58 protein-coding genes and 4 tRNA genes are annotated in these 51,278 nt (G+C 56.2%); 7 read left to right on the top strand and 55 right to left on the bottom strand.

Going from position 1 to position 51,278, the window contains the following annotated elements:
- Positions 1-186: 186 nt before the first annotated feature.
- Positions 187-2,292: a mechanosensitive ion channel family protein gene (locus ACI77I_RS22675; RefSeq protein ID WP_406998487.1), complete on the bottom strand. Its 2,106-nt coding sequence runs from the start codon at positions 2,290-2,292 to the stop codon at positions 187-189.
- 381 nt (positions 2,293-2,673) lie between these two features.
- Between ACI77I_RS22675 and ACI77I_RS22680 the strand changes: the two genes are divergently transcribed.
- Genes ACI77I_RS22680 through ACI77I_RS22695 form a run of 4 tightly spaced genes read left to right on the top strand, consistent with a single transcriptional unit; the run spans position 2,674 to position 5,813 of the window.
- Complete coding sequence (locus tag ACI77I_RS22680) at positions 2,674-2,835, top strand: hypothetical protein (RefSeq protein WP_406998488.1); 162 nt, start codon at positions 2,674-2,676, stop codon at positions 2,833-2,835.
- Positions 2,832-3,608: an endonuclease/exonuclease/phosphatase family protein gene (locus tag ACI77I_RS22685; RefSeq protein ID WP_094953405.1), complete on the top strand. Its 777-nt coding sequence runs from the start codon at positions 2,832-2,834 to the stop codon at positions 3,606-3,608. Before ACI77I_RS22680 ends, ACI77I_RS22685 begins: the two co-directional genes overlap by 4 nt.
- Complete coding sequence (gene clsB, locus ACI77I_RS22690; protein WP_406998489.1) at positions 3,605-4,867, top strand: cardiolipin synthase ClsB; 1,263 nt, start codon at positions 3,605-3,607, stop codon at positions 4,865-4,867. The genes ACI77I_RS22685 and clsB overlap by 4 nt, the downstream gene beginning before the upstream one ends.
- The gene (locus tag ACI77I_RS22695) at positions 4,857-5,813 is read left to right on the top strand and encodes a lysylphosphatidylglycerol synthase domain-containing protein (RefSeq protein ID WP_406998490.1); all 957 of its coding nucleotides are present in this window, start codon (positions 4,857-4,859) and stop codon (positions 5,811-5,813) included. The genes clsB and ACI77I_RS22695 overlap by 11 nt, the downstream gene beginning before the upstream one ends.
- A 143-nt stretch (positions 5,814-5,956) precedes the next feature.
- Here the strand turns inward: ACI77I_RS22695 and ACI77I_RS22700 are convergent, their stop codons facing one another.
- On the bottom strand, positions 5,957-6,712 hold the full coding sequence (locus tag ACI77I_RS22700; protein ID WP_094953402.1) for a S9 family peptidase: 756 nt from the start codon (positions 6,710-6,712) through the stop codon (positions 5,957-5,959).
- Positions 6,702-7,811, bottom strand: a complete 1,110-nt coding sequence (locus ACI77I_RS22705) for a DUF3182 family protein (protein ID WP_406998491.1) — start codon at positions 7,809-7,811, stop codon at positions 6,702-6,704. Before ACI77I_RS22705 ends, ACI77I_RS22700 begins: the two co-directional genes overlap by 11 nt.
- Positions 7,812-8,050: 239 nt before the next feature.
- On the opposite strand from ACI77I_RS22705, the gene ACI77I_RS22710 reads away from it, so the two are divergent.
- Positions 8,051-8,611, top strand: coding sequence for a cysteine hydrolase family protein (locus ACI77I_RS22710; RefSeq protein ID WP_406998492.1), 561 nt, complete (start codon positions 8,051-8,053; stop codon positions 8,609-8,611).
- A gap of 20 nt (positions 8,612-8,631) precedes the next feature.
- Here ACI77I_RS22710 and tam read toward each other — a convergent pair whose 3' ends face one another.
- Entirely contained in the window at positions 8,632-9,393 is a 762-nt protein-coding gene (tam, locus tag ACI77I_RS22715; RefSeq protein ID WP_406998493.1) for a trans-aconitate 2-methyltransferase, read from the bottom strand.
- Between the two features lie 103 nt (positions 9,394-9,496).
- Here tam and ACI77I_RS22720 point away from each other — a divergent pair, with 103 nt between their 5' ends.
- A complete protein-coding gene (locus ACI77I_RS22720) occupies positions 9,497-10,600 on the top strand; it encodes a hypothetical protein (RefSeq protein ID WP_406998494.1) in 1,104 nt (367 codons plus the stop codon).
- Between the two features lie 111 nt (positions 10,601-10,711).
- Here the strand turns inward: ACI77I_RS22720 and ACI77I_RS22725 are convergent, their stop codons facing one another.
- Both ACI77I_RS22725 and ACI77I_RS22730 read right to left on the bottom strand, forming a co-directional pair.
- Positions 10,712-11,239, bottom strand: coding sequence for a single-stranded DNA-binding protein (locus ACI77I_RS22725; protein WP_010467282.1), 528 nt, complete (start codon positions 11,237-11,239; stop codon positions 10,712-10,714).
- A 9-nt stretch (positions 11,240-11,248) separates the two neighbouring features.
- Positions 11,249-12,643, bottom strand: coding sequence for an MFS transporter (locus ACI77I_RS22730; RefSeq protein WP_406998495.1), 1,395 nt, complete (start codon positions 12,641-12,643; stop codon positions 11,249-11,251).
- A gap of 178 nt (positions 12,644-12,821) precedes the next feature.
- On the opposite strand from ACI77I_RS22730, the gene uvrA reads away from it, so the two are divergent.
- On the top strand, positions 12,822-15,656 hold the full coding sequence (uvrA, locus tag ACI77I_RS22735) for an excinuclease ABC subunit UvrA (protein WP_406998496.1): 2,835 nt from the start codon (positions 12,822-12,824) through the stop codon (positions 15,654-15,656).
- A 65-nt stretch (positions 15,657-15,721) separates the two neighbouring features.
- On the opposite strand, the gene bfr is transcribed toward uvrA, so the two are convergent.
- The 49 genes from bfr to birA all read right to left on the bottom strand — a co-directional run bounded on the left by bfr (position 15,722) and on the right by birA (position 51,162).
- A complete protein-coding gene (bfr, locus tag ACI77I_RS22740) occupies positions 15,722-16,186 on the bottom strand; it encodes a bacterioferritin (protein ID WP_015886133.1) in 465 nt (154 codons plus the stop codon).
- Between the two features lie 155 nt (positions 16,187-16,341).
- Entirely contained in the window at positions 16,342-17,796 is a 1,455-nt protein-coding gene (locus ACI77I_RS22745) for a catalase (RefSeq protein ID WP_094950470.1), read from the bottom strand.
- Between the two features lie 249 nt (positions 17,797-18,045).
- Positions 18,046-18,432, bottom strand: coding sequence for a 50S ribosomal protein L17 (gene rplQ / locus ACI77I_RS22750; RefSeq protein ID WP_007918448.1), 387 nt, complete (start codon positions 18,430-18,432; stop codon positions 18,046-18,048).
- A 41-nt stretch (positions 18,433-18,473) separates the two neighbouring features.
- Positions 18,474-19,475: a DNA-directed RNA polymerase subunit alpha gene (locus ACI77I_RS22755; protein ID WP_003176403.1), complete on the bottom strand. Its 1,002-nt coding sequence runs from the start codon at positions 19,473-19,475 to the stop codon at positions 18,474-18,476.
- A gap of 22 nt (positions 19,476-19,497) precedes the next feature.
- Positions 19,498-20,118: a 30S ribosomal protein S4 gene (rpsD, locus tag ACI77I_RS22760; RefSeq protein ID WP_003210056.1), complete on the bottom strand. Its 621-nt coding sequence runs from the start codon at positions 20,116-20,118 to the stop codon at positions 19,498-19,500.
- Between the two features lie 18 nt (positions 20,119-20,136).
- Positions 20,137-20,526, bottom strand: a complete 390-nt coding sequence (gene rpsK, locus ACI77I_RS22765; protein WP_002555466.1) for a 30S ribosomal protein S11 — start codon at positions 20,524-20,526, stop codon at positions 20,137-20,139.
- 30 nt (positions 20,527-20,556) lie between these two features.
- Positions 20,557-20,913 (bottom strand): 30S ribosomal protein S13, encoded by a 357-nt coding sequence (rpsM, locus tag ACI77I_RS22770; RefSeq protein WP_003210063.1) that lies wholly within the window; start codon positions 20,911-20,913, stop codon positions 20,557-20,559.
- A 129-nt stretch (positions 20,914-21,042) separates the two neighbouring features.
- The gene (gene rpmJ, locus ACI77I_RS22775; protein ID WP_002555468.1) at positions 21,043-21,159 is read right to left on the bottom strand and encodes a 50S ribosomal protein L36; all 117 of its coding nucleotides are present in this window, start codon (positions 21,157-21,159) and stop codon (positions 21,043-21,045) included.
- Positions 21,160-21,186: 27 nt separating this feature from the next.
- Entirely contained in the window at positions 21,187-22,515 is a 1,329-nt protein-coding gene (gene secY, locus ACI77I_RS22780; RefSeq protein ID WP_094950471.1) for a preprotein translocase subunit SecY, read from the bottom strand.
- Positions 22,516-22,953: a 50S ribosomal protein L15 gene (rplO, locus tag ACI77I_RS22785; RefSeq protein WP_003176407.1), complete on the bottom strand. Its 438-nt coding sequence runs from the start codon at positions 22,951-22,953 to the stop codon at positions 22,516-22,518.
- Positions 22,954-22,956: 3 nt separating this feature from the next.
- Positions 22,957-23,133, bottom strand: a complete 177-nt coding sequence (rpmD, locus tag ACI77I_RS22790) for a 50S ribosomal protein L30 (protein WP_003176408.1) — start codon at positions 23,131-23,133, stop codon at positions 22,957-22,959.
- Positions 23,134-23,135: 2 nt separating this feature from the next.
- Positions 23,136-23,636: a 30S ribosomal protein S5 gene (gene rpsE, locus ACI77I_RS22795; protein WP_003176409.1), complete on the bottom strand. Its 501-nt coding sequence runs from the start codon at positions 23,634-23,636 to the stop codon at positions 23,136-23,138.
- A gap of 3 nt (positions 23,637-23,639) precedes the next feature.
- A complete protein-coding gene (gene rplR / locus ACI77I_RS22800; RefSeq protein ID WP_003186037.1) occupies positions 23,640-23,990 on the bottom strand; it encodes a 50S ribosomal protein L18 in 351 nt (116 codons plus the stop codon).
- A 10-nt stretch (positions 23,991-24,000) separates the two neighbouring features.
- On the bottom strand, positions 24,001-24,534 hold the full coding sequence (gene rplF / locus ACI77I_RS22805; RefSeq protein ID WP_003176412.1) for a 50S ribosomal protein L6: 534 nt from the start codon (positions 24,532-24,534) through the stop codon (positions 24,001-24,003).
- A gap of 12 nt (positions 24,535-24,546) precedes the next feature.
- Positions 24,547-24,939, bottom strand: coding sequence for a 30S ribosomal protein S8 (rpsH, locus tag ACI77I_RS22810; RefSeq protein ID WP_003176413.1), 393 nt, complete (start codon positions 24,937-24,939; stop codon positions 24,547-24,549).
- A gap of 208 nt (positions 24,940-25,147) precedes the next feature.
- Positions 25,148-25,453, bottom strand: a complete 306-nt coding sequence (gene rpsN, locus ACI77I_RS22815) for a 30S ribosomal protein S14 (RefSeq protein WP_003176414.1) — start codon at positions 25,451-25,453, stop codon at positions 25,148-25,150.
- A 13-nt stretch (positions 25,454-25,466) separates the two neighbouring features.
- Positions 25,467-26,006, bottom strand: a complete 540-nt coding sequence (gene rplE / locus ACI77I_RS22820; RefSeq protein ID WP_003176415.1) for a 50S ribosomal protein L5 — start codon at positions 26,004-26,006, stop codon at positions 25,467-25,469.
- A gap of 20 nt (positions 26,007-26,026) precedes the next feature.
- Positions 26,027-26,341 carry a 50S ribosomal protein L24 gene (rplX, locus tag ACI77I_RS22825; protein WP_003176416.1) on the bottom strand — a complete coding sequence of 105 codons (315 nt, stop codon included), beginning with the start codon at positions 26,339-26,341 and terminating at the stop codon, positions 26,027-26,029.
- A gap of 11 nt (positions 26,342-26,352) precedes the next feature.
- Positions 26,353-26,721 carry a 50S ribosomal protein L14 gene (rplN, locus tag ACI77I_RS22830; protein ID WP_002555479.1) on the bottom strand — a complete coding sequence of 123 codons (369 nt, stop codon included), beginning with the start codon at positions 26,719-26,721 and terminating at the stop codon, positions 26,353-26,355.
- Positions 26,722-26,744: 23 nt separating this feature from the next.
- Positions 26,745-27,011: a 30S ribosomal protein S17 gene (gene rpsQ / locus ACI77I_RS22835; RefSeq protein WP_003176419.1), complete on the bottom strand. Its 267-nt coding sequence runs from the start codon at positions 27,009-27,011 to the stop codon at positions 26,745-26,747.
- A 2-nt stretch (positions 27,012-27,013) separates the two neighbouring features.
- A complete protein-coding gene (gene rpmC, locus ACI77I_RS22840) occupies positions 27,014-27,205 on the bottom strand; it encodes a 50S ribosomal protein L29 (RefSeq protein WP_002555481.1) in 192 nt (63 codons plus the stop codon).
- Entirely contained in the window at positions 27,205-27,618 is a 414-nt protein-coding gene (gene rplP, locus ACI77I_RS22845) for a 50S ribosomal protein L16 (protein ID WP_003232424.1), read from the bottom strand. The genes rpmC and rplP overlap by 1 nt, the downstream gene beginning before the upstream one ends.
- 12 nt (positions 27,619-27,630) lie before the next feature.
- A complete protein-coding gene (gene rpsC, locus ACI77I_RS22850; protein WP_003176422.1) occupies positions 27,631-28,317 on the bottom strand; it encodes a 30S ribosomal protein S3 in 687 nt (228 codons plus the stop codon).
- Positions 28,318-28,330: 13 nt separating this feature from the next.
- Positions 28,331-28,663, bottom strand: coding sequence for a 50S ribosomal protein L22 (gene rplV / locus ACI77I_RS22855; protein ID WP_320413564.1), 333 nt, complete (start codon positions 28,661-28,663; stop codon positions 28,331-28,333).
- A gap of 11 nt (positions 28,664-28,674) precedes the next feature.
- Complete coding sequence (gene rpsS, locus ACI77I_RS22860) at positions 28,675-28,950, bottom strand: 30S ribosomal protein S19 (RefSeq protein ID WP_002555486.1); 276 nt, start codon at positions 28,948-28,950, stop codon at positions 28,675-28,677.
- Between the two features lie 16 nt (positions 28,951-28,966).
- Positions 28,967-29,791: a 50S ribosomal protein L2 gene (rplB, locus tag ACI77I_RS22865; protein WP_032884535.1), complete on the bottom strand. Its 825-nt coding sequence runs from the start codon at positions 29,789-29,791 to the stop codon at positions 28,967-28,969.
- 14 nt (positions 29,792-29,805) lie between these two features.
- Positions 29,806-30,105 (bottom strand): 50S ribosomal protein L23, encoded by a 300-nt coding sequence (gene rplW, locus ACI77I_RS22870; protein WP_002555488.1) that lies wholly within the window; start codon positions 30,103-30,105, stop codon positions 29,806-29,808.
- Positions 30,102-30,704, bottom strand: coding sequence for a 50S ribosomal protein L4 (gene rplD, locus ACI77I_RS22875; RefSeq protein ID WP_058414071.1), 603 nt, complete (start codon positions 30,702-30,704; stop codon positions 30,102-30,104). Before rplD ends, rplW begins: the two co-directional genes overlap by 4 nt.
- A 12-nt stretch (positions 30,705-30,716) precedes the next feature.
- Positions 30,717-31,352, bottom strand: coding sequence for a 50S ribosomal protein L3 (rplC, locus tag ACI77I_RS22880; protein ID WP_003194649.1), 636 nt, complete (start codon positions 31,350-31,352; stop codon positions 30,717-30,719).
- A gap of 81 nt (positions 31,353-31,433) precedes the next feature.
- Entirely contained in the window at positions 31,434-31,745 is a 312-nt protein-coding gene (gene rpsJ / locus ACI77I_RS22885; protein ID WP_003186070.1) for a 30S ribosomal protein S10, read from the bottom strand.
- A gap of 159 nt (positions 31,746-31,904) precedes the next feature.
- Positions 31,905-33,098 (bottom strand): elongation factor Tu, encoded by a 1,194-nt coding sequence (tuf, locus tag ACI77I_RS22890; protein WP_003176426.1) that lies wholly within the window; start codon positions 33,096-33,098, stop codon positions 31,905-31,907.
- A 30-nt stretch (positions 33,099-33,128) separates the two neighbouring features.
- Positions 33,129-35,234 (bottom strand): elongation factor G, encoded by a 2,106-nt coding sequence (fusA, locus tag ACI77I_RS22895; protein ID WP_015886136.1) that lies wholly within the window; start codon positions 35,232-35,234, stop codon positions 33,129-33,131.
- Between the two features lie 30 nt (positions 35,235-35,264).
- Positions 35,265-35,735, bottom strand: a complete 471-nt coding sequence (rpsG, locus tag ACI77I_RS22900) for a 30S ribosomal protein S7 (protein ID WP_002555493.1) — start codon at positions 35,733-35,735, stop codon at positions 35,265-35,267.
- Between the two features lie 118 nt (positions 35,736-35,853).
- Positions 35,854-36,225, bottom strand: a complete 372-nt coding sequence (gene rpsL, locus ACI77I_RS22905; RefSeq protein ID WP_002555494.1) for a 30S ribosomal protein S12 — start codon at positions 36,223-36,225, stop codon at positions 35,854-35,856.
- Positions 36,226-36,442: 217 nt separating this feature from the next.
- Complete coding sequence (gene rpoC, locus ACI77I_RS22910; protein WP_094950472.1) at positions 36,443-40,642, bottom strand: DNA-directed RNA polymerase subunit beta'; 4,200 nt, start codon at positions 40,640-40,642, stop codon at positions 36,443-36,445.
- A gap of 64 nt (positions 40,643-40,706) precedes the next feature.
- Positions 40,707-44,780, bottom strand: coding sequence for a DNA-directed RNA polymerase subunit beta (rpoB, locus tag ACI77I_RS22915; RefSeq protein ID WP_094950473.1), 4,074 nt, complete (start codon positions 44,778-44,780; stop codon positions 40,707-40,709).
- A 220-nt stretch (positions 44,781-45,000) separates the two neighbouring features.
- On the bottom strand, positions 45,001-45,366 hold the full coding sequence (gene rplL, locus ACI77I_RS22920) for a 50S ribosomal protein L7/L12 (protein ID WP_094950474.1): 366 nt from the start codon (positions 45,364-45,366) through the stop codon (positions 45,001-45,003).
- 78 nt (positions 45,367-45,444) lie between these two features.
- Positions 45,445-45,945, bottom strand: a complete 501-nt coding sequence (rplJ, locus tag ACI77I_RS22925; protein WP_056861893.1) for a 50S ribosomal protein L10 — start codon at positions 45,943-45,945, stop codon at positions 45,445-45,447.
- A gap of 199 nt (positions 45,946-46,144) precedes the next feature.
- Positions 46,145-46,840 (bottom strand): 50S ribosomal protein L1, encoded by a 696-nt coding sequence (gene rplA / locus ACI77I_RS22930; RefSeq protein ID WP_003232403.1) that lies wholly within the window; start codon positions 46,838-46,840, stop codon positions 46,145-46,147.
- Positions 46,840-47,271, bottom strand: a complete 432-nt coding sequence (gene rplK, locus ACI77I_RS22935; protein WP_003210097.1) for a 50S ribosomal protein L11 — start codon at positions 47,269-47,271, stop codon at positions 46,840-46,842. Before rplK ends, rplA begins: the two co-directional genes overlap by 1 nt.
- Before the next feature lie 117 nt (positions 47,272-47,388).
- On the bottom strand, positions 47,389-47,922 hold the full coding sequence (gene nusG / locus ACI77I_RS22940; protein WP_048724899.1) for a transcription termination/antitermination protein NusG: 534 nt from the start codon (positions 47,920-47,922) through the stop codon (positions 47,389-47,391).
- A gap of 9 nt (positions 47,923-47,931) precedes the next feature.
- Positions 47,932-48,300, bottom strand: a complete 369-nt coding sequence (gene secE, locus ACI77I_RS22945; RefSeq protein ID WP_003194658.1) for a preprotein translocase subunit SecE — start codon at positions 48,298-48,300, stop codon at positions 47,932-47,934.
- Positions 48,301-48,345: 45 nt separating this feature from the next.
- Positions 48,346-48,421: transfer RNA gene (locus ACI77I_RS22950), tRNA-Trp, on the bottom strand.
- Positions 48,422-48,582: 161 nt separating this feature from the next.
- A tRNA-Thr gene (locus ACI77I_RS22955) sits at positions 48,583-48,658 on the bottom strand.
- A 26-nt stretch (positions 48,659-48,684) separates the two neighbouring features.
- Positions 48,685-48,758: transfer RNA gene (locus ACI77I_RS22960), tRNA-Gly, on the bottom strand.
- A gap of 24 nt (positions 48,759-48,782) precedes the next feature.
- Positions 48,783-48,867: transfer RNA gene (locus ACI77I_RS22965), tRNA-Tyr, on the bottom strand.
- Between the two features lie 142 nt (positions 48,868-49,009).
- Complete coding sequence (locus tag ACI77I_RS22970) at positions 49,010-49,456, bottom strand: hypothetical protein (RefSeq protein ID WP_242152974.1); 447 nt, start codon at positions 49,454-49,456, stop codon at positions 49,010-49,012.
- A 7-nt stretch (positions 49,457-49,463) separates the two neighbouring features.
- Positions 49,464-50,213: a pantothenate kinase gene (locus ACI77I_RS22975; protein WP_094950478.1), complete on the bottom strand. Its 750-nt coding sequence runs from the start codon at positions 50,211-50,213 to the stop codon at positions 49,464-49,466.
- Positions 50,203-51,162: a bifunctional biotin--[acetyl-CoA-carboxylase] ligase/biotin operon repressor BirA gene (gene birA, locus ACI77I_RS22980; protein WP_406998497.1), complete on the bottom strand. Its 960-nt coding sequence runs from the start codon at positions 51,160-51,162 to the stop codon at positions 50,203-50,205. The genes ACI77I_RS22975 and birA overlap by 11 nt, the downstream gene beginning before the upstream one ends.
- Positions 51,163-51,278: the final 116 nt, after the last annotated feature.

A 51,278-nucleotide genomic window follows, 5' to 3' on the forward strand; every position in this document is an offset into this window, starting at 1 on the left:
AGACTTTTTGCTTACTTTTGGGTCTTTCCAAAAGTGAGCCGCTGTAAGAGCGGAACCCTAAGCAGCCGTTACCGCAGCAACGGATATGTACTCATATCTACCTAAAAACCCCGTAAAAAGCTTAGCGCAACACAAAAAGTTGCATAGATACCTCTGCCCATCACGGGCAAGCCCGGCCATCACCAACTATTGAGACCTGGGCTGCTCGGTAAACACCACCGAAGCCGGCACCTCAGCATCCGGCTCATCCACCTGGGCTGTACGCTTAGGCAACAGAACCTGCTGTGGATAAGTTTGCGCGAAGTGCACCTCATCACAGTTATCCACAAGCTTTTTCAAACGCTGGTTAAACGCACGGCTCACCGCATATTGCCCGCCCGACACCGTGCGGAATTGCGCGGTGAGCACCACGCCGTTGAGGTCCATTTTGTCGACGCCAAACACCTCCAGCGGCCCTTGCAGGTTGTACTTGAGGAACACATCGTCGCGAATCGATTGCCCGGCCTCGCGGATCAGTTCCACGGCCTTGTCCACGTCGGTGTCGTAGGTGAACTGCACCGAGAAGAACGCGTAGGCAAATTGCCGCGACTGGTTGGTGACCGCCTTGATCTGCCCGAACGGCACCGAGTGCACAAAACCCTTGCCGTCGCGCAGGCGCAGGGTGCGGATGGTCAGGCCTTCGACGGTGCCGGCGTGGCCGGAGTCGAGCACCACCCAGTCGCCGATGGACAGCGTGTCTTCAATGATGATGAACAGGCCGGTGATCACGTCCTGCACCAGTTGCTGCGAGCCGAAACCGATGGCCAGGCCGACCACACCGGCACCGGCCAGCAGCGGCGCGACGTTGATGCCCAGGTTGGCCATGGTGGTGATCGCGCAGATCACCACCAGGACGATTTTCACCGCGTTACGCAGCAGCGGCAGGATGGTTTTGACCCGTGTGCTTGGCTGGCGGCTCGAGCGTTTATTCACCGGCGGCTTCAGCGCCTCCTGGATCGCGGTGTCGAGCACCACCCAGAACAGCCAGGTCATCAGCAGGATCAGGCCGATGCTGCTGAGGGAGTCGCTGATCGCGCGGCCCACCGAGTTGCGCTGGGCAAATTCGAACAGCGAGATGCCCCAGATACGCCCGAGAATTTCGATAAACGCGATGGCCATGACGATGCGCAGGATCGCGTGCAACAGGCTAAGGAAGCGTTCCTTATAGGCGCTGCTGCGCTGGATCGTCACCTGGCTGCGAGACTTGAACAGGTGTTGCAGCACCGTGCTGAGAAAGACCGTGCCGATCAGCAAAATCGTGGTGAACAGCGCGCAACGCAGGGCCTTCTGGTTATCGTCGCCGGCGCCGATCAGGTTGATCGCCGAGACCAGCACCATCAACAGAATCGGCCAGTACCACAGCCCGGAAAACACCCGCAGCGACTGCTGCAATGCCGGGTGTTTGAGGCGCTGGGCCAGCGGCCGATTACGGATCAGATGCGCCACCGGGCGACGCAGGCGCACCACCAGCACACCGAAAATCACCGCCGCGAACAGGCCGGTGAATACCGCGATGCTGCTGGTGATATTGCCACCCAACTGCCGGGCGATTTGCGGGCTGGTCAGCGCGTCACTGAGGGCCGCGAGGAAGCCAATCAGGAACAGCGGCTTGGGGCAGTAGTCGCGAATGATCTGCACAGCCGGACGTTTGTGGCCGACGTTGAACATGACGATCACGCACAACAACATCGACGTGGAAAAGATACCGCTGCTGGTGGCGTAGGCAAAACACAGCGCCAGCGCGCGGCCCACTGACGAGGGCAAGAAGTGGCTGACGTAGAGGGTCAGCGGCAGGCAGATAATTGCTGGAACCGTGAAGGGCACCACATACCCAAGGATGCCTTGCAGGCGCTCGCGCTGTTCGACGAAATGCCGCCGACTCAGGCGCTGGACGAAAAAGCGCCCCAGTAGCATCAACACCGCAAAGGCGCCCACCCACACCCCGGACAGCAACAGGAAGTCCCCGGCCACGCTCCACGGCGAGCGTTGGGCGGTCTGGTCGACCAGGCGCCCGACTTCATCCGCCGCGCGGTCGGCGCGCAGGCGCCAAGCGTCGATGAGGTTTTGATTGAGCTCGAGTTTGTCCTGCACGTCGTCAATGCTGGAGCTGATGGCGCCGAGCAGGCCGCCTTCTACCAGCAACTCGGGTTTGGCCGGCGTTTCGGCTGCAGGCGCGGTGGCCGCAGCTTGCAGTGCGCCGCTGCCACAAAACAGCAGCGCGCCAAGCAGTAATGCAGCCTTTAGATTCAGCAAAACATCGAGCTCCTTCAGCAGGGTCTGTAAGGAACTGACGGGTTTTCATCCTCATCGTTCCCTGGCGTTTTCCGCACAAGCCAACACCCGACACTGCGCGCCTGATTGAAACCTAGGGTTGACCCCCGCGGCGTTTAACGTGGGGATCGCGGGGGTGCCTGGGCCGGTGGCCTGATCGTGGCGCACATTGATGTGGGAGCGGGCTTGCCCGCGATAGCGGTGGGTCAGCACCGAGTTCATCGCCTGACCCACCGCTATCGCAGGCAAGCCTGCGCCCACATTTTGACCGTGTACCGTCTGTAGGTCCGTGGAAACTTTCCGGCAAAAACGGCAGTCATCCCAAAACGGAGGTCACTTGACCCTACACCCACGGGAGCAACCATGGCGGCGATTTACATCGGCATTTCAGGCTGGCGCGGGGCCTGCTACCCCGAGGGGCTGCCCCAGAAACGCGAATTGCAATGTGCGTTACGCGCCGCCACGTTGGACAAGCACCTGCTCAGCGAGCTCGGCAAATTGCCGACATCTGGGGTGCTGCCATGACCCATCCTGAATTGATCCCCGCCACGCCCACCGCCGCCATCACCCGGTTCACCGTGCTGACGGTGAATATCCACAAGGGCTTCACCGCGCTGAATCGACGCTTCATCCTGCCCGAGCTGCGTGAAGCGGTGCGCAGCGTGGGCGCCGACATGGTGTTTCTGCAGGAAATCCACGGCACGCACGAGCGCCATCCCCAGCGCTACAGCGATTGGCCGAAGATGCCGCAGTACGAGTTCCTGGCCGACAGCATCTGGCCGCAGTTCGCCTATGGGCGCAACGCGGTGTACCCGCATGGCGACCACGGCAATGCGCTGTTGTCGAAATTCCAGATCGTGCGCTACGACAACCTCGACATCTCGCAAAGCGGCCATGAAAGCCGTGGCCTGCTGCACTGTGTATTGCGCCTGCCAGGCACCGGCCAGCACGTGCATGCGATCTGCATGCACCTGGGCCTGCGCGAGGTGCATCGTCAGCAGCAATTGCGTTTGCTGGAGCAACGGATCAGCGAGATTCCCGCTGACGCGCCGCTGGTGGTTGCCGGTGATTTCAACGACTGGCGCCAGAAGGCCGACCTGAGCCAAAGCGGCCTCAAGGAAGTGTTCGTCCACGCCCACGGCAAGCCTGCGCGCACCTTCCCGGCGCGCCTGCCGTTGCTGGCGCTGGATCGCATCTACGTGCGCAACCTGAAGATTCATAACCCCAAGGTGCTGACGACCCGGCCTTGGTCGCATTTGTCCGACCATGTGCCGCTGTCGGTGGAGATCGAGTTATGAGCGTCGCGGTAGAACACATCGCCACCGACCAGCCGCCGGATGAAGCCAAGGCGCGTGATCTCGATTACGGCTGGCAAGGCGGCAACCTGCTCGAACTGCTGGAGAACGGCGAGGCGTACTTTCCGAAGGTCTTTGACGCGATGCGCCAGGCGCAGCGGGAGATCCTGCTGGAGACGTTTATCCTGTTCGAAGACAAGGTCGGGCATGAACTCAAAGGCATCCTGATCGAGGCGGCGCAGCGCGGCGTGAAGGTGGTGGTCAGCCTGGATGGGTTCGGCTGCGGCGAGTTGAGCCCGGCCTTTCTCGGCGAGCTGGCGCAGGCGGGCGTGCTGGTGCAGATGTTCGACCCGGCTTCGAAAAGACTGGGGATTCGCACCAACTGGTTTCGCCGCTTGCACCGCAAGATTGTGGTGGTGGACGCTACGGTGGCGTTTATTGGCGGGATCAATTTTTCGGCGGATCACTTGGGTGATTTCGGCCCCGAAGCCAAGCAGGATTACGCCGTGCAAGTGACCGGCCCGGCGGTGGCGGACCTGCACCATTTCGCCCTCGCCCAAAGCGGTCGCCAGGTGCGTACGCGGCGCGGCTGGCGGCGGCGTCAGCAACGGCCCTCGCTGTGGCCCCGCGAGAACGAGGACGGTCTGGTACGCCTGATTTACCGCGACAACGTGCAACACCGCGATGACATTGAAGAGGCGTATATCCACGCCTTGAGCAAAGCCCGAAATCGTGTGGTGATCGCCAACGCTTACTTCTTCCCCGGCTACCGCCTGCTGCGCGAGATTCGCAACGCCGCGCGCCGTGGCGTGCACGTGCAACTGATCATGCAGGGCCAGCCGGATGTGCTGCTGGCCAAGCTGGCGGCGCGTATGCTTTACGACTATTTGCTCAAGGATGGCGTGGTCATTCACGAGTATTACCAGCGACCGCTGCACGGCAAAGTCGCGCTGGTGGATGACGAGTGGAGCACCGTGGGCTCGAGCAACTTGGACCCGTTGAGCCTGTCGCTGAACCTGGAAGCCAACGTGCTGATTCGCGACCGCGCGTTCAATCAGCAGCTGTACGAGCGCCTGGAGCTACTCGCGAAAAACCATTGCCAGACCATGCCGGAAAACCGCAAGCCACGCCTGTGGTTATGGCGCTTGACCGTGGGTTTCCTGGTGTTTCATGTGATGCGCCATTTCCCCGCGCTGACCGGTTGGCTGCCGGCGCACAAACCGCGCTTGAAGCCTTTTGAGAGCCAGGCCCATGACCGCTGAAGCCGGCCGCTCGCGCTTCAAGCGTTGGAAGAAACCGCTGACCATCGCCTTCTTCCTGCTGCTGATCGTGCTGTTTACCCTGCTCGCGCGGCGCATCGACTGGAGCGAGGTGTTGCAGACGCTGGGTGACTTCAAGGTGCGCACGTTGTTGATCGCAGGCGCGCTGACCTTGTGCAGTTTTCTCGTCTACGCCAGCTTCGATCTGATCGGCCGTACTTACATCCGCCAACCCTTGGTCTGGAAGCAGATCCTGCCGGTGGGGATCATCAGCTATGCGTTCAACCTCAACCTGAGCGCGTGGGTCGGCGGGATTGCCATGCGTTATCGGCTGTATTCGCGGCTGGGTGTGAGCACCAGCAATATCGCCAAGATTCTTGGGCTGAGCCTGGCCACCAATTGGTTTGGCTATATGGCCTTGGCCGGTGTGGTGTTCAGCAGCGGGTGGGTGACCATGCCGCCGGGTTGGAAAGTCAGCACTTTTGCCTTGCAAGGCATTGGGATGTTGCTGGTGTTGGTCAGCCTGGGTTATCTGGCGGCCTGCCGGTTTTCGAAAAAGCGCGCGTGGTCGATCAAGGGCATCGAGATCAATCTGCCGTCGTTGCGCATGGCCTGTTTACAGTTGGTATTAGGCGCGTTGAATTGGTCATTGATGGCGGCAGTGATCTTTACCTTGTTGCCGGCCAAGTTGGACTATCCGCTGGTGTTAGGCGTGCTGCTGATCAGCGCAATTGCCGGTGTGGTCACGCATATACCGGCCGGGCTTGGGGTGCTGGAAGCGGTGTTTATCGGGCTGTTGCAGCATGAGGCGTCGCGGGGCAGTTTGCTCGCGGGGTTGATTGCTTACCGGGCGATCTACTTTATTTTGCCGCTGTTGATTGCGTTGGTGATGTACCTCGGGGTTGAGGCTAAGGCCAAGGCGTTGCGGGTGAAGAAGACCCCCGCCTGAGGAATGTGTCGAGTGGTCTGGCGCCTTCGCGAGCAAGCCCGCTGCCACATTTTGACCCTGTTTCAAGGATGTACTCGGTCGAATGTGGGAGAGGCGGTTCGACGCTTCGACTTGCTCGCGAACGCGCCCTGAAGAGTACTGCATCAGCGCGATTGAATAATGCTCAACCGCTCGCCCACGACCATCTCGGTAATCCAGTCCACCAGGATCGAGGTGTAGGCCTGCTGCGACACCGGGTCGCTCAAGGAGTGGTCGGCTCCGTCGATGATGCGGTGGGTCAGGGAGTGGGTCTGCTGGCACGCCGCGCGGTAGCTCATGATGGTGGCGTGGGGCACGTGGTCGTCGGTTTCCGATTCGACAATCAGCACATCGCCGGTGAATTTCGCGCAAGCATGCAGGGCGCGGTTGGTTTCGGCGTGCACCAAGGTGCTGCGGTAATCCATCAGGTCGGCCTTATCCAGGTCGCGCTTGGGCGTAAGCCATTTCTGGTCGCGGTACAGCGCCGGCACGCGCAGCGCCAGCCAGCGCACCGGGCGCAATGAGGTGAGAATCGCCGCCAGGTAGCCGCCGTAACTGGTGCCCACCACCGCCACGGCCGAGGTGTCGATGGCCGGGTGTGACAGCAGGCGGTCGTACGCGGCCAGCAGGTCGCGCAGGTTGTCTTCGCGAGTGACGCGAGACAACGGAATACCGGTGCCGGCGTGGCCGCGCAGGTCAAAGGTCAGGCACACGCAACCCAGGCCCGCGATGCCTTTGGCGCGCTCCAGGTCACGCTCTTGGCTACCGCCCCAGCCGTGCACAAACAACACGCCCGGCACTTTGGATTTGGGGCTCAGGAACGTCCCGCTCATCTGTTCGTCGTCGATGTCGATCGCAATGCTTTCGCTTCTAGCCGTCATAAGATTTAACCGTTACGTACTTGAGAAGAAAGTCGCTGTTTTCGGCCGGGCCGCGGTACACCTCGATGGCATCCGCCGGCAGCGGTTGGTCCACATAGGTCTCCACCGAGCAAACGTGGATCGCGCGCAGGCCGGGGTGGTTGATGAAGCTTTGCAGCGCCGCGACTTCCGCGCTGCTCGCCCCGCCCATGCGCCAGGATTGTTCGAGCACGCCGCTGCGGCGTTGGCCTTCGCTGTCCAGGCCTTGGGCAATGTCGTAGTTGCGCCGTGACGCGTAGAAACCAGGGTAGGCCTCATCGGCGGCTGTGTCGAAGACCTGGGCTTGTTCGATGGCTTGGCGTACGTCGTCCGGCAGCTGGAGCGCCAAGAGGTCTTCGTAGTCGCCGGGCACGACCAGCAGGTTGGAGCCACCGTAGACCGCTTCGCCCTGCCCGTCCTGGGTGAGGTATTGCTCGCCGCAATAGCTGAACACGTGATCGCCGATAAAGCTCTGGCCCACGCTGTGAGTGATGACGTCGTGCAGGTCTTGCTCCAGCACCACGCCTTCAGTGAATAACTTCGTGATATCGGGCCGCGCCAGCAAGGCTTTGAATTCATCGAGGCTGTGGATAACTTCCTGCCCGCGCCCGGCGCAGGCATGCACGGGCTTCAAACGAATCGGCCCGCTGTAGAGCAGGCGCATGGCTGCGGGCAGTGCGTCCTCCAGGGCGAAAACGCTGAGGCCATCGAGAACGACGTTGCGCACACGCTCGGCAAACATCGGCGACCAGCCTTCGGGCGCCGTTGCTTCAGGGCTTAGCAGGCCATGGGTGATGGCTTTGGTGCAGATGAAATCGTGATCGACATAACCGCCCCACAGGTCTTGCGGCCCTTTGACGTTAAGCGTGAGCGCTTGGGCCGGGCCGACCAGGGTTTGCGTGGGCAACAGGTACAACTCGCGCTCGGCATGTAACTGCGGGTTATAGCTGCCGCCGAATTTAAGCCCCAGGATCTGCGCCAACCAGCGCGCCAAGGCACGGTTGGTCTCGACTTCGTGCTGCGGGGCGCCCTCTCGCGTGGAGTGCGCGACCACCCGTTTCTTGCGTTGAGTTGGGGTCATGCGTCCCCCTTGGCCATCCTGCTATGTGTGTGAAAAGAAGGTTGCAGGGATCAAGCCAAGGCGCGACAGAAGAGGACGGTTGTTAAATCAATCAGTTACTGGAAAAGTAATGGCAGTAGGCCTGTTTGATTCTGCACGACACGGCGTTATACACGCGGCGTTCTGCACGATTCACACGGCCTTTGCCCGGCGCCAGCTAAGATGCTGGAGGCCCATCCACCTATCACGAGGTATCTCGCATGGCCAAGCAAGCGCTTATCCTGATCGACATCCAGAACGACTACTTCCCCCAAGGCAAGTGGCCACTCGACGGCGTGGAGGCGGCGGCAGACAAGGCCGCGCAGGTGCTGGCAGCCTTTCGCCAGGCAGGCAATGCAGTGATTCATGTGCGCCATGAGTTCACCTCAGAAGACTCACCGTTCTTCACGCCGGGCTCCGAGGGCGCTCATCTGCATGCCAAGGTGCTGAACGAGGCGAATGAGCCGGTGGTGCTTAAACACTTTGTGAATGCGTTTCGCGGGACCGATCTGCGGGCGTTGCTGGAACGACGGGCCATCACCGACGTGGTAGTGGCAGGCAGCATGAGCCATATGTGCATCGACGCGGTGGTGCGGGCAGCGGCGGACCTGGGCTACAAGGTCACGGTGCTGCATGACGCGTGCGCCACGCGGGATCTGGAATTCAATGGGCAGGTGATTCCGGCGGCGCAGGTGCATGGCGCCTATATGGCTTCACTGGCCTTTGCCTATGCGGGCGTGGTGTCGACGGATGAGTACTTGCAGACGCAAGCGGCGGTATGACCGCCACTTGTCGCCGGGCTTCAGCGGGTAGCGATGATGAACAGACGCGGGAATGGCAGCAACACGGTGCCATCGCCCAGCGCGGGGTAAGCCTGGGTAATCCGCGCCAGGTATTCCTGTAGGAAGGCGGCTTTTTCGCTATCGGTCAACGGTGCGAGAAAGGGCCGCAAAGCCGAAGCCTTGAACCATTCCACCACGGCCGCGTGGTCTGCCAGCGGGTGCTGGTAGGTGGTGCGCCAAACATCGACGGTGCTGCAGTGTTGGCTCAGCAGCTCGTAGTAGTAAGGCGCCGTGTGCCGCTCATTGTGTTTGACCGCACCGATCTTCGCCGCCCATGGGCCATCGGCCGCGACGTCACGGGCCAGGCGGTGGGCCGGTTCGTCGAGGTTGTCCGGGGTCTGCACGGCCAGCGTGCCGCCAGGCGTCAGTTGGCTGACCAGGTGCGGATAGAGCGTGGCGTGGTTCGGCAGCCATTGCAGGGAAGCGTTGGCCAGAATCACGTCGGTTTTTTGTGCTGGATTCCAGGCGCCGATATCCGCCAACTCGAAATTCAGTGCCGGTAGGCGCTTACGGGCATCCACCAACATATCGTCGGAGCTGTCCATGCCGGTCACGTGTGCCTGTGGAAAACGCTCGGCCAGCACTTCGGTGGAATTGCCAGGGCCGCAGCCCAAGTCGACGGCGGTGCGCACATCCGTATTGGGGATGGCCGCGACCAGGTCACGGACGGGACGGGTGCGCTGCTGTTCAAACATCGTGTACTGCTTGGCTGACCAGGTCATCGCGGCGTTCCTACTTCTTGAGGTTGGCCACAGCCTAAATCTTGTGAGCCATGAGAACAAATGCCAGGATTGATGCGCGCTCAACCTATGGCACCAAATAGAGATGAACAAAGAGAATTGGGACATTCAATTTATCAAACCCTGTCGTCATGCCCACGAGACTCATCGGATACTGACACCGGCGTACACGCTGCAAATGGCCCAAGCAGGCTATCTGGTTCAAATAAACCTGGATAATTGCTCGATACAAAGGATGGAAGACCTGACGGAAGCGGCGACCGTTGAGGATGTAGAACGAGTAGGGTTACTGCCTCTTTACCGGCTACTCAATGAAGGCAAGGTTGCCCTCTCAGGCATCGGCGTTCATGAAATGCCTGAATGGAGAGTCAGTACTGCCCAGCACGCTTATGAACGCTTTTGCAGAAAATTCTGGCCTGCCCATAAGGACGATACCGAGGCTACACAGCGCCCGTACGATACCAATGCGGCAGAGCAAAGGGTCACTTTTACCAAACTTGACGACGGCTCCAGGCTCGTCTTTGGCTGTGCCTATACCGCCTTTCTACACATTCAAAACGTAAAACTGAATCACTCCAACCTCTCACCAGAAGATCAATTCTCGATCTATCTGCATGGCATGATCAGCATGATCGACATGGTGAGCGCATTTGAGTTGGAAATAGCGAAGTACGCCTTTTGGACGCTTAACAAAAAGGAAATAAACCAGCTACCTCCAACGATAAAGCAGCGTAGGAAAGACATCATAGAGAATTTTGCCAAACCCAAATCGACGCTTGAAAAATGCAAAAGCTCAGCTTTCGACTCTGCGCTGGACCTTTTCTGGTTAAGCGGTGCAAACGTGTCAGATCTGAAAGGCGACATTGAAATAGCGGGAAAGAAGCTGAAGATCGACAGTTGGGTGGGCACCAACGATCACAAGCTGTACAGAATATCGCGTGACATTCACTCTTGTCCTTTCGAAGGCTCCACCATGAGACGCCTGGCCACAACCAGAGAAAACGAATTAGTGACCTCGCCGTATTGGATGAATGTCGACGCGGAATCGAGGGAACTGCTGCGCTACCGGCATGACCGGGGCCATTCAAAAATTAATGATTTTCTTCAACGCATCGACAGCTCGGTCAATCACCTGGAAAAAAACATCGAAACGTTTTTCACAGAGAAACCCAACGCCACTGCAATTTAGCGCTAAAACTCAACATACAGAGATCCGGGTTCCTTTTAGCGTGCCCATAAAAAAGCGAAGCCAAATTAATGGCTTCGCTTCTAATGTTTACGGTTCTGAAAAAGCTGCGGTTCAGAACGGGATATCGTCATCAAAGCTGTCGAAATCCGGAGCCGGCTGTGGAGCGGCCTGTTGTGGCGGCGGCGCCTGACGCGACTGTTGCGGTGCCGACTGCTGCGGGCGCGGAGCCTGCTGGCGTGGGGCCGGAGCGGACTGCTGGTAGTTATTGCCCCCGCCTTGTTGGTCGCCCTGCTGTGGACGGCCGCCCAGCAGTTGCATGGTGCCTTGCATGTCGACCACGATTTCAGTGGTGTAACGCTTGATGCCGTCTTTTTCCCACTCGCGGGTTTGCAGTTTGCCTTCGATGTAGACCTGCGAACCTTTGCGCAGGTACTCACCGGCGATCTCTGCAACCTTGCCGAACATCGACACGCGGTGCCATTCGGTCTTCTCGACCTTCTGGCCGGTCTGCTTGTCGGTCCACTGTTCGCTGGTCGCCAGACTCAGGTTGGTCACGGCGTTACCGTTAGGCAAGTAGCGAACTTCGGGATCCTGGCCGCATGTACCGACCAATATGACTTTGTTAACCCCACGGGCCATAACGTTCTCCTAAGCTGGGCGCGCTGTCGGCACTGGGTTGACCAGTTGCTCGAGCGTCGCGCGATCCAATAATTCGGTGTCCAATTTGATGTAAATGGCCGCCTCTTCAGCGACCACCACTGCATCTGTTACCCCAACGACGGCCTTCAGGCGCTCTACCAGGCCAGCTTCACGAATTGCTTCGGGCGACAGCGGCAGGCGCAGGCTTGTGACGTACGGAGGTTCGCGCATGGTAACAGCAAAGGCCAGCCAAAGTGCAGCCAGCCCGGCGCATCCGAGGAACACAACCGACAAACCGCCATGCTGGAACATCCAGCCACCCATGATGCCGCCCAGCGCAGAACCAAGGAACTGGCTGGTGGAATACACGCCCATCGCCGTGCCTTTGCCACCGGCCGGTGAAACTTTACTGATCAGCGAAGGCAACGAAGCCTCCAGCAGGTTGAACGCGGTGAAGAACACCACCGTGCCGATTACCAACGCCCGCAGGCTGTCGCCGAATTCCCAGAAGAATAGCTCAGTGAGCATCAATGTCGCGACGGCGCCCAGCAGAACTCGTTTCATTTTGCGTTTCTTCTCGCCGTAGATGATGAACGGGATCATGGCGAAGAACGAGATCAACAAAGCAGTCAGGTAGACCCACCAGTGCTGCTCCTTGGGCAGGCCGGCTTTTTCGACCAGTGCCAGGGGCAGCGCGACGAAGCTGCACATCAGCATCGCGTGCAATACGAAGATACCTAAATCCAAGCGCAGCAGGTCCGGGTGCTTGAGCGTCGGCAATAACGCCTTGCGTGCAACGCCGGACTCACGGTGCGCCAGGGTGCCGGTGGAGCGCGGCACCATAAACGCTACGATCACAATGCCGAACAACGCCATGCCGCCCGTGGCGAGGAACAGCCCGTGCAGACCAAAGGCGCGCGTCAGCAAGGGGCCGACCACCATGGCCACCGCGAACGACAGGCCGATGGTCATGCCGATCATGGCCATGGCCTTGGTGCGGTGTTGTTCGCGGGTCAGGTCCGAAAGCAGCGCCATGACGGCGGCGGAAATCGCCCCAGCGCCTTGCAGGACGCGCCCGGCGATTACACCCCAGATCGAATCCGACTGCGCCGCGAGCACACTGCCGAGGGCGAACACGATAAGCCCCAGGTAAATAACCGGGCGGCGACCAATGCGGTCGGAAATGATCCCGAACGGAATCTGAAAAAGCGCCTGGGTCAGGCCATAGGCGCCAATCGCCAGACCGATCAGGGCGGGGGTTGCGCCTGCGAGATCCATTCCATAGGTCGCCAGCACCGGCAACACCATAAACATGCCAAGCATACGGAAGGCGAACACCAGGGCCAGACCGCTTGCCGCTCGGGTCTCGCCGCTACTCATGCGTTCGCTGTGGGGATCGTGCATGGAAAAACCTCGTGTGAACCGGCGGCGATTCTACCAGTCCCATCGATTGAGAGGGTATATGCGGCGCTTTGCCGCGCAGCTTTCATGTAAGGCTGCACCCGGCACTTTGGCAGTGTATATTCATCCAGTCTTTAGCCGTATACTCCTGCATTATTTACGCCCGCCGTGCGAGGCCATCTTGGACAAGATCCTGATTCGTGGGGCTAGAACCCACAACCTGAAGAACATCGACCTGACCCTGCCCCGGGACAAACTGATCGTCATCACCGGCTTGTCCGGGTCCGGCAAATCGTCCCTGGCGTTCGACACGCTGTATGCCGAAGGTCAGCGTCGCTATGTGGAATCGCTGTCGGCCTATGCCCGCCAGTTCCTGTCGATGATGGAAAAGCCCGACGTCGACACCATTGAAGGCCTGTCGCCGGCGATCTCCATCGAGCAGAAGTCGACCTCCCATAACCCACGCTCCACCGTGGGCACCATCACCGAAATCTACGACTACCTGCGTCTGCTGTATGCGCGCGTGGGTATTCCGCGTTGCCCGGACCACGATATTCCGCTGGAAGCCCAGACCGTCAGCCAGATGGTCGACCTGGTGCTGGCTCAGCCGGAAGGCGCCAAGCTGATGCTGCTGGCGCCGGTGATTCGTGAGCGTAAAGGTGAACACCTTTCGGTCTTCGAAGAGTTGCGTGCGCAAGGTTTTGTGCGCGCGCGCATCGACGGCAAGCTCTATGAGCTGGATGAAACGCCGAAACTCGACAAGCAGAAGAAGCACTCCATTGATGTGGTGGTCGACCGCTTCAAGGTGCGCGCCGACTTGCAGCAGCGTTTGGCCGAGTCGTTCGAGACCGCGCTGAAACTGGCGGACGGTATTGCACTGGTTGCGCCAATGGATGACGAGCCGGGCGAAGAGATCATCTTCTCTGCGCGCTTTGCGTGCCCGATCTGTGGCCATGCCATCAGCGAGTTGGAACCCAAGCTGTTTTCCTTCAACAACCCGGCCGGCGCTTGCCCGACGTGTGATGGGCTTGGGGTTAAACAGTTCTTCGACATCAAGCGCCTCGTCAACGGCGAGCTGACCTTGGCGGAGGGCGCGATACGCGGTTGGGACAGGCGTAACGTCTACTACTTCCAGATGCTGGGGTCATTGGCCTCGCACTATAAATTCAGCCTGGAAGTGCCGTTCAACCAACTGCCGGCGGAGCAGCAGAAGGTCATCCTGCACGGCAGCGGTTCGCAGAATGTCGACTTCAAATACCTGAATGATCGTGGCGATATCGTCAAGCGCTCGCACCCGTTCGAAGGCATCGTGCCGAACTTGGAACGGCGCTACCGCGAGACTGAGTCGGCGAGCGTGCGCGAAGAACTGGCCAAATTCCTCAGCACTCAGCCTTGCCCGGATTGCCGCGGCACTCGTCTGCGTCGCGAAGCGCGGCATGTGTGGGTGGGTGAGAAAACGTTGCCGGCAGTGACCAACCTGCCGATCGGCGATGCCTGTGAGTATTTTGCCGGGCTCAAGCTGACCGGACGCCGTGGGGAGATTGCCGACAAGATCCTCAAGGAAATCCGTGAGCGCCTGCAGTTCCTGGTTAACGTCGGCCTGGATTACCTGTCACTGGATCGCAGCGCGGATACCTTGTCTGGCGGTGAAGCCCAGCGGATTCGCCTGGCCAGCCAGATTGGCGCCGGCCTCGTGGGCGTGCTGTACATCCTCGATGAACCGTCGATTGGCCTACACCAGCGGGACAACGACCGTCTCCTGGGAACGCTGAAGCATCTGCGGGACATCGGCAACACGGTGATCGTGGTCGAGCATGATGAAGACGCGATCCGCCTGGCGGATTACGTGGTCGACATCGGTCCGGGCGCGGGTGTGCACGGTGGGCATATTGTTGCCGAGGGCACGCCGGCCGAGGTCATGGCTCACCCGGATTCGTTGACCGGTAAGTACCTGTCCGGCCGCGTGAAGATTGCAGTGCCGGCCAAGCGTACGCCACGCAACAAGAAGATGGCGTTGCATCTCAAGGGCGCGCGCGGCAACAACTTGCGCAATGTGGACCTGGAAATTCCTCTGGGCCTGCTGACCTGTGTGACCGGCGTTTCCGGTTCGGGTAAGTCGACGCTGATCAACAACACGCTGTTCCCACTGAGTGCCACCGCCTTGAACGGCGCGACCACTCTGGAAGCGGCTGCACACGACAGCATCAAGGGCCTGGAGCATCTGGACAAAGTCGTCGACATCGACCAAAGCCCGATCGGCCGTACACCGCGCTCCAACCCCGCGACCTATACCGGCTTGTTCACGCCAATACGCGAACTCTTCGCCGGTGTGCCGGAATCCCGCTCGCGGGGTTATGGGCCTGGTCGGTTCTCGTTCAACGTCAAGGGCGGGCGCTGCGAAGCGTGCCAAGGCGATGGCTTGATCAAGGTGGAGATGCACTTCCTGCCGGACATCTACGTGCCGTGCGATGTGTGCAAGAGCAAGCGTTATAACCGCGAAACCCTGGAGATCAAGTACAAGGGCAAGAACATCCACGAAACCCTGGAGATGACCATCGAGGAAGCGCGGGTGTTCTTCGACGCGGTGCCAGCGTTGGCGCGCAAGCTGCAGACGCTGATGGATGTGGGCCTGTCATACATCAAGCTAGGGCAATCGGCGACAACGTTGTCCGGTGGTGAGGCGCAGCGCGTGAAGCTGTCGCGCGAGCTGTCCAAGCGCGATACCGGCAAGACCCTGTATATCCTCGATGAGCCGACCACAGGCCTGCACTTTGCGGATATTCAGCAATTGCTGGACGTGCTGCACCGCTTGCGCGACCACGGCAACACAGTGGTGGTGATCGAGCACAACCTGGATGTGATCAAGACTGCCGACTGGCTGGTGGACCTGGGGCCGGAAGGCGGCTCCAAGGGCGGCCAGATTATTGCGGTCGGTACGCCGGAGCAGGTCTGCGAGATGCCGCAGTCGCATACCGGCTACTACCTGAAGCCGTTGTTAGCACGCGACAAAGCCTGATTTATCCGGCGCATGAAAAAGCCCCTGTCACTTTGCGGTGACAGGGGCTTTTTTGTAGCCGGGAATCAGAACTGCGATTGCAGGTAATTCTCCAGGCCAACCAATTTGATCAGGCCCAACTGCTTTTCCAGCCAGTAGGTATGATCTTCTTCGGTGTCATTCAACTGCACGCGCAGAATTTCGCGAGTGACATAGTCGTTGTGCTGCTCGCACAGCTCGATGCCCTTGCAGAGTGCGGCACGCACCTTGTATTCGAGGCGAAGGTCAGCTGCGAGCATGTCAGGCACCGTGGTGCCCACATCCAGGTCGTCGGGACGCATACGTGGCGTGCCTTCGAGCATCAGGATGCGGCGCATCAGCGCATCGGCGTGCTGTGCCTCTTCTTCCATTTCGTGGTTGATACGTTCGTAGAGCTCGGTAAAGCCCCAGTCCTCGTACATACGCGAATGGATGAAATATTGGTCACGAGCTGCCAGTTCGCCCGTCAGCAACGTGTTGAGGTAATCGATTACGTCGGGGTGACCTTGCATCGCCCTACATCTCCCTGCTTGAAAGTCTGTAGTTTGAACCATGATGACCCGGAGGTCACGGGACCAACGGCAGAAAAGTGAAGATTTCCGGAGAAAAGTAGCTGAAATAACGCAAAAACCACCCAAATGAGGGCGGTTCTGCTTATCGTTTAGACTTAACTAAGCGTTACGCCCAGTGCCCTTGCGATTGCTTCTCCATAAGCCGGGTCTGCGTTGAAGAAGTGCTGCAGTTGGCGTTGGACTACATCGCTGGAAACACCCGCCATCGCACCGCTAATGTTGCTGATCAACAGAGCTCTCTGACTATCATTCATCAAGCGGAACAACGCGCCTGCATGACTGTAGTAGTCGGTGTCTTCACGCTGGTCGTAACGATCTGCCGAGCCGCTCAACGCCAAAGGCGGCTCAGCGTACTGTGGCGCTTGTTTCGGTGAATTAGCATAGCTATTCGGCTCATAGTTAGGTGACGCGCCGCCGTTAGTGCCAAAAGCCATTGAGCCATCACGTTGATAGGTATGGGCATTCGCAACAGGCAGAGGCGCATTGATCGTCAGTTGCTGATGGTTCGTCCCTACGCGGTAGCGGTGGGCATCGGCGTAGGCGAATACACGACCTTGCAGCATGCGGTCTGGCGACAAGCCAACACCCGGAACCATGTTACTTGGGCCAAACGCAGCTTGTTCTACTTCAGCGAAGTAATTCAATGGGTTACGGTTGAGTTCCAGTTCACCCACTTCAATCAACGGGAACTCCTGCTGCGACCAGGTCTTGGTCACATCAAAGGGGTTCTCATAGTGCGCGGTGGCCTGAGCCTCGGTCATGACCTGGATATTGACACTCCATTTTGGATAGTCACCGCGCGCAATCGCTTCAAACAAGTCGCGCTGAGCGTAATCAGGATCGGTACCGGCCAGCCGTTCAGCCACGTCAGGCGCCAGGTTCTTGATCCCTTGCTTGGTCTTGTAGTGCCACTTAACCCAGTGGCGCTCGCCTCTGGCGTTGATCAGGCTATAGGTATGGCTACCGAAGCCGTGCATGTGGCGGTAGCCGTCTGGAATACCACGATCCGAGAACAGAATAGTGATCTGGTGCAGCGCCTCAGGCGAGTGCGACCAGAAATCCCACATCATCTGCGCGCTTTTCAGGTTCGTTTGCGGCAGACGTTTTTGAGTATGGATGAAGTCAGGGAACTTCAGCGGGTCGCGGATAAAGAACACGGGCGTGTTGTTACCAACAATGTCCCAGTTACCTTCCTCGGTATAGAACTTCAACGCAAAACCACGCGGGTCACGGGCAGTATCCGCCGAACCACGTTCGCCGCCCACGGTGGAGAAGCGCAGGAAGGTTGGAGTTTTCTTCCCAACGGACTCGAACAGCTTGGCGCAGGTGAGCCGGGTGATATCGCTAGTGACGGTAAAGGTGCCGTGAGCGCCCGAACCTTTGGCGTGCACACGACGCTCTGGGATATTTTCACGGTTGAAGTGGGCGAGCTTCTCGATCAGGTGAAAGTCGTCGAGCAACAATGGCCCACGAGGGCCGGCAGTGCGGGAGTTCTGGTTGTCGGCGACGGGCGCACCGCTCGCGGTGGTAAGGACTTTGTTCTGGCTCATGCTCAATCTTCCTCAGGTCAGGCTAGAAACTGCCGGCTACTCGGCTTGGAGGGAGTATTGACCATCAAGATGACACCATCAAATGCATTAAATCATGGACTTTGATAGAAAATAACTAATGAACCGTCATAGCAGATAGCTATTTATTTTATGAAGAGCGTCGGCAGCGACGTGAAGAATATAGACAGCTTTTGCATCGCCCACAAAAAACCGGGCACTAGGCCCGGTTCTTCGTTGCAGACTGTCGTCTTACTCGGCGCTTACAGCTTCGCCGGCAGTAGCACGATCAACCAACTCGACGTACGCCATAGGCGCGTTGTCGCCAGTGCGGAAGCCGCACTTGAGGATGCGCAGGTAGCCACCCTCACGGGTAGCATAACGCTTGCCCAGGTCGTTGAAGAGCTTACCAACGATAGCTTTCGAACGAGTACGGTCGAAAGCCAGACGGCGGTTAGCCAGGCTGTCTGTCTTGGCCAAAGTGATCAGCGGCTCAGCAACGCGACGCAGTTCTTTAGCTTTCGGCAGTGTAGTTTTGATCAGCTCGTGCTCGAACAGCGACACCGCCATGTTTTGAAACATGGCCTTGCGGTGCGAGCTGGTACGGCTCAGGTGACGACCACTTTTACGATGACGCATGGTTCATTCCTTACCAAACTCACGTTCGGTGATTACGACGATCAGGCAGTCGCCTTGTCGTCCTTCTTAAGACTTGCAGGCGGCCAGTTGTCGAGGCGCATGCCGAGGGACAGACCGCGGGAGGCCAGAACGTCCTTGATTTCAGTCAAGGATTTCTTGCCCAGGTTCGGAGTCTTCAACAGTTCTACTTCGGTGCGCTGAATCAGATCGCCGATGTAGTAAATGTTTTCCGCCTTAAGGCAGTTAGCCGAACGTACAGTCAGTTCCAGATCGTCAACCGGGCGAAGCAGGATCGGATCGATCTCGTCTTCCTGCTCGATTACCACTGGTTCGCTGTCACCTTTGAGGTCGACGAACGCAGCCAACTGCTGTTGCAGAATGGTTGCAGCGCGGCGGATAGCCTCTTCAGGATCCAGAGTACCGTTGGTTTCCAGATCAATAACCAGCTTGTCCAGGTTAGTACGCTGCTCGACACGGGCGTTTTCCACCACGTATGCGATGCGGCGAACCGGGCTGAACGAAGAGTCAAGCTGCAAGCGACCAATGCTGCGGCTTTCGTCTTCATCGCTCTGACGCGAGTCGGCCGGTTCATAACCACGACCACGAGCTACGGTGAGCTTCATGTTCAGGGCGCCGTTAGACGCCAGGTTAGCGATTACGTGATCGGGGTTAACGATCTCGACATCATGATCCAGCTGAATATCGGCAGCGGTAACCACCCCCGAACCCTTCTTCGACAAGGTCAGCGTAACTTCGTCACGGCCGTGCAGCTTGATAGCCAGACCTTTAAGGTTCAACAGGATTTCAATTACGTCTTCCTGTACACCTTCGATGGCGCTGTACTCGTGGAGCACACCGTCAATCTCGGCCTCGACTACTGCACAGCCGGGCATTGAGGACAACAGGATGCGGCGCAGCGCGTTGCCCAGGGTGTGGCCAAAACCACGCTCGAGAGGCTCGAGAGTGATCTTGGCGCGGGTTGGACTGACAACCTGCACATCAATGTGGCGGGGTGTCAGGAACTCATTTACCGAAATCTGCATGGATGCACCTATTTTCTAGCCCTTACTTGGAGTAGAGCTCGACAATCAGGCTTTCGTTGATGTCGGCGGACAGATCACTGCGAGCAGGAACGTTCTTGAAAACGCCCGACTTCTTCTCAGTGTCTACTTCTACCCATTCTACGCGGCCACGTTGGGCACACAGATCGAGAGCTTGGACAATGCGAAGTTGGTTTTTTGCTTTCTCGCGAATCGCGACCACGTCACCAGCACGAACCTGGTAGGACGGGACGTTAACGGTTTGGCCGTTTACGCTGACGGATTTGTGCGATACCAGCTGACGGGATTCGGCGCGAGTCGAACCAAAGCCCATACGGTATACAACGTTGTCCAGACGGCATTCGAGCAGTTGCAGCAGGTTTTCACCGGTTGCACCTTTCTTGCCAGCAGCTTCTTTGTAGTAGCCGCTGAACTGACGCTCGAGAACGCCGTAAATACGACGGACCTTCTGCTTTTCACGCAGTTGGGTGCCGTAATCGGACTGGCGACCGCGGCGTTGGCCGTGGATACCAGGTGCTGCTTCAATGTTGCACTTCGATTCGATCGCGCGCACGCCGCTCTTCAGAAAGAGATCGGTGCCTTCGCGACGAGCGAGTTTGCATTTTGGACCAATGTAACGAGCCATTCTTTACAATCTCCTGGATTACACGCGGCGCTTCTTCGGCGGACGGCACCCGTTGTGCGGGATTGGCGTCACGTCGGTGATGCTGGCGATCTTATAGCCACAGCCGTTCAAAGCACGGACAGCAGACTCACGACCTGGACCTGGACCTTTGACGTTGACGTCGAGGTTTTTCAGGCCGTATTCCAGCGCAGCTTGACCAGCACGTTCAGCAGCTACTTGAGCAGCAAACGGGGTGGACTTGCGGGAACCGCGGAAACCCGAACCACCAGAGGTAGCCCAAGACAGCGCGTTACCTTGACGGTCGGTGATGGTCACGATGGTGTTGTTAAAAGATGCATGGATGTGGGCGATGCCATCAACCACTGTCTTTTTAACTTTTTTACGAGGACGAGCAGCAGGTTTTGCCATGATTAATTTCCTGTCGATTCGCGTGGGCGATTACTTGCGGATCGGCTTACGCGGACCTTTACGGGTACGCGCGTTAGTCTTGGTACGCTGACCGCGCACTGGAAGACCACGACGATGACGCAGACCACGGTAGCAACCGAGGTCCATCAAACGCTTGATTTTCATGTTGATTTCGCGACGCAGGTCACCTTCAGTGGTGAACTTCGCCACTTCGCCACGCAACAGCTCAATCTGCTCGTCGCTCAGATCTTTGATCTTTGCGGCTGGGTTTACCCCAGTATCTGCGCAAATCTTCTGCGCAGTAGTGCGACCAACACCATAGATGTAGGTCAGCGAGATAACAGTGTGCTTGTTATCTGGAATGTTAACGCCTGCAATACGGGCCATTCAGTGGGACTCCAATTGACAGCTACCTACGCCCCGGAAGCCAAGAAATAGGGCGCGAGATAATATCGCTGTAATAACAAATAATCAACCCGGCAGCGCACTAGCTGCCGGGCTTCAAGCGGATCACACTCAGCCTTGGCGCTGTTTGTGACGCGGTTCCGCGCTGCAAATTACTCGAACAACACCTTCGCGGCGAATAATCTTGCAGTTACGGCACAGCTTTTTCACCGATGCACGAACTTTCATCACCAACTCCTCGAACCTTATGGGTACTCAGCGCAACATGCCGCTGCCGTAACCCTTCAGGTTGGCTTTCTTCATCAGGGATTCGTACTGGTGCGAAACGAGGTGCGATTGTACTTGGGACATGAAGTCCATCACAACCACGACCACGATCAGCAACGAGGTCCCGCCAAGGTAGAACGGAACGTTTGCTGCAACCACCAGGAACTGGGGCAACAAGCACACGGCCGTCATATATAGAGCACCGAACAGGGTCAAACGAGTCAGAACGCCATCAATGTAGCGTGCCGACTGCTCACCTGGACGGATACCCGGAATAAAGGCACCGGACTTCTTCAGGTTTTCCGCTACGTCTTTCGGATTGAACATCAACGCCGTATAGAAGAAGCAGAAGAAAATAATCCCTGCACTAAACAGCAGAATATTCAACGGCTGACCAGGAGCGATCGACTGAGAGAGGTCCTGCAGCCAGCCCATATTTTCAGACTGACCAAACCAGGTACCCAACGAAGCCGGAAACAGCAAAATGCTGCTCGCGAAAATTGCCGGAATAACACCGGCCATATTCACTTTCAGCGGCAAGTGGCTGGTCTGCGCAGCGAAGACCTTACGGCCCTGCTGACGCTTGGCGTAGTGAACAGCAATACGACGCTGGCCACGCTCAATGAACACCACAAAACCGATAATCGCTACTGCCAGCAAACCGATAGCAACCAAGGCGAAAATATTGATATCACCCTGACGTGCAGACTCGAAAGACTGCCCAATTGCTCTCGGAAGACCGGCGACGATACCTGCGAAAATCAACATCGAGATACCGTTACCAACACCACGCTCAGTAATCTGCTCACCCAGCCACATCATGAACATCGCACCAGCCACAAAAGTGGATACCGCGACGAAATAGAAGCCAAAGTCAACAGTGAACGCAATCCCCTGCCCCGCCAAGCCAACGGACATGCCGATAGCTTGAACCAGGGCGAGGACGACAGTGCCGTAGCGGGTGTACTGGCTAATCTTGCGACGACCAGCTTCACCTTCCTTCTTCAACTGCTCCAACTGCGGGCTGACGGCGGTCATCAGCTGCATGATGATCGATGCCGAAATGTACGGCATGATCCCCAGTGCAAAGATGCTCATCCGTTCCAGCGCGCCGCCAGAAAACATGTTGAACAAGCTAAGAATGGTCCCCTCATTCTGTCGAAACAGGTCTGCGAGTCGGTCCGGGTTGATACCTGGAACCGGGATGTGTGCGCCTATTCGGTAGACGATAATCGCCAGGAACAGAAAACGCAGACGAGCCCAAAGTTCAGACATACCGCCTTTGCCGAGCGCTGAGAGAGCACCTTGCTTAGCCATTTATTCCTCGAACTTGCCGCCAGCTGCTTCGATAGCCGAACGCGCACCTTTGGTGGCGCCGATTCCCTTGCCGATAGTGACAGCGCGAGTCACTTCACCGGACAGCATGATTTTCACACGCTGTACGTTGACGTTGATCACGTTGGCATCTTTCAGGGTCTGCACAGTAACGATATCGCCTTCCACTTTAGCCAGCTCGGACAGACGCACTTCTGCGCGGTCCATGGCTTTCAGGGATACGAAACCGAACTTAGGCAGGCGACGATGCAGCGGCTGTTGACCGCCTTCAAAGCCTGGAGCAATGGTGCCACCGGAGCGGGAGGTTTGACCTTTGTGGCCACGGCCACCAGTCTTACCCAAACCGCTACCGATACCACGGCCCGGACGATGCTTTTCGCGACGGGAACCCGGCGCTGGACTCAGATCATTGAGTTTCATCGATTAACCCTCTACACGCAGCATGTAGTAAGCCTTGTTGATCATCCCGCGATTCTCGGGAGTATCCTGGACTTCTACAGTGTGACCGATGCGACGCAGACCCAAACCTTTAACACACAGTTTGTGGTTAGGGATGCGGCCGGTCATGCTTTTGATCAACGTTACTTTAACGGTAGCCATGATCAGAAGATCTCCTTGACAGTCAGACCACGCTTGGCAGCGATGGACTCAGGAGATTGCATAGCTTTCAAACCTTTGAAAGTGGCGTGAACCACGTTTACCGGGTTAGTCGAGCCGTAGCACTTGGCCAGAACGTTCTGAACGCCAGCAACTTCGAGGACAGCACGCATAGCGCCGCCAGCGATGATACCGGTACCTTCAGAAGCAGGCTGCATGTACACCTTCGAAGCGCCATGGGCGGACTTCATTGCGTACTGCAGAGTGGTGCCGTTCAGATCAACTTGGATCATGTTGCGACGAGCAGCTTCCATTGCCTTCTGGATCGCAGCAGGCACTTCACGTGACTTGCCACGGCCGAAGCCAACACGCCCTTTACCATCACCAACCACGGTCAACGCGGTGAAAGTGAAGATACGGCCGCCTTTAACGGTTTTGGCTACGCGGTTAACTTGAACCAGCTTCTCAATGTAGCCTTCGTCGCGCTTTTGGTCGTTATTTGACATAACTTAGAACTCCAGCCCAGCTTCACGAGCAGCATCAGCCAGCGCTTTAACGCGGCCGTGGTACTTGAAGCCAGAGCGGTCGAAAGCCACTTGCGAGACGCCAGCGGCCTTAGCACGCGTAGCGACCAGCTGGCCAACCTTTGTGGCCGCGTCGATGTTGCCAGTGGCACCATCACGCAGTTCTTTATCCAAAGTCGAGGCGCTTGCCAGGACTTTGTTGCCGTCGGCCGAGATGACCTGGGCGTAGATGTGCTGCGACGAGCGGAACACGCAGAGACGCACGACTTCTAGTTCGTGCATTTTCAGGCGTGCTTTGCGAGCGCGACGCAGTCGAGTAACTTTTTTGTCGGTCATTTGCTATGCCCTACTTCTTCTTGGCTTCTTTACGACGGACGACTTCGTCCGCGTAGCGCACACCTTTGCCTTTGTACGGCTCTGGTGGACGGAAGTCGCGGATCTCAGCGGCCACCTGACCTACCAGCTGCTTATCAATACCCTTGATCAGGATATCGGTTTGGCTAGGGGTCTCAGCGGTGATGCCTTCCGGCAGTTCGTAATCCACTGGGTGCGAGAAGCCAAGGGCAAGGTTCAAAACCGTGCCTTTTGCTTGCGCTTTGTAACCAACACCGACCAGCTGGAGCTTACGCTCGAAGCCTTGGCTTACGCCTTGGACCATGTTGTTTACCAACGCACGCGTGGTACCGGCCATTGCGCGAGTTTGTTGATCGCCATTGCGAGCAGCGAAACGCAGCTCACCAGCTTCTTCAACGATCTCAACGGACGAATGGATGTTCAGTTCAAGAGTGCCCTTGGCACCCTTCACCGAAAGCTGTTGGCCTGCGAATTTGACTTCGACACCGGCTGGCAGCTTAACGGGGTTCTTAGCGACGCGAGACATGCTTATCCCCCCTTAGAACACAGTGCAAAGAACTTCGCCGCCGACACCGGCAGCGCGCGCAGCACGATCCGTCATCACACCTTTGTTGGTGGAGACGATAGACACGCCCAGACCGCCACGAACTTTCGGCAGATCTTCAGCGGACTTGTACTGACGCAGGCCTGGACGGCTAACGCGCTTCACTTCCTCGATGACCGAACGGCCTTCGAAGTATTTCAGCTCGATGGACAGCAGTGGTTTGATTTCGCTGCTGATCTGATAACCCGCAATGTAGCCTTCGTCTTTCAGGACTTTGGCAACAGCTACCTTCAACTTGGAAGATGGCATGCTTACGACGGACTTTTCAGCCATCTGGGCATTACGGATACGAGTTAGCATGTCCGCTAACGGGTCCTGCATACTCATGGGCTAGACGCTCCTAATACAAAAAAATTAGCCTTGCGGCTACATATGTCGCCGAGAATCTCCGAGCATAGAAAACACGGGCTCAGGCGAGCCGGGTATTCTAGACACACTGCGGAAATGAAACAAGCCCCAAAAGGGGCTTGTTCCAGATTCAAGGTCACCGGCGGTCAGTATCTTGCGATGCAGACCACCTGGACTTCGAAAGTACTTACCAGCTGGCTTTAACCAGACCTGGTACGTCACCACGCATTGCCGCTTCACGCAGTTTGTTACGGCCGAGGCCGAACTTGCGGTAAACGCCGTGTGGACGACCGGTCAGGCGGCAGCGGTTACGCATGCGCGAAGCGCTTGCGTCACGTGGCTGCTTCTGCAGAGCAACTGTAGCTTCCCAGCGCGCTTCTGGACTTGCGTTCAGATCAACGATGATTGCTTTCAGTGCTGCACGCTTCTTGGCGTACTTGGCAACCGTGAGCTGACGCTTCAGCTCGCGGTTTTTCATGCTCATCTTGGCCATGGTCCTACTCCAATCAGTTGCGGAACGGGAATTTGAAAGCACGCAACAGGGCGCGACCTTCATCATCGTTCTTGGCAGTGGTGGTCAGGGTGATGTCCAGACCGCGGAGAGCATCGATCTTGTCGTAGTCGATTTCCGGGAAGATGATCTGCTCTTTCACGCCCATGCTGTAGTTACCACGACCATCGAAGGACTTGGCATTCAGGCCGCGGAAGTCGCGTACCCGAGGCAGGGAGATCGACAGCAGACGATCCAGGAATTCGTACATACGCTCACGGCGCAGAGTCACTTTGACGCCGATCGGCCAACCTTCACGGACTTTAAAGCCAGCGATGGATTTCCGAGCGTAAGTCACAACGACTTTTTGACCGGTGATCTTTTCCAGGTCAGCAACAGCGTGCTCGATGACTTTTTTGTCACCGACCGCTTCGCCCAGACCCATGTTCAGGGTGATTTTGGTAACGCGTGGAACTTCCATCACGTTCGAAAGCTTAAGTTCTTCCTTAAGCTTCGGTGCGATTTCTTTCCAGTAAATCTCTTTTAGTCGTGCCATGGTCTTCTACCTAGCAGTGTTCAAGCATCAACCGCTTTTTGGGTCGACTTGAAGACACGAATTTTCTTGCCATCTTCTACTTTGAAACCAACGCGGTCAGCCTTGTTGGTTTCGCCATTGAAAATAGCGACGTTAGAAGCGTCCAGCGGAGCTTCTTTTTCGACGATACCGCCTTGTACGCCCGACATCGGGTTAGGCTTGGTATGACGCTTAACCAGGTTCAGACCACCGATAACCAAACGGTTATTAGCGAGAACCTTAAGCACCTTACCGCGCTTACCTTTGTCTTTGCCGGCGATCACGATGATCTCGTCGTCACGACGAATCTTTTGCATGTCGGATCTCCTTACAGCACTTCTGGGGCGAGCGAGACGATCTTCATGAACTTCTCAGTACGAAGTTCACGGGTCACTGGCCCAAAGATACGGGTGCCGATCGGCTCTTGCTTGTTGTTCAGAAGAACAGCAGCGTTGCCATCAAAGCGGATAATGGAGCCATCTGCACGGCGTACGCCGTGACGAGTGCGGACTACAACAGCAGTCATCACTTGGCCTTTTTTCACTTTACCGCGAGGAATTGCTTCCTTAACGGTAACCTTGATGATGTCACCGATACCAGCGTAACGACGATGGGAGCCACCCAGCACCTTGATGCACATAACACGGCGAGCGCCGCTGTTATCGGCCACATCGAGCATGGATTGAGTCTGAATCATATAATTTCTCCGACCCCTAGTCCTTAGACTTCCACAGCGCGTTCGAGAACATCAACCAGCGCCCAAGACTTAGTCTTGGCCAGCGGACGAGTTTCACGAATAGTGACTTTGTCGCCGATGTGGCACTGGTTGGTTTCGTCGTGCGCGTGCAGCTTAGTCGAACGCTTAACATATTTACCGTAGATCGGGTGCTTAACGCGACGCTCGATCAAAACGGTGATGGTTTTGTCCATCTTGTCGCTGACAACACGGCCAGTCAGCGTACGGACAGTCTTTTCGGCTTCAGCCATGATCACTTACCTGCCTGCTGGTTGAGCACAGTCTTCACGCGAGCGATGTCACGCTTAACTTGCGAGAGCAGATGAGACTGCCCCAACTGGCCAGTTGCTTTCTGCATACGCAGATTGAACTGGTCGCGCAGCAAGCCGAGCAGTTGCTCGTTCAGCTGCTGTGCGGATTTTTCACGAAGTTCATTCGCTTTCATCACATCACCGTCCGTTTAACAAAGGCGGTGGCGAGCGGCAGCTTTGCAGCAGCCAGGGCAAAAGCCTCACGCGCCAGCTCTTCAGTTACACCCTCGATTTCATACAGGACTTTGCCTGGCTGAATCTGGGCTACCCAGTATTCCACGTTACCCTTACCTTTACCCATCCGAACCTCGAGAGGTTTTTTGGAGATCGGCTTGTCCGGGAATACACGGATCCAGATCTTGCCGCCACGTTTAACGTGACGGGTCAGAGCACGACGCGCTGACTCGATCTGACGAGCGGTGAGACGACCACGAGCTACAGACTTCAGCGCGAACTCGCCGAAGCTGACTTTGCTACCGCGCTGTGCCAGGCCACGGTTGTGACCTGTCATCTGCTTGCGGAACTTCGTACGCTTAGGTTGCAACATTTGGCGTACCCCTTACTTAGCAGCTTTTTTACGAGGCGCTGGTGCTTGTGGTTTCAGTTCTTCTTGGCGACCACCAATTACTTCGCCTTTGAAGATCCAAACCTTTACACCGATCACACCGTAAGTGGTGTGAGCTTCGTAGTTGGCATAGTCGATGTCGGCACGCAGGGTGTGCAGTGGCACACGACCTTCGCGATACCATTCAGTACGTGCGATTTCAGCACCGCCGAGACGACCGCTCACTTGGATTTTGATGCCTTTGGCACCAATGCGCATGGCGTTCTGTACAGCGCGCTTCATAGCGCGACGGAACATTACGCGACGCTCCAGCTGCTGAGCTACGCTCTGCGCAACCAGCATACCGTCGAGCTCCGGCTTACGGATCTCTTCGATATTGATGTGCACAGGCACACCCATTTGCTTGGTCAGGTCCTGACGCAGTTTCTCAACATCTTCACCTTTCTTCCCGATAACGATACCTGGACGAGCGGTGTGGATGGTGATACGTGCAGTTTGTGCCGGACGATGGATATCGATACGGCTTACGGACGCGCTTTTTAGTTTGTCTTGGAGATACTCACGCACCTTCAGATCAGCGAACAAATAGTCCGCATAAGTCCGACCGTCTGCGTACCAGACGGAGGTGTGCTCCTTGACGATTCCCAGGCGAATGCCAATGGGATGTACTTTCTGACCCATCTCTTCGACTCCGTTACTTGTCAGCAACCTTGACAGTGATATGGCAAGACCGCTTGACGATGCGATCAGCACGGCCTTTGGCACGCGGCATGATACGCTTCAGCGAACGCCCTTCGTTGACGAAAACGGTGCTGACCCTCAGGTCATCAACGTCTGCGCCTTCGTTATGCTCGGCGTTGGCTACGGCCGACTCCAGCACTTTCTTCATGATCTCGGCGGCTTTCTTACTGCTGAAAGCCAACAGGTTGAGCGCTTCGCCCACCTTCTTCCCGCGGATCTGGTCGGCGACCAAGCGGGCTTTCTGGGCGGAGATTCGAGCGCCCGACAACTTAGCGGCTACTTCCATTTCCTTACCCCTTAACGCTTGGCTTTCTTGTCTGCCACGTGCCCACGATAAGTGCGGGTACCGGCAAACTCGCCTAGTTTGTGGCCGACCATGTCTTCGTTAACGAGAACTGGGACGTGTTGACGACCGTTGTGTACTGCGATGGTCAAACCGACCATTTGTGGCAGGATCATCGAACGACGCGACCAGGTCTTAACTGGTTTGCGATCGTTCTTTTCCGCCGCCACTTCGATCTTCTTCAGTAGGTGAAGATCAATAAAAGGACCTTTTTTCAGAGAACGTGGCACTGTCGTATCCCTCTATTTACTTGCGACGACGGACGATCATTTTGTCGGTACGCTTATTACCACGAGTCTTCGCGCCCTTAGTCGGGAAGCCCCATGGCGATACCGGATGACGACCACCAGAGGTACGACCTTCACCACCACCGTGTGGGTGGTCAACCGGGTTCATGGCAACACCACGAACGGTTGGGCGAACGCCACGCCAGCGTTTGGCACCAGCTTTACCCAGCGAACGCAGGCTGTGCTCGGAGTTCGAGACTTCACCCAGGGTCGCGCGGCATTCAGCCAGCACTTTACGCATCTCACCAGAACGCAGACGCAGGGTCACGTAGACACCTTCACGAGCGATCAGCTGAGCCGAAGCACCAGCGGAACGAGCGATTTGCGCGCCTTTACCTGGCTTCAATTCGATGCCGTGTACGGTGCTACCAACTGGAATGTTACGCAGTTGCAGAGCGTTGCCCGGCTTGATCGGTGCCAAAGCACCTGCGATCAGCTGGTCACCAGCACTCACGCCTTTAGGGGCGATGATGTAGCGACGCTCGCCATCTGCGTACAGCAGCAGAGCGATGTGAGCAGTACGGTTTGGATCGTATTCAATACGCTCGACAGTGGCAGTGATGCCATCTTTGTCGTTGCGACGGAAATCGACCAGACGATAATGCTGCTTATGGCCACCACCGATGTGACGAGTGGTAATACGACCATTGTTGTTACGACCACCAGTCTTCGATTTTTTCTCGAGCAGCGGTGCGTGAGGAGCGCCTTTATGCAGCTCCTGGTTGACCACCTTGACCACAAAACGGCGGCCAGGGGAAGTCGGTTTGCATTTAACGATTGCCATGATGCACCCCTTCCTTACTCAGCACTGCTGCTGAAATCGAGATCTTGGCCTGGCTGAAGGGAGATAACTGCCTTCTTCCAGTCATTACGCTTGCCCAGACCGCGAGCAGTGCGCTTGCTCTTACCCAGAACATTCAGGGTAGTAACACGCTCTACTTTCACGCTGAACAGGCTTTCGACGGCCTTCTTGATTTCCAGCTTGGTTGCGTCAGTTGCAACCTTGAAAACGAACTGGCCTTTCTTGTCAGCCAGAACCGTAGCCTTTTCGGAAACGTGCGGGCCAAGCAGAACTTTAAATACGCGTTCCTGGTTCATCCCAGCAGCTCCTCGAATTTCTTCACGGCCGACACGGTGATCAACACCTTGTCGTATGCGATCAGACTAACTGGATCGGAACCTTGCACGTCACGTACATCAACGTGTGGCAGGTTACGAGCAGCCAGGTACAGGTTCTGATCAACAGCTTCAGACACGATCAGAACGTCGGTCAGATTCATGTTGTTCAGTTTGCCCAGCAGGTCTTTGGTTTTTGGACCATCAACAGCGAAGTCCTGAACCACGACCAGACGATCAGTACGCACGAGTTCAGCAAGGATGGAGCGCAGAGCTGCGCGATACATCTTCTTGTTGAGCTTCTGAGTGTGATCCTGTGGACGAGCTGCGAAAGTGGTACCGCCGCCACGCCAGATTGGGCTACGGATAGTACCGGCACGAGCACGGCCAGTACCTTTCTGACGCCAAGGGCGCTTACCGCCACCACGTACGTCGGAACGGGTCTTTTGCTGCTTGCTACCTTGACGGCCGCCGGCCATGTAGGCCACGACTGCTTGGTGAACCAGCGTCTCGTTGAATTCGCCGCCAAATGTCAGTTCGGAAACTTCGATCGCTTGAGCGTCATTTACATTTAATTGCATGTCAGCTTCCCCTTAACCGCGAGCCTTGGCCGCTGGACGTACAACCAGGTTGCCGCCAGTAGCGCCAGGAACAGCACCCTTGACCAACAACAGATTGCGTTCAGCGTCGACGCGCACTACTTCGAGGGACTGCACGGTCACGCGCTCAGCGCCCATATGACCGGACATTTTTTTGCCCTTGAATACACGACCAGGAGTCTGGCACTGGCCAATAGAGCCCGGGACGCGGTGGGAAACGGAGTTACCGTGAGTGTTGTCTTGACCACGGAAATTCCAACGCTTGATCGTACCCTGGAAGCCTTTACCTTTGGACTGACCGGTTACATCAACCAGTTGACCAGCGGCGAAGATTTCAGCGTTGATCAGATCGCCAGCCTGGTAGTCGCCATCTTCAAGACGGAACTCCATAACAGTGCGACCAGCTGCAACGTTTGCTTTAGCGAAGTGACCTGCTTGAGCAGCAGTCACGCGCGAAGCACGACGCTCGCCGACAGTGACTTGCACTGCACGATAGCCATCGGTTTCTTCAGTTTTGAACTGGGTGACGCGATTCGGCTCGATCTCAATGACCGTGACCGGAATGGAGACACCTTCTTCGGTGAAAATACGGGTCATACCGCATTTACGACCGACTACACCAATAGTCATGTTGTAAACCTCATGAGTGTACGGGGCTTTCACCCGCTATGGCCGCCCATTTCAGAGCGTTACACGACTAAGACCCAAGTCTTAGCCGAGGCTGATCTGTACTTCCACACCGGCCGCCAGATCAAGCTTCATAAGCGCATCAACGGTTTTATCCGTTGGCTGGACGATGTCCAGTACGCGCTTATGAGTACGGATCTCGTACTGGTCACGCGCGTCTTTGTTGACGTGCGGGGAGACCAGAACGGTGAACCGCTCTTTACGGGTAGGCAGTGGAATTGGACCACGCACTTGAGCACCAGTACGTTTCGCGGTTTCCACGATTTCCTGGGTGGATTGGTCGATCAGGCGATGGTCAAAAGCCTTCAACCTGATACGGATTTGCTGATTTTGCATTGGATTTCAGACTCCGGCTGCTATTCCCAGCGAGCGCAATACGCCCGTTAAAAGGAGGCGCAATTCTATAGACGGCCCAGATAGGTGTCAACCCAATAAAAAAGGCCCCCGCTAAGCGGGGGCCTTCTCAAAACATCAAGGCTATCTCAGAAGAGATAATTACTCGATGATTTTAGCTACAACGCCAGCACCAACGGTACGGCCGCCTTCACGGATTGCGAAGCGCAGACCGTCTTCCATAGCGATGGTTTTGATCAGGGTGACAACCATTTTGATGTTGTCGCCTGGCATTACCATTTCTACGCCTTCCGGCAGCTCGCAGTTACCAGTAACGTCGGTAGTACGGAAGTAGAACTGTGGACGGTAGCCTTTGAAGAACGGAGTGTGACGACCGCCTTCTTCTTTGCTCAGCACGTACACTTCAGCTTCGAACTTGGTGTGCGGCTTAACCGAACCTGGCTTAACCAGAACCTGGCCACGCTCAACGTCGTCACGCTTGGTACCACGCAGCAGAACGCCGCAGTTCTCGCCAGCACGACCTTCGTCGAGCAGTTTACGGAACATTTCAACACCGGTGCAGGTGGTGACGGTAGTGTCACGCAGACCAACGATTTCCAGTGGATCTTGAACCTTAACGATACCGCGCTCGATACGACCAGTCACAACAGTACCACGACCGGAGATCGAGAATACGTCTTCGATTGGCATCAGGAACGGCTTGTCGATAACACGAACTGGATCTGGGATGTAGCTGTCCAGAGTTTCAACCAGTTTACGAACGGACGTGGTGCCCATTTCGTTGTCGTCTTTGCCTTCCAGAGCCATACGAGCAGAACCGATGATGATCGGAGTGTCGTCGCCTGGGAAGTCGTAAGTGCTCAGCAGATCGCGCACTTCCATCTCAACCAGTTCCAGCAGCTCAGCGTCGTCTACCAGGTCAGCCTTGTTCAGGTAAACCACGATGTACGGAACGCCTACCTGACGGGACAGCAGGATGTGCTCACGGGTTTGTGGCATCGGACCATCAGCGGCCGAACAAACCAAGATCGCGCCGTCCATCTGGGCAGCACCGGTGATCATGTTCTTCACATAGTCAGCGTGACCTGGGCAGTCAACGTGAGCGTAGTGACGGATCAGCGAGTTGTATTCAACGTGCGCGGTGTTGATGGTGATACCACGAGCTTTTTCTTCTGGTGCGCTGTCGATTTTATCGAAATCAACGATTGCGGAACCGAATACTTCGGAGCAAACGCGAGTCAGAGCAGCAGTCAGAGTGGTTTTACCGTGATCAACGTGACCGATAGTGCCAACGTTGACGTGCGGTAGGGAACGATCAAATTTTTCTTTAGCCACGACAATTAACTCCTTGCCTAAAGGACTGAATCAGCCTTGTTTTTTGGATACAGTTTCAGCGATGTGCGCCGGAGCTGTGTTGTATTTTTTGAATTCCATAGAGTAGCTTGCGCGACCCTGAGACATGGAGCGAACGTCGGTCGCATAACCGAACATCTCACCCAACGGAACCTCGGCGCGAATCACTTTGCCGGAAACCGTGTCTTCCATACCCAAGATCATGCCGCGACGACGGTTAAGGTCGCCCATGACATCACCCATATAGTCTTCAGGTGTAACAACTTCTACCGCCATGATTGGCTCAAGCAACTCACCACCGCCCTTCTGGGCCAGTTGCTTGGTTGCCATGGAAGCAGCCACCTTAAACGCCATCTCGTTGGAGTCGACGTCGTGGTAAGAACCGTCAAAAACGGTTGCTTTCAGGCCGATCAGCGGATAGCCGGCAACAACACCGTTCTTCATCTGCTCTTCGATACCCTTCTGGATAGCAGGGATGTATTCCTTAGGAACAACACCACCCACTACTTCGTTCACGAATTGCAGACCTTCCTGACCTTCGTCAGCAGGAGCAAAACGAATCCAGCAGTGACCGAACTGACCACGACCGCCGGACTGACGAACGAACTTGCCTTCGATTTCACAGTTCTTCGTGATGCGCTCACGATAGGAAACCTGAGGCTTACCGATGTTGGCTTCGACGTTGAACTCACGGCGCATCCGGTCAACCAGGATGTCCAGGTGCAGCTCGCCCATGCCGGAGATGATCGTTTGACCAGTCTCTTCATCAGTCTTGACGCGGAAAGATGGATCTTCCTGAGCAAGTTTGCCCAGAGCGATACCCATTTTTTCCTGGTCATCCTTGGTCTTAGGCTCCACGGCAACCGAAATAACCGGCTCCGGGAAGTCCATACGAACCAGGATGATTGGCTTGTCAGCGTTGCACAAAGTCTCACCAGTGGTGACGTCCTTCATGCCGATCAAGGCCGCGATGTCACCAGCGCGTACTTCCTTGATCTCTTCGCGGGCGTTCGCGTGCATTTGCACCATACGACCCACGCGCTCTTTCTTGCCTTTAACCGAGTTGATTACGCCGTCGCCGGAGTTCAACACGCCCGAGTAAACACGGACGAAGGTCAAGGTACCCACGAATGGGTCAGTGGCAATTTTAAATGCCAGAGCAGAGAACGGTTCTGCATCGTCTGCATGACGCTCCAGCTCGATAGTCTCGTCATCCGGGTCAGTACCCTTGATGGCAGGAATATCAACTGGCGCAGGCAGGTAGTCGATCACAGCATCGAGAACCAGGGGAACACCCTTGTTCTTGAACGACGAACCGCAAACAGCCAAGACGATCTCACCAGCAATAGTACGCTGACGCAGAGCAGCCTTGATTTCCACGTTGGTGAGCTCTTCACCTTCGAGGTACTTGTTCATCAGCTCTTCGTTGGCTTCGGCCGCAGCCTCAACCATGTTGTTGCGCCATTCGTCAGCCAGTTCCTGCAGTTCAGCAGGGATAGGCTTACGAACAGGAACCATACCCTTGTCAGCATCGTTCCAGTAAACAGCTTCCATGGTCAGCAGATCGATCTGGCCTTGGAAGTTGTCTTCGGAACCGATAGCCAACTGGATTGGCACCGGGGTGTGACCCAGACGCTGCTTGATCTGACCGATCACGCGCAGGAAGTTCGCACCAGCACGGTCCATCTTGTTTACGTAAACAAGACGTGGAACGCCGTATTTGTTGGCTTGACGCCATACGGTTTCCGACTGAGGCTCAACACCCGAGGTGCCGCAGAACACAACGACAGCGCCGTCGAGTACGCGCAGGGAACGCTCAACTTCAATAGTGAAGTCTACGTGGCCCGGGGTATCGATTACGTTGAAGCGGTGCTCATCCTTGTACTGCTTCTCGGAACCTTTCCAGAAGGCGGTAATAGCAGCAGAAGTAATGGTAATACCACGCTCCTGCTCCTGAACCATCCAGTCTGTGGTCGCGGCGCCGTCATGCACCTCGCCCATCTTGTGACTTTTGCCGGTGTAAAACAGCACGCGCTCGGTGGTGGTGGTTTTACCAGCATCCACGTGAGCAACGATACCGATGTTACGGTAGCGGCTAATCGGAGTAGTACGAGCCATAAAGCCCTCGCAAAATTAGTGAAGCTAAGATTAGAAGCGGTAGTGCGAGAAAGCTTTGTTAGCTTCAGCCATACGGTGCACGTCTTCACGCTTCTTAACAGCAGCACCTTTACCTTCAGCAGCGTCCAACAGTTCGCCAGCCAAACGCAGAGCCATAGACTTCTCGCCGCGCTTACGGGCGAAGTCTACCAACCAGCGCATTGCCAGAGCATTACGACGGGACGGGCGAACTTCAACCGGAACCTGGTAAGTAGCACCGCCTACACGGCGCGACTTCACTTCGACCAGCGGAGCGATGGCGTCGAGAGCTTTCTCGAAGATTTCCAGGGGGTCGCTGTTCTTGCGTTCTTTAACCTTTTCCAGCGCGCCATAAACGATACGCTCGGCAACGGCTTTCTTGCCGCTTTCCATCACGTGGTTCATGAACTTGGCCAGAATTTGGCTTCCGTATTTTGGATCGTCAAGCACTTCGCGCTTGGCTGCTACGCGTCTTCTTGGCATGGATAAGCCCTCAAACGGTCTTCAGGTTCGCTCGGAATCAGTGCCCTTTCGGGACGCCTCCGACCTTACTCTTATCGACTCAGAAAATAAGATGATTCAGGTTTACAAAAAGCCGCTACTACTTAGGCTTCTTGGTACCGTACTTCGAACGACCCTGGTTACGACCTTTAACGCCGGAAGTATCCAAGGAGCCGCGTACGGTGTGGTAACGAACACCTGGCAAGTCTTTTACACGACCGCCGCGGATCAGTACCACGCTGTGCTCTTGCAGGTTGTGGCCTTCACCGCCGATGTACGAGGAAACCTCGAAACCGTTGGTCAGACGCACACGGCATACTTTACGCAGTGCCGAGTTAGGTTTTTTCGGCGTAGTGGTATACACGCGAGTGCATACGCCACGACGTTGCGGGCAGTTCTGCAGCGCAGGCACGTCGGATTTCTCGACGATACGCTTACGCGGCTGACGTACCAGCTGGTTGATAGTTGCCATCTACTAGCTCCACTGTTGTCTTGCGACGCTATTGTCTTGCAAGAAAAGCAAAATGGCAGGAACGAATTCCCGCCAAATTTAGGGGTACAAGAGTCTAAAGAGGATCTTGCCCCCAGTCAAGGCAAGGCCCCGACCTCCCCTCTCATCGAAGCGGGGCAAAATTGCCTCGATCCGACGAATGGGGGCTGCCAGGGCCCAGACTTATCTATCGCAGAACTCAGTTACCGCTTGAGTTCAGCGCTTCGGTCAGTGCAGCTTCCACTTCACTGGCGCTTACGCGCAGCGGCTTGTCGAGTTCACGGCGGCGCTTACGCTCGCTGTGGTAGGCCAAGCCGGTACCTGCCGGGATCAAACGACCCACGACCACGTTTTCTTTCAGGCCGCGCAGATAATCGCGCTTGCCGGTTACCGCTGCTTCGGTCAGTACGCGAGTGGTCTCCTGGAAGGAGGCCGCCGAGATGAACGACTCAGTGGACAACGACGCCTTGGTGATACCCAGCAACACACGAGTGAACTTGGAGACAAATTTGTCTTCCGCGCCCAGACGTTCGTTCTCTACCAGTACGTGAGTCAGTTCCATCTGGTCGCCCTTGATGAAACTGGAATCGCCGGATTCAGCGATTTCAACTTTACGCAGCATCTGACGCAGGATGGTCTCGATGTGCTTATCGTTGATCTTCACGCCTTGCAGACGATAAACGTCCTGGATCTCGTTAACGATGTACTTGGCCAGCGCACTCACGCCCAGCAGACGCAGGATGTCGTGTGGATCGCTTGGGCCGTCGGAGATAACTTCGCCGCGGTTTACCTGTTCGCCTTCGAAGACGTTCAGGTGACGCCACTTCGGAATCAGCTCTTCGTACGGATCGCTACCGTCGTTCGGGGTAATGACCAGACGGCGCTTGCCTTTGGTCTCTTTACCGAACGCGATGGTGCCGCTGACTTCAGCCAGAATCGACGCTTCTTTCGGACGACGAGCTTCGAACAAGTCGGCAACACGCGGCAGACCACCGGTGATGTCACGGGTCTTCGAAGTTTCTTGCGGGATACGCGCGATAACATCACCGATCGCGATCTTCGCACCATCCGCTACACCGACAAGGGCGTTGGCTGGCAGGAAGTACTGAGCGATTACGTCAGTGCCTGGCAGCAACAAGTCCTTGCCGTTGTCATCGACCATCTTAACGGCAGGACGGATGTCTTTACCGGCAGCTGGACGATCTTTCGCGTCGAGTACTTCAATGTTGGTCATACCGGTCAATTCGTCAGTCTGACGCTTGATCGTGATGCCTTCTTCCATGCCCACGTAGGTCACGGTACCTTTCATTTCGGTAACGATTGGGTGAGTGTGCGGATCCCACTTGGCCACGATTGCGCCAGCGTCGACCTTGTCACCTTCTTTAACCGAAATCACAGCACCGTACGGCAGCTTGTAACGCTCACGCTCACGACCGTAGTCATCAGCGATCGCCAGCTCACCGGAACGGGACACAGCAACCAGGCAACCATCCACTCGCTCAACATGCTTCAGGTTGTGCAGACGGACGGTACCGCCATTCTTCACCTGAACGCTGTCGGCTGCGGAGGTCCGGCTTGCCGCACCACCAATGTGGAACGTACGCATGGTCAGCTGGGTACCCGGCTCACCGATGGACTGGGCAGCAATAACGCCGACCGCTTCACCGATGTTCACCTGGTGACCACGGGCCAAGTCACGGCCGTAGCACTTGGCACAAATGCCGTAGCGGGTTTCGCAGCTGATCGGCGAGCGAACAATCACTTCGTCGATGCTGTTGAGTTCGATGAACTCGACCCACTTCTCGTCTACCAAGGTGCCGGCAGGAACGATAATTTCCTCGGTACCTGGCTTGAATACGTCACGGGCGATTACTCGACCCAGTACGCGCTCACCCAACGGCTCTACAACGTCGCCGCCTTCGATGTGCGGAGTCATCAGCAGACCGTGTTCGGTACCGCAGTCAACTTCAGTCACAACCAAGTCTTGCGCAACGTCTACCAGACGACGAGTCAGGTAACCGGAGTTAGCGGTTTTCAACGCGGTATCCGCCAGACCTTTACGAGCACCGTGAGTCGAGATGAAGTACTGAAGTACGCTCAAACCTTCACGGAAGTTCGCAGTAATCGGCGTTTCGATGATGGAACCGTCCGGCTTGGCCATCAGGCCACGCATACCGGCGAGCTGACGGATCTGCGCAGCAGAACCCCGTGCGCCCGAGTCGGCCATCATGTACATCGAGTTGAAAGACTCTTGATCGACTTCTACGCCGTGACGGTCGATAACCTTCTCTTTCGAGAGGTTAGCCATCATCGCCTTCGACACTTCGTCGTTGGCCTTGGACCAAAGGTCGATCACTTTGTTGTACTTCTCGCCCTGGGTTACCAGGCCGGAGGCGTACTGGCTCTCGATTTCTTTCACTTCATCGGTAGCAGCACTGATGATCTGGGCTTTTTCATCCGGGATAACGAAGTCGTTAACACCGATGGAAACGCCGGAAATGGTCGAGTAAGCAAAACCGGTGTACATCAACTGGTCAGCGAAGATTACGGTCTCTTTCAAACCAACCACGCGGTAGCACTGGTTGATCAGCTTGGAGATCGCCTTTTTCTTCATCGGCAAGTTAACGACGTCGTACGACAGGCCTTTTGGCACAACTTGATACAACAGCGCACGGCCGACAGTGGTGTCGACGATACGGGTGCCGCTCACGCTGCCGCCGTCACGGTCGTTGACGGTTTCGTTGATCCGCACTTTGACCTTGGCGTGCAGTGCGGCTTCGCCGGCACGGAACACACGGTCAACTTCTTGCAGGTCAGCGAACACACGACCTTCGCCTTTAGCGTTGATCGCTTCACGCGTCATGTAGTACAGACCCAATACAACGTCCTGCGACGGAACGATGATTGGCTCACCGTTGGCTGGCGACAGAATGTTGTTGGTCGACATCATCAACGCACGCGCTTCCAACTGGGCTTCCAGTGTCAGCGGTACGTGCACGGCCATTTGGTCGCCGTCGAAGTCGGCGTTGTACGCAGCACAGACCAGAGGGTGCAGCTGGATAGCCTTACCTTCGATCAGTACCGGTTCAAACGCCTGGATACCCAGACGGTGAAGGGTCGGTGCACGGTTGAGGAGAACCGGGTGTTCGCGAATTACTTCGGCGAGAACGTCCCAAACCTCTGGCAGTTCGCGCTCGACCATTTTCTTGGCCGCTTTGATCGTGGTCGCGAGACCGCGCATTTCCAGCTTGCCAAAGATGAACGGCTTGAACAGCTCAAGTGCCATCTTCTTAGGCAGACCGCACTGGTGCAGACGCAGGGTCGGGCCTACGGTAATTACCGAACGACCGGAGTAGTCAACACGCTTACCGAGCAAGTTCTGACGGAAACGACCTTGCTTACCCTTGATCATGTCAGCCAAGGATTTCAGAGGACGCTTGTTGGAACCGGTGATAGCGCGGCCACGACGACCGTTGTCGAGCAGGGCATCGACAGCTTCTTGCAACATACGCTTTTCGTTGCGCACGATGATGTCCGGAGCGGACAGATCAAGCAGGCGCTTCAAGCGGTTGTTACGGTTGATCACGCGGCGGTACAGGTCGTTGAGGTCGGACGTCGCGAAACGACCACCGTCCAACGGTACCAGCGGACGCAGGTCTGGCGGCAGAACCGGCAGAACGGTCAGCACCATCCATTCTGGCAAGTTGCCGGAACCCTGGAAGGCTTCCATCAACTTCAGACGCTTGGACAGTTTCTTGATCTTGGTTTCGGAGTTGGTTTGCGGAATTTCTTCACGCAGACGGCCAATCTCGTGTTCCAAGTCGATAGCGTGCAGCAGTTCGCGGACGGCTTCAGCACCCATGCGGGCATCAAAGTCATCGCCGAACTCTTCCAGCGCTTCGAAGTACTGCTCGTCGTTCAGCAGCTGACCTTTTTCAAGGGTGGTCATGCCTGGATCGATAACGACATAGCTCTCGAAGTAGAGAACGCGTTCGATATCACGCAGGGTCATGTCCATCAGCAAGCCGATACGGGACGGCAGCGATTTCAGGAACCAGATGTGGGCAACCGGCGAAGCCAGTTCGATGTGCGCCATGCGCTCACGACGAACTTTAGCCAGCGCAACTTCAACGCCGCACTTCTCGCAGATCACACCACGGTGCTTCAAGCGCTTGTACTTACCGCACAGGCACTCGTAATCCTTTACCGGGCCAAAGATCTTGGCGCAGAACAGGCCGTCACGCTCAGGTTTGAACGTACGGTAGTTGATGGTTTCCGGCTTTTTAACTTCACCGAACGACCACGAACGGATCATCTCAGGCGATGCCAATCCAATACGGATGGCGTCGAACTCTTCGACTTGACCCTGGTTTTTCAGCAAATTCAGTAGGTCTTTCAAGGCCTTTCCTCCTGGCGGAGCAGAGAGCGGGCTAAACAGCCCCGCTCTCGATTCGCGTCACGTGTTATTCGGTTTCCAGATCGATATCGATGCCGAGGGAACGAATTTCTTTGATCAACACGTTGAAGGACTCGGGCATGCCCGGCTCCATACGGTGATCGCCGTCCACGATGTTTTTGTACATCTTGGTCCGACCGTTCACATCGTCCGACTTCACTGTGAGCATTTCTTGCAGAGTGTAAGCAGCACCGTATGCTTCCAGTGCCCAGACCTCCATCTCCCCGAAACGCTGACCACCGAACTGAGCCTTACCACCCAGCGGCTGCTGGGTAACCAGGCTGTACGAACCGGTAGAACGAGCGTGCATCTTGTCGTCTACCAAGTGGTTCAGCTTCAGCATGTACATGTAGCCAACAGTAACCGGGCGCTCAAACTTGTTGCCGGTACGGCCGTCGAACAACTGCATCTGGCCGCTTTCTGGCAGGTCTGCCAGTTTCAGCATGGCCTTGATTTCGCTTTCCTTGGCACCGTCGAACACCGGGGTAGCCATTGGAACGCCGCCGCGCAGGTTCTTCGCCAGATCCAGGATTTCCTGGTCGGTGAAGGTGTCCAGCTCTTCGTTGCGACCGCCGATCTCGTTGTAGATCTCGTGCAGGAACTTGCGCAGGTCTGCGACCTTGCGCTGCTCTTCGATCATACGGTTGATCTTCTCACCCAGACCTTTGGCCGCGAGGCCCAGGTGGGTTTCAAGGATCTGACCAACGTTCATACGCGAAGGTACGCCCAACGGGTTGAGGACGACGTCGACCGGGGTGCCATTGGCATCGTGCGGCATGTCTTCAACCGGCATGATCACGGAGACCACACCTTTGTTACCGTGACGACCGGCCATCTTGTCGCCCGGTTGGATGCGGCGACGGATTGCCAGGTAAACCTTGACGATTTTCAGCACGCCTGGAGCCAGGTCATCGCCCTGCTGCAGTTTGCGCTTCTTGTCTTCGAACTTGTCGTCCAGCAGACGGCGACGATCAACGATGTAGGCCTGGGCCTTCTCGAGCTGCTCGTTCAGAGCATCTTCAGCCATGCGCAGTTTGAACCACTGGCCGTGCTCAAGACCGTCGAGGATTTCGTCGGTGATGTCCTGACCTTTCTTCAGACCTGCGCCGCCTTCGGCCTTGTGGCCTACCAGAGCGGAACGCAGACGTTCGAAGGTCGCGCCTTCAACGATACGGAACTCTTCGTTCAGGTCCTTGCGGATCTCGTCGAGTTGAGTCTTCTCGATGGACAGTGCACGAGCATCACGCTCAACGCCGTCACGGGTGAAGACCTGTACGTCGATGACAGTACCCTTGGTACCGGTAGGTACACGCAGGGAGGTGTCTTTAACGTCGCTGGCTTTTTCACCGAAGATGGCACGCAACAGCTTCTCTTCCGGAGTTAGTTGGGTCTCGCCTTTCGGAGTGACCTTACCTACCAGAATGTCGCCCGCGCCAACTTCAGCACCTACGTAAACGATACCCGCTTCGTCCAGCTTGTTCAGTGCAGCTTCACCCACGTTCGGGATGTCTGCAGTGATTTCCTCTGGCCCAAGCTTGGTGTCACGTGCCACACAGGTCAGTTCCTGAATGTGGATCGTGGTGAAGCGATCTTCCTGAACCACACGCTCGGACAGGCAGATGGAGTCTTCGAAGTTGTAACCGTTCCAGGCCATGAACGCGATGCGCATGTTCTGACCCAGTGCCAGCTCACCCATATCGGTGGAAGGACCGTCAGCCATGATGTCGCTGCGCTGAACCCGATCACCCTTGCTCACCAGCGGACGCTGGTTGATGCAGGTGTTCTGGTTGGAGCGGGTGTATTTGGTCAGGTTGTAGATGTCGACACCGGCTTCGCCAGTTTCAACTTCGTCATCGGCAACACGAACCACGATACGGCTGGCATCAACGGAGTCGATCACGCCGCCACGACGAGCCACGACGCAAACGCCGGAGTCACGGGCTACGTTACGCTCCATGCCGGTACCTACCAGCGGCTTGTCAGCGCGCAGGGTGGGTACAGCTTGACGCTGCATGTTGGAACCCATCAACGCACGGTTGGCGTCATCGTGTTCCAGGAACGGGATCAGCGACGCTGCAACCGAAACTACCTGCTTCGGCGATACGTCCATCAAGGTGACGTCTTCCGGCGCCTTGACGGTGAACTCGTTCAAGTGACGAACAGCGACCAGCTCGTCGATCAGCATTTTCTTATCGTTCATCGTGGCCGAAGCCTGAGCGATCACGTGATCAGCTTCTTCGATGGCAGACAGGAACACGATCTCGTCGGTGACCAGAGCGTCTTTCACTACACGGTACGGGCTCTCGAGGAAGCCGTACTGGTTAGTGCGCGCATAAGCGGCCAGGGAGTTGATCAGGCCGATGTTCGGACCTTCCGGCGTTTCGATCGGGCAAACACGACCGTAGTGCGTCGGGTGTACGTCACGAACTTCAAAGCCTGCACGCTCACGGGTCAGACCGCCCGGGCCCAGTGCGGAAACACGGCGCTTGTGGGTGATCTCGGAGAGCGGGTTGTTCTGGTCCATGAACTGCGAGAGCTGGCTGGAACCGAAGAACTCTTTCACCGCTGCAGCCACTGGCTTGGCGTTGATCAGGTCTTGCGGCATCAGGCCTTCGCTTTCAGCCATCGACAGACGCTCTTTGACCGCACGCTCAACACGTACCAGGCCAACGCGGAACTGGTTCTCGGCCATTTCGCCTACGCAGCGAACACGACGGTTACCCAGGTGGTCGATGTCATCGACGATGCCTTTACCGTTACGGATGTCGACCAGGGTCTTCAGTACCGCGACGATGTCTTCCTTGCACAACACGCCCGAACCTTCGATCTCGGTACGACCGATACGACGGTTGAACTTCATCCGGCCGACCGCAGACAGGTCATAGCGCTCAGGGCTGAAGAACAGGTTATTGAACAGGGTCTCGGCAGCGTCTTTGGTTGGTGGCTCACCAGGACGCATCATGCGATAGATCTCGACCAGCGCTTCCAATTGGTTGCTGGTGGAGTCGATCTTCAGTGTGTCGGAGACGAACGGACCGCAGTCGATGTCGTTGGTGTACAGGGTCTCGATGCGAACAACCTGAGCCTTGGCGATTTTCGCCAGGATCTCGGTGTTCAGCTCGGTGTTGCACTCCGCCAGGATTTCGCCTGTAGCTGGGTGAACGATGACCTTGGCGGTGGTGCGGCCCAGAACGTAGTCCAGAGGCACATCCAGCGACTTGATACCGGCTTTTTCGATCTGGTTGATGTGGCGCGCAGTAATACGGCGACCAGCCTCAACGATGACCTTGCCATTCTCATCCTGGATGTCCAGGACAGCAATTTCACCACGCAGACGCGAAGCAATCAGTTCCAGGCTGAGGGTTTCATCCTTCAGGCTGAATACGTTGGTGGTGTAGAAAGCATCCAGCACTTGCTCAGTGGTATAGCCGAGCGCGCGCAGCAGTACCGAGGCCGGCAGCTTACGACGACGGTCGATACGCACGAACACGCAGTCTTTCGGGTCGAACTCGAAGTCCAACCACGAGCCGCGGTACGGAATGATCCGCGCGGAGTACAGGAGCTTACCGGAGCTGTGCGTCTTGCCGCGGTCGTGGTCGAAGAACACGCCCGGGGAACGGTGCAGCTGGGAAACGATAACGCGCTCAGTACCGTTGATAACGAAGGTACCGTTTTCAGTCATCAGTGGGATTTCGCCCATGTAGACTTCTTGCTCTTTGATGTCCTTGATCGCTTTGTTCGACGATTCTTTGTCGAAAATGATCAGACGGACTTTTACCCGCAAAGGTACGGCGTACGTAACACCGCGTAACACGCATTCTTTGACATCAAATGCCGGTTCGCCCAGGCGATAACCCACGTACTCCAGCGCAGCATTGCCGGAGTAGCTGATGATCGGGAAAACGGATTTGAAGGCCGCATGCAGGCCCACGTCGCGGAACTGATCTTTAGTCGCTCCCGCTTGCAAGAATTCACGATACGAATCCAGCTGGATAGCCAGAAGGTACGGGACATCCATGACGTCCGGCAACTTGCTAAAGTCCTTGCGGATACGTTTTTTCTCAGTATATGAGTAAGCCATCAGCGTTCCCCAGCTTGGTCACCTGCTTGTTTGGCCCCTCCCGACGGGAGCAGCCAGAAAATCTCGCAAACCCCATGGTTTGCACCACCGCATCGGGTGGCTACAGCACGTTAATGGCGGCGACCGAGTCGACAGCCAAGAACGGAAAAAGGCCGGTGGCAAGAGCCACCAGCCATCAGCCTTCAGCTTAACGCTTGGGCTGGAGACGCAAGGTCGATGCTTACTTCAGCTCGACTTTAGCGCCTGCTTCTTCCAAAGCAGCTTTGGCTTTGTCAGCTGCGTCTTTCGATACGGCTTCCAGAACCATGCCTGGAGCAGCGTCAACTACAGCCTTGGCTTCTTTCAGGCCCAGACCGGTCAGTTCACGTACTGCCTTGATCACGTTTACTTTCTTCTCGCCGGATTCCAACAGCATAACGTTGAATTCGGTTTGTTCTTCAGCAGCAACAGCAGCAACAGCTGGGCCAGCAGAAGCAGCGGCAGCGGAAACGCCGAATTTTTCTTCGAAAGCTTTGATCAGCTCAACAACCTGCAGAACCGACATTTCAGCTACGGCGTTGAGGATATCGTCTTGGGAGATAGACATTGCTGTATTTCCTGAATTGGGGGACGGCCTACGCGGCCATCGAAATAAACAAAAAAACGCGAGAGAGGTTGCTCAGCCTTAGGCTGCGGCAGCTTCTTTTTGCTCGCGAACTGCGGCCAGAGTACGAGCCAACTTGCTGGTAGCGCCTTGAATCACGCTCATCAGCTGAGAAATAGCTTCGTTACGGGTCGGCAGTGTTGCCAGTACGTCGATTTGGTTAGCTGCGAGGAACTTGCCCTCGAACGCAGCTGCCTTGATCTCGAACTTATCCTGACTCTTAGCGAATTCTTTGAACAAACGGGCAGCAGCACCTGGATGATCTTTGGAGAACGCAATCAGAGTCGGGCCAGTGAACACGTCGTTGAGAACACTGTATTCAGTGTCTGCAACAGCGCGCTTGAGCAGGGTGTTACGCACAACACGTACGTATACGCCAGCTTCACGAGCCTCTTTACGGAGTCCGGTCATAGCGCTTACTGTCACACCACGGGCATCAGCCACGACAGCGGACAGAGCAGCTTTGGCAGCCTCGTTGACTTCAGCGACGATGGCCTTCTTGTCTTCGAGATTAATTGCCACGGGTTTAACTCCTGCTTGTTACCGTTTCATCTGGCCGAAGCCGGATGTCGTTTTGGTGTCTGATTCGGTAAGGAACCGGGAGCACCATCTGCGTAGGCTTTTGGTTTAAGGCTTACGCCGCCTACGGTCTTGGATAGCCCCCGCCAGGCAGGGACCCCAATTTTTTCAATTAGCGCGATCTCTCGCGCCAATCTGTGTCTTATACGTCCAGCGAGCCTTGGTCGATGACCAGACCTGGGCCCATAGTGGTGCTCAGGGTAACGCGCTTGACGTAGATACCTTTCGAGGAAGCTGGCTTGATACGCTTCAGATCAGCGATCAGGGCTTCAACGTTTTCCTTCAGCTTGACGGCGTCGAAGCCGACTTTGCCAACGGAGGTGTGAATGATGCCGTTTTTGTCGGTGCGATAACGAACCTGACCAGCCTTGGCGTTTTTAACCGCGGTAGCTACGTCTGGCGTTACGGTGCCAACTTTAGGGTTAGGCATCAGACCGCGTGGACCGAGGATCTGACCCAACTGACCTACAACGCGCATTGCATCCGGGGAAGCAATGACTACGTCGTAGTTCAGGTCGCCGCCTTTCATTTCGGCAGCCAGGTCGTCCATACCAACGCGGTCTGCGCCGGCGGCCAGAGCAGCTTCAGCTGCCGGGCCTTGAGTGAAGACAGCAACACGTACAGTCTTGCCAGTACCGTGTGGCAGCACAGTAGCGCTACGAACGACCTGGTCGGATTTACGTGGGTCAACACCCAGGTTTACAGCAACGTCAACGGACTCGCTGAACTTGACAGTCGACAGCTCGGTCAGCAGGGCAGCAGCGTCTACAAAGTTGTAGGCCTTGCCTGCTTCGATTTTGCCGGCGATAGCCTTTTGGCGCTTGGTCAGCTTAGCCATTACACACCCTCCACGTTAAGGCCCATGCTACGAGCAGAACCGGCGATGGTACGCACGGCTGCATCCATATCAGCTGCAGTCAGATCCGCGTTTTTGGTTTTCGCGATTTCTTCCAGCTGAGCACGAGTTACGGTGCCAACCTTAACGGTGTTAGGACGAGCGGAACCGCTAGTCAGACCAGCAGCCTTCTTCAACAAAACCGAAGCCGGGGTCGACTTGGTTTCGAAAGTGAAGCTACGGTCGCTATATACAGTGATGATCACTGGAGTCGGCAGACCTGGCTCAATACCCTGAGTACGGGCGTTGAAGGCCTTGCAGAATTCCATGATGTTCACGCCGTGCTGACCCAGAGCTGGGCCGACAGGTGGACTTGGGTTGGCCTGAGCGGCCTTCACTTGCAGCTTGATGTAAGCGGTAATCTTCTTGGCCATGAGGCACTCCAATTACGGGTTCAAACGCCTCGAAAGGCTCCCCGGTTACTTGCGCGTTTATCCCAGTGACGACAAAACCCCACAGCCTAGGGCTGCGGGGTTGGGATGCTTGCTCAGCTAGACCTTCTCGACCTGGCTGAACTCCAACTCTACCGGAGTAGAGCGACCGAAAATGAGCACTGCCACTTGGATCCGGCTCTTTTCGTAGTTAACTTCTTCGACAGTCCCGTTGAAATCAGCAAACGGACCATCTGTGACACGAACAACCTCACCCGGCTCGAACAACGTCTTCGGCTTAGGCTTGTCGCTACCATCAGCAACACGACGCAGAATTGCTTCCGCCTCTTTGTCAGTGATCGCAGCAGGTTTATCAGCAGTACCGCCGATGAAACCCATGACACGAGGAGTATCCTTGACCAAATGCCAAGTACCTTCATTCATGTCCATCTGAACCAGCACGTAGCCAGGGAAGAACTTGCGTTCGCTTTTGCGCTTCTGACCATTCCGCATTTCAACCACTTCTTCAGTGGGAACCAGAATTTCGCCGAAGCCATCTTCCATGCCTGCCAGCTTTACGCGCTCTAGCAAAGAGCGCATGACATGCTTCTCGTAACCCGAGTAAGCATGCACAACGTACCAACGCTTAGCCACGGGACACCCTTAGCCAACAATCAAGGAAACAAGCCAGCCGAGCAGGGAATCAAGCCCCCACAACAGCAACGCCATAACCAGAACAACAGCCACAACAATCAACGTGGTCTGCGTGGTTTCTTGGCGAGTCGGCCAAACGACTTTACGGATTTCTGTGCGAGCTTCCTTTACCAGAACTGCGAAAGACTTGCCTTTGGCAGTCTGCAGGCCTACAAAGGCAGCTACAGCAGCAAGAGCAAGCAAAGCGAGTACGCGGTACAGGATCGGCGAAGCAGAGTAGTACTGATTGCCAACAACGCCTACGACCACCAATGCGACTACAGCAAGCCACTTGACCAGATCGAAACGAGAGCTTTGAGCTTCAGCCTTAGGAGTCATCTATGAAGATCCTGTGAAAAGAAAGCCAGACACACCACGTGAATCTGGCAGGTCAGGAGGGAATCGAACCCCCAACCTACGGTTTTGGAGACCGTCGCTCTGCCAATTGAGCTACTGACCTAAAACAAAATCAGGCCGACCATTATGCAGGCCTGAAAAAGACTTTACAACAACCAACCCCAAGAGACTTGAAATCACCCAACATCAAAGCCGAGCACAACACCATCAAGCCGAGGCAGCTGTTAAAACAAAGGCAGATATTTTCATATCTGCCTTGTTATATGGAGCTCTTGAGCGGATTTGAACCGCTGACCTCACCCTTACCAAGGGTGTGCTCTACCAACTGAGCTACAAGAGCAAAACACCATGCACAACCTGCAAACTTGGAGCGGGTAGCGGGAATCGAACCCGCATCATCAGCTTGGAAGGCTGAGGTTCTACCACTAAACTATACCCGCGGAGCTTGCAGCTCACGCTAAAAATGGTGGAGGGGGAAGGATTCGAACCTTCGAAGTCGTAGACGTCAGATTTACAGTCTGATCCCTTTGGCCGCTCGGGAACCCCTCCTAAGCGAGCCGGCATTCTACATCACGCCGACCTTCTGTCAAGCATTTTCTCATTAAAAATATGAGGTTAGCTGCGTTGACCTTCGCTTCACGCTGTAGACCGTAAAGGTCTTCACTGCGAAGCGGGCGCCATTCTATGCAAACTATTCGACAGTTGCAACGCCTTCGCACAACATTATTTTATGTTTTAACTCATTGAATTCCTTAGCAAGGTTTTCAAAGGGTAGATCGTCAGCCAGGCGCCTGCTTTCAGGGGCCACACGGAGCCAGTAGCCGGAAGCGTCAGGTGCATTCAGCTGTTGCACCTTGACCTTTATATCCAGGCTTGTAAGGCGCTGCTCAAGCGACATTGCTTGCCGCTGATCAGCAAAGCCACCGATGTACAAGCAGGTATTTTGCAGATCCGGGGCTTTTGCTCGATCACGGCGGACCACCGAATCAGCAGATTCGCTCAACAGCCGAATGTCCTGCTGGGAGCCGCGATAGAGGCTCAGCGGAGTAACATCCTTGGCCCGCAACGGCGCCTCTTGTTGATGCCAAATGTAATAAAAGGCATTGAGAACGAGCAAAAGCAAAAACAGCCAACGCATAAATACCTCAGGACAAAGGGCACGCCATCGCCAGACCGACGAAAACCAGATCAGGAACGAAGCGAGCCTGCGGTACGGCGTCCGAGACCAGGTCAGCATCCCCGCCAGTCAGGAATACCGTGAAATCATCCCCCCAGTAACGCCGAGCCAGCTCCAGCTGAGTCAATACGAACCCCCTGAGCATCAGCGTACAGCCGCGCTCAACAGCCTCAACGGTCGTCCGACCCGGGGAAAGACGCTCCATAGCCTGCTCGGCTGCTGCATCGTCGTAGCGAATCTTGCGGGTGTGCGTCCGCAGTTGGCTGCGCATGAGAGGCATCCCTGGGCATATAAAACCACCGAGGTGCTCACCATCAGTAGCAATAAAATCCGCAGTCGCCGCGGTACCGAAGTCGAGCACCAGACAATTACCTGACGCCAACTTGAACCCACCCAGCATTGCTAACCAGCGATCAAGCCCGAGGCGCTCGAACTCTTCATAGCCATTGCGCACCCCAGCCATTTCGCGCGCCGGGGCCGCGCAGGACACCGTAACACCAAAGGCCTCTTGCAATGCCTCAACAAGCTTTCCGGTTTCTTCTGAGGCACGGACGCTCACCAGGCGGCATCGCGTCAGCAACAGACCCGGAATTGCGATCAAACTTTCAATTAACGCGAGATCCGACCCAACAATACCTTCCGCAGAGGCACTAGCTATCGCCGAGCCGAGCACACGCCACTTGATAAAGCTATTCCCACAGTCGAGCTCAAGAATCATCACGCAGCCTCAGGCTTAACTCACCACCGCTATATATTTTCTCGACACCATCGACATTCAGGCGCAGCGCGCCCTGGTGATCAATCCCCAGCACAACCCCGTCAATTTGGTTGACGCCCGCAATGAGGGACACAGCCCTACCTTGCCACAAATGATTTCGCTCCCACTCAGCCTGAAGCGCACCAAAGCCAAAGGCCTTGTGCCGCTCCAGGTGGCTTTGCAGCTGCAGACACAGCCGTGCAACCAAGTGATTGCGGTCGACAGGAGAACCTGTCTCCAACTGTACCGAGGTCCACTGCTGATCAACCTCAGCAGCCTGCTGCATATTTACGTTAATGCCGATTCCGAGAACAACGTGGCAAATGTCAGCAGGATCTCCCACCAACTCAAGCAAGATACCGGCAATTTTCTTCTGCCCAACCAGAACGTCGTTTGGCCACTTCAAGGCCGCACCCTGCACACCCAACTCACGCAGGGCCTGCATGACCGCCAAGCCAACAACGAGACTAAGGCCCTCCAGCTGCCGCAGCCCGCCTTCAATGCGCAACACAAGGCTGTAATAGACATTCTGAGCAAACGGACTTACCCACTTACGGCCTCGCCTGCCCCTACCCGCCGTCTGCTGCTCCGCCAGCACAAGAAATGGTGCAGCGTAGCCGGCGTCGACTAGGCGCAAAGCTTCGGCATTAGTGGAGTCAATAGAGTCTGAGATATGAAAGGGCCACGCCAAAGGAGCAGTATTCGCTTCAATTTCTTCCGCATTCAAGAACACCAACGGAGAAGCAAGCTGGTACCCCTTACCACGGACTTTGTGAATAGGCAGATTCAGCTCCGCCTCAAGATGCTGGAGCTGCTTCCAAACAGCGCTGCGGCTGACGCCCAAGGCGGCACCCAGCGCTTCTCCGGAATGGAATCGGCCATCTTTCAGAAGTTCTAACAACGTCAGCATGCAAGTATCGCCTCACAATGAGGCACGCATGATAGCCATGCATAAGGCCATTGCATAGAAAGGCTGGAGCCTAGAAATCAAAGGAGCGCCGTGCCCTTCAGGTCATTTTCCGACCG

The organism is Pseudomonas sp. D47, from assembly GCF_045447305.1.
Taxonomy (GTDB): Bacteria; Pseudomonadota; Gammaproteobacteria; order Pseudomonadales; family Pseudomonadaceae; genus Aquipseudomonas.

What these genes read in the sequence shown, in the direction of transcription:
- rpmC (WP_002555481.1), bottom strand. Translation starts at nt 27,205, where the DNA reads ATGAAAGCGAATGAACTTCGTGAAAAATCCGCACAGCAGCTGAACGAG.
- rpsQ (WP_003176419.1), bottom strand. Translation starts at nt 27,011, where the DNA reads ATGGCTGAAGCCGAAAAGACTGTCCGTACGCTGACTGGCCGTGTTGTC.
- rpsM (WP_003210063.1), bottom strand. Translation starts at nt 20,913, where the DNA reads ATGGCCCGTATTGCAGGCGTTAACATTCCAGATAACAAGCACACTGTT.
- rpsD (WP_003210056.1), bottom strand. Translation starts at nt 20,118, where the DNA reads ATGGCTCGTTACATTGGTCCAAAATGCAAACTCGCTCGTCGCGAAGGC.
- rplA (WP_003232403.1), bottom strand. Translation starts at nt 46,840, where the DNA reads ATGGCTAAGCTGACCAAGCGCCAAAAGGCTATCGCCGGCAAAATCGAA.
- rpsK (WP_002555466.1), bottom strand. Translation starts at nt 20,526, where the DNA reads ATGGCAAAACCTGCTGCTCGTCCTCGTAAAAAAGTTAAAAAGACAGTG.
- ACI77I_RS22685 (WP_094953405.1), top strand. Translation starts at nt 2,832, where the DNA reads ATGACCCATCCTGAATTGATCCCCGCCACGCCCACCGCCGCCATCACC.
- rplL (WP_094950474.1), bottom strand. Translation starts at nt 45,366, where the DNA reads ATGTCTATCTCCCAAGACGATATCCTCAACGCCGTAGCTGAAATGTCG.
- secY (WP_094950471.1), bottom strand. Translation starts at nt 22,515, where the DNA reads ATGGCTAAGCAAGGTGCTCTCTCAGCGCTCGGCAAAGGCGGTATGTCT.
- rpsL (WP_002555494.1), bottom strand. Translation starts at nt 36,225, where the DNA reads ATGGCAACTATCAACCAGCTGGTACGTCAGCCGCGTAAGCGTATCGTC.
- rpsG (WP_002555493.1), bottom strand. Translation starts at nt 35,735, where the DNA reads ATGCCAAGAAGACGCGTAGCAGCCAAGCGCGAAGTGCTTGACGATCCA.
- rpmJ (WP_002555468.1), bottom strand. Translation starts at nt 21,159, where the DNA reads ATGAAAGTTCGTGCATCGGTGAAAAAGCTGTGCCGTAACTGCAAGATT.
- ACI77I_RS22755 (WP_003176403.1), bottom strand. Translation starts at nt 19,475, where the DNA reads ATGCAGATTTCGGTAAATGAGTTCCTGACACCCCGCCACATTGATGTG.
- rpsN (WP_003176414.1), bottom strand. Translation starts at nt 25,453, where the DNA reads ATGGCCAAGATGAGCATGAAAAACCGCGAGCTGAAGCGTCAGCTCACG.
- tam (WP_406998493.1), bottom strand. Translation starts at nt 9,393, where the DNA reads ATGACCTGGTCAGCCAAGCAGTACACGATGTTTGAACAGCAGCGCACC.
- bfr (WP_015886133.1), bottom strand. Translation starts at nt 16,186, where the DNA reads ATGCAAGGTCACCCCGACGTAATCGATTACCTCAACACGTTGCTGACG.
- rplV (WP_320413564.1), bottom strand. Translation starts at nt 28,663, where the DNA reads ATGGAAGTAGCCGCTAAGTTGTCGGGCGCTCGAATCTCCGCCCAGAAA.
- ACI77I_RS22970 (WP_242152974.1), bottom strand. Translation starts at nt 49,456, where the DNA reads ATGCGTTGGCTGTTTTTGCTTTTGCTCGTTCTCAATGCCTTTTATTAC.
- rplP (WP_003232424.1), bottom strand. Translation starts at nt 27,618, where the DNA reads ATGTTGCAACCTAAGCGTACGAAGTTCCGCAAGCAGATGACAGGTCAC.
- secE (WP_003194658.1), bottom strand. Translation starts at nt 48,300, where the DNA reads ATGACTCCTAAGGCTGAAGCTCAAAGCTCTCGTTTCGATCTGGTCAAG.
- ACI77I_RS22700 (WP_094953402.1), bottom strand. Translation starts at nt 6,712, where the DNA reads ATGACGGCTAGAAGCGAAAGCATTGCGATCGACATCGACGACGAACAG.
- rplF (WP_003176412.1), bottom strand. Translation starts at nt 24,534, where the DNA reads ATGTCTCGCGTCGCTAAGAACCCCGTTAAGCTGCCAGCCGGTGTCGAA.
- ACI77I_RS22725 (WP_010467282.1), bottom strand. Translation starts at nt 11,239, where the DNA reads ATGGCCCGTGGGGTTAACAAAGTCATATTGGTCGGTACATGCGGCCAG.
- rpoB (WP_094950473.1), bottom strand. Translation starts at nt 44,780, where the DNA reads ATGGCTTACTCATATACTGAGAAAAAACGTATCCGCAAGGACTTTAGC.
- ACI77I_RS22730 (WP_406998495.1), bottom strand. Translation starts at nt 12,643, where the DNA reads ATGCACGATCCCCACAGCGAACGCATGAGTAGCGGCGAGACCCGAGCG.
- fusA (WP_015886136.1), bottom strand. Translation starts at nt 35,234, where the DNA reads ATGGCTCGTACTACTCCGATTAGCCGCTACCGTAACATCGGTATCGTT.
- rplB (WP_032884535.1), bottom strand. Translation starts at nt 29,791, where the DNA reads ATGGCAATCGTTAAATGCAAACCGACTTCCCCTGGCCGCCGTTTTGTG.
- ACI77I_RS22745 (WP_094950470.1), bottom strand. Translation starts at nt 17,796, where the DNA reads ATGAGCCAGAACAAAGTCCTTACCACCGCGAGCGGTGCGCCCGTCGCC.
- rplX (WP_003176416.1), bottom strand. Translation starts at nt 26,341, where the DNA reads ATGCAAAAGATTCGTCGTGACGACGAGATCATCGTGATCGCCGGCAAA.
- rplO (WP_003176407.1), bottom strand. Translation starts at nt 22,953, where the DNA reads ATGAAACTCAATGATCTGAGTCCAGCGCCGGGTTCCCGTCGCGAAAAG.
- rplW (WP_002555488.1), bottom strand. Translation starts at nt 30,105, where the DNA reads ATGAACCAGGAACGCGTATTTAAAGTTCTGCTTGGCCCGCACGTTTCC.
- ACI77I_RS22680 (WP_406998488.1), top strand. Translation starts at nt 2,674, where the DNA reads ATGGCGGCGATTTACATCGGCATTTCAGGCTGGCGCGGGGCCTGCTAC.
- birA (WP_406998497.1), bottom strand. Translation starts at nt 51,162, where the DNA reads ATGCTGACGTTGTTAGAACTTCTGAAAGATGGCCGATTCCATTCCGGA.
- clsB (WP_406998489.1), top strand. Translation starts at nt 3,605, where the DNA reads ATGAGCGTCGCGGTAGAACACATCGCCACCGACCAGCCGCCGGATGAA.
- rpsE (WP_003176409.1), bottom strand. Translation starts at nt 23,636, where the DNA reads ATGTCAAATAACGACCAAAAGCGCGACGAAGGCTACATTGAGAAGCTG.
- rplE (WP_003176415.1), bottom strand. Translation starts at nt 26,006, where the DNA reads ATGGCACGACTAAAAGAGATTTACTGGAAAGAAATCGCACCGAAGCTT.
- rplC (WP_003194649.1), bottom strand. Translation starts at nt 31,352, where the DNA reads ATGACTATTGGTGTAGTCGGTCGTAAATGCGGTATGACCCGTATTTTC.
- rplK (WP_003210097.1), bottom strand. Translation starts at nt 47,271, where the DNA reads ATGGCCAAGAAGATTACCGCTTACATCAAGCTGCAAGTGAAGGCCGCT.
- rplD (WP_058414071.1), bottom strand. Translation starts at nt 30,704, where the DNA reads ATGCAATTAAATGTAAATGACGCTCAAGCGATCGAAGTTTCCGAACTG.
- ACI77I_RS22710 (WP_406998492.1), top strand. Translation starts at nt 8,051, where the DNA reads ATGGCCAAGCAAGCGCTTATCCTGATCGACATCCAGAACGACTACTTC.
- rpsH (WP_003176413.1), bottom strand. Translation starts at nt 24,939, where the DNA reads ATGAGTATGCAGGACCCGTTAGCGGACATGCTAACTCGTATCCGTAAT.
- ACI77I_RS22695 (WP_406998490.1), top strand. Translation starts at nt 4,857, where the DNA reads ATGACCGCTGAAGCCGGCCGCTCGCGCTTCAAGCGTTGGAAGAAACCG.
- rpsJ (WP_003186070.1), bottom strand. Translation starts at nt 31,745, where the DNA reads ATGCAAAATCAGCAAATCCGTATCAGGTTGAAGGCTTTTGACCATCGC.
- rplQ (WP_007918448.1), bottom strand. Translation starts at nt 18,432, where the DNA reads ATGCGTCATCGTAAAAGTGGTCGTCACCTGAGCCGTACCAGCTCGCAC.
- ACI77I_RS22975 (WP_094950478.1), bottom strand. Translation starts at nt 50,213, where the DNA reads ATGATTCTTGAGCTCGACTGTGGGAATAGCTTTATCAAGTGGCGTGTG.
- rplN (WP_002555479.1), bottom strand. Translation starts at nt 26,721, where the DNA reads ATGATTCAGACTCAATCCATGCTCGATGTGGCCGATAACAGCGGCGCT.
- rpmD (WP_003176408.1), bottom strand. Translation starts at nt 23,133, where the DNA reads ATGGCTACCGTTAAAGTAACGTTGATCAAAAGCATGACCGGCCGCATC.
- ACI77I_RS22720 (WP_406998494.1), top strand. Translation starts at nt 9,497, where the DNA reads ATGAACAAAGAGAATTGGGACATTCAATTTATCAAACCCTGTCGTCAT.
- rplR (WP_003186037.1), bottom strand. Translation starts at nt 23,990, where the DNA reads ATGACCGACAAAAAAGTTACTCGACTGCGTCGCGCTCGCAAAGCACGC.
- ACI77I_RS22705 (WP_406998491.1), bottom strand. Translation starts at nt 7,811, where the DNA reads ATGACCCCAACTCAACGCAAGAAACGGGTGGTCGCGCACTCCACGCGA.
- rpsC (WP_003176422.1), bottom strand. Translation starts at nt 28,317, where the DNA reads ATGGGTCAGAAAGTACATCCCATTGGCATTCGCCTGGGAATCGTCAAG.